Here is a 57,671-nt window from a genome sequence, read left to right on the forward strand (position 1 = left end):
GCGGACCTTTTGTGTGACAGGAACCGGATCACATCCATGCTGAAGAAGTCTGACGTTTTCGACCGCCTCCACGCTGCCGCCGCCAAGCGCATTCTTGTGCTGGATGGCGCCATGGGTACGGAGATCCAGACGCTGAAGCTGGATGAGGCGGCCTTCCGGGGCAGCCGCTTTGCCGATTGGCCGCAGGACCTCAAGGGCAACAACGATCTTCTGAGCCTGACGCGCCCGGATGATATCCGCGCCATCCATGTGGCCTATCTGGAGGCCGGGGCGGATATCGTTGAAACCAACACCTTCTCTTCCACCACCATCGCCCAGGCCGATTACGGCATGGAGGCGCTGGCCTATGAGCTGAATTTCGAGAGCGCCCGCCTTGCCCGCGAGGCCTGCGATCTGGTGACCGCCAAAGACCCGTCGCGCCCGCGCTTCGTGGCCGGTGCCATCGGCCCGACCAACCGCACCGCCTCCATCTCGCCGGATGTGAACAATCCCGGCTACCGTGCCGTGAGCTTCGACGACCTGCGCAAGGCCTATGCCGAGGCCGCACGCGGCCTCATCGAGGGCGGCGCAGACATCATGCTGGTCGAGACCATCTTCGACACGCTCAATGCCAAGGCCGCGCTCTTTGCCATTGACGAGGTGTTCGAGGAAAAGGGCGTCCGCCTGCCGGTGATGATCTCCGGCACGATCACCGATCTTTCCGGCCGCACCCTGTCCGGCCAGACGGCGGAAGCCTTCTGGTATTCCGTCCGCCACTCGCAGCCCTTCTCCATCGGCCTCAACTGTGCGCTGGGTGCCAAGGAAATGCGCGCCCATGTGGCGGATCTTGCCCGTATTTCCGATACGCTGGTCTGTGCCTATCCGAACGCGGGCCTGCCCAACGAATTCGGCGAATATGACGAGAGCCCGGAGCATATGGCGGGGCTCGTGGGCGAGTTTGCCGCTTCCGGCCTCGTCAATATCGTCGGCGGCTGCTGCGGCACGACACCGGCGCATATCCGCGCCATTGCTGAAGCCGTGGCCGACAAGGCACCGCGCGTGCTGCCCGATGTGCCGCGCCTGATGCGCCTGTCCGGTCTGGAGCCCTTCGTGCTGACGCCGGAAATCAACTTCGTCAACGTCGGCGAGCGCACCAACGTCACCGGCTCTGCCCGCTTCCGCAAGCTGGTGAAGGAAGGCGACTATTCGGCAGCGCTGGATGTGGCCCGCCAGCAGGTGGAAAGCGGCGCGCAGATCATCGACGTGAACATGGACGAGGGGCTTCTGGATTCGGAAGCCGCCATGGTCACCTTCCTCAACCTCATCGCTGCCGAGCCGGATATCGCTCGCGTACCGGTGATGATCGACAGCTCCAAGTGGACCGTCATCGAGGCAGGCCTCAAATGCGTGCAGGGCAAGCCCATCGTCAACTCCATCTCGCTGAAGGAAGGCGAGGAGGCGTTTCTGGCGCAGGCCAAGCTCGTCCGCCGTTATGGCGCGGCCGTCGTGGTGATGGCCTTTGACGAGAAGGGCCAGGCCGACACCTTCGAGCGCAAGACGGAAATCTGCGCCCGCTCCTACAAGGTGCTGACCGAAAAGGCCGGTTTTGCGCCGGAAGACATCATCTTCGATCCGAACATCTTCGCGGTGGCCACCGGCATCGAGGAGCACAACAACTATGGCGTCGATTTCATCGAGGCGACGGGCTGGATCCGCGAGAACCTGCCCCACGCCCATGTGTCGGGCGGCGTGTCGAACCTCTCCTTCTCCTTCCGCGGCAACGAGGGCGTGCGCGAGGCGATGCATTCGGTGTTCCTCTACCATGCGATCAAGCGCGGCATGGACATGGGCATCGTCAATGCCGGCCAGCTCGCCATCTATGACGACCTCGACAAGGAACTGCGGGACCTGTGCGAGGATGTGGTGCTCAACCGCTCGCCGGAAGCGACCGACCGCATGCTGGAAGCAGCCGAGCGCTGGAAAGGCGAGGGCGGCAAGAAGAAGGAAGCTGATCTCAGCTGGCGCGAGTGGCCCGTGGCCAAGCGGCTGGAACATGCGCTGGTCAACGGCATCGACGACTACGTGGTTGAGGATACGGAAGCTGCCCGCCAGACGGTGGAGCGTCCGCTCCATGTGATCGAAGGGCCACTGATGGACGGCATGAATGTGGTGGGCGACCTCTTCGGTGCGGGCAAGATGTTCCTGCCGCAGGTGGTGAAGTCTGCCCGCGTGATGAAGAAGGCCGTGGCCTATCTGATGCCCTTCATGGAAGAGGAAAAGCGCCTCTCCGGCCTCGAGGGCTCGTCCTCTGCGGGCAAGATCCTGATGGCGACGGTGAAGGGCGATGTGCATGACATCGGCAAGAACATCGTCGGCGTCGTGCTCCAGTGCAACAATTTCGAGGTGATCGACCTTGGCGTCATGGTGCCTGCCACGAAGATCCTGGAGACGGCCAAGGCGGAGAAGGTGGACATCATCGGCCTGTCCGGCCTCATCACCCCGTCTCTGGACGAAATGTGCCACGTGGCCGCCGAGCTGGAGCGCGAGGGGCTGGATGTGCCGCTGCTGATCGGCGGAGCGACCACGAGCCGTATTCATACGGCGGTGAAGATCCACCCGAACTATGCCCGGGGACAGGCGATCTACGTGACCGATGCCGGTCGTGCCGTGGGCGTCGCCTCGCGCCTGATGAGCGAAGGCCAGCGTGATCCCTATTACGCTGAGGTCCGCAAGGAATATGTGGAGATTGCCGAGGCGCATGCGAATGCACGCGGTTCCGGCGCGCGCGTGTCCATCGTTGATGCCCGTGCCAATGCCTTCACCTGCGACTTCACCTGCAAGCCGCAGGCGCCGCGCAAGCCCGGCATCACCCGCTTCGACAACTTCCCGCTGGAAGAACTGGTGCCGGTGATCGACTGGACGCCCTTCTTCTCCACCTGGGAGATCAAGGGCCGCTATCCGGCGGTGCTGACCGACAACCGCTACGGCCCGGCAGCCAAGGCGCTTTACGATGATGCCCGGCGCATGCTGGACGAGATCGTGGAAGGGAAGCTGCTGACGGCTCGCGGCGTTGCGGGCCTGTGGCCTGCGCAGGCGCGGGGCGATGACATCCTGCTCTTCGGCAGCGAAGACCGCACGAGCCCGGTCGCCACCTTCTACACCCTGCGCCAGCAGATGGCCCGCACCGCAGGCGGGCGGGCGAATGTGGCCCTGTCCGACTTCGTGGCGCCGGAAGGCTCCGGCATTGCCGACTGGGTGGGCGGCTTTGCCGTCACCACCGGTCACGGCGAGGATGATCTTGCCGCCCGCTATGCGAAGGCGGGGGATGACTACAACAAGATCCTCAGCCAGGCGCTGGCCGACCGTCTCGCGGAAGCCTTTGCCGAAAAGCTGCACCAGATCGTGCGCAAGGATCTGTGGGGCTATGCGGCGGATGAGACCCTCAGCAACGAGGAGCTGATCGAGGAGAAGTATCAGGGCATCCGCCCGGCGCCGGGCTATCCGGCCCAGCCGGACCACACCGAAAAGCGCACCCTGTTCGATCTGCTCGGCGCGGAAGAGGCGACCGGCATCAACCTGACGGAAAGCTATGCCATGTGGCCGGGGTCGTCGGTCTCCGGCCTCTACTTCAGCCACCCGGACAGCCACTACTTCGGCGTCGGCAAGATCGAGCACGATCAGGTGGAAGACTACGCGCAGCGCAAGGGCTGGGACCTCGCCTATGCGGAGCGCTGGCTTGCTCCGATCCTCAACTACGACCCCCGCCGCCGCGCTGCGGCAGAGTGAGGCACGGCATCTGAGAGGCAGGCGGCACCATTCTGCTGCCTGCCCCTCGCGTTGTTTCAGCGGCCGCTGGACGACTCGCCCATGGCGATGAAGGAGAAGCTGCGGTTTTGCGGTGCGCCATTCGAGGCGCCGGTGATGGCTATGGCGCTGGCGGCCGTGAGGTAGGGGAATACCACGTTGTCGAGCGGGCTCTGGCTCATGCTGCCGTACATGACCTGCGAGCCGGTGATGGCCGGCACGCCTTCGAAGTTGCCGTTGAACGAGATCTGATAGATCCCCGGCCCTTCGTTGATGACTGCGAATTCGTAATCCCCGGCGCCGCCGCTGCCGGATGCGATGGTGCCGTCGGCGTTCACGACGCCCCAGATGATGTTCATGAAATGACTCCTTGTCAGAGGGTGACTGGCAAAGACTGGGACGCAACGGGGAAAAAGGTGTGAAAATGGCTGTTCGAGTTGGTGAAACGCTGTTGCCTGCACGCATGCTAGTGTCCCAGCGCCTTCAGACAACGTGTTTTCCGGAAGGAACGAACACACTGTTCACCTGCGGTGACCTAGTTCTCCTAGGGGTGCGGGTTTATGTGTAGGGCCACGAACAACAGGTGCCTCACCTCCCAGGCACTTCATCTCCAAGGAGAGCATTCATGTCCAAGACCATTCTCAAGATTGACGCTTCCGCCCGCAAGGCAGGGTCTGCAACCCGTGACCTCACCGAAAAGCTGGTGAACGGCCTCGCTGCCAAGATCGCTGGCTCCAAGACCGTGACCCGCGACGTGGCCGCCGGTTTCCCGCTGGTCGACGAAGAGTGGATCGGCGCCAACTTCACCGACCCGGCAGCCCGCACCGATGCGCAGAAGGCGAAGCTCGCCCTGTCCGACAGCCTCGTTGCCGAACTGAAGGCTGCTGACGTGATCGTCATCGCCGCTCCGGTCTACAATTTCGGCATTCCGGCCTCGCTGAAGTCCTGGATCGATCTGGTGGCCCGCGCCCGCGAAACCTTCCAGTACACCGAAGCCGGTCCGGAAGGCCTGCTGAAGGGCAAGAAGGCCTATATCGTTGCAGCTTCCGGCGGCACCCCGGTCGGCTCGTCCTATGACTATGCCACCACCTATCTGCGTCACGTCTTCGGCTTCCTCGGCATCACCGATGTGGAAGTCGTGGCTGCCGACAAGCTGGCCATGGACGCTGAGGGCAGCATCAAGGCCGCGAACGAAGCCATCGACGCTCTCGTCGCCAAGGCCGCCTGAGTTCAGGCAAAACTTTAGCCCAAGGCAGAGTTCCGCAGCCGCCCGAAAGGGCGGCTGTGTTGTTTCTGGGCCGCGCCTATGATCCGGGCGGCCGGTTTGCTGTTCAGGCATCCGGAGGTCCTGACAGGATACCCGCTCCCGATGAGCCTGCGTCATCGGGAGGTGGTCAAGCCCGTGCGGCGCTTGAGCACCTTCAAGCTGCGCTGCGTCAGCGTCTCGGCGCCTTGATATAAAACGCCCGCCGGATCATCATCCTGCGGGCGCTCCAACTGGATCCCTGATATTTTCTGGTTACGCTTTTCCAGCGCGGCTGCCGGTTGCTCCGGCCTGCCGGATTTCCATCTGATGCATATCTTCTACCCAGCCAGCATCAGATCTGCAGTCCTCCAAGTCTCCTACAGTGCGCCGATCACAATGGCGCCCAGGAAGACGAAAGCTGCACAGACTGCTATCACGTCAAGATTGCGGACAATCGACATTGTTTTGCCTCCCGATGTCCTTTCCTGCACGTTCATTAATGTAGGCAAGGTGGCCGCCTGCGCAAAGCAGAAAATGTGCTGCACTGCAAAAGCCGTTGCGTAATTTCTCTGATGCAAAGATGTAAGCCGTTGATTGAGCGCATGAATGGCAGTTCTTGTCTGACAGGGATTTCCGCCGGGACCGTAGTCCTGCCTATAGGCTGTGCATGGCGCTGGGGAGCGCTGGCGCTGTGTTTGGCAAGGGTGCAGGGCCGATTTATCGAGACACAGGTGCGGCAAGATAAATATTTGTGGTTGAAAATCTATTTGTAAGAATTATCATCACCTTAATAAAAAGGTAACAAGTTCTGCAAAATGTAGTTTCTTGATCTGATGCATGCTTTGGGCGGGCAAAAATGCAAAATCTCGGCAGGCTGGCGGAACTTGCGAGGGATAACACCCCGGAAGGCCGGCGTGCGCTCGTCGATGCGGTGACGGACATGTTCATGACCGCCGCATCCGATCAGGTCGACCATATCAGCCTGCTGTTCGGCGATATCGTGCTCAAGGTGATCGGCAAGCTTGAGGAAGAAGCCCGCATGGCGCTGGCCGTGCGCATCTGCGAGGCCGAGGCCGCCCCGCGTGACTTGATCATGTCGCTTGCAGCAGACCGGATTAACGTTGCGGCGCCGGTTCTGGCCGGTTCACCGGTTTTGACCACCGATGATCTTGTGTCCCTTGCCGAGACTGGCAGCATGGATCATCTGGGCGTCATCGCAGACCGGCGGCCCCTGAACGAGGCGGTGACAAGTGTCATCGTAAGCCGGGGAAACACCGAGGTTCTGGCAACGGTCGCCGGCAACGAGCAGGCCCGGTTCACCGCCAATGCCTTTGAAATGCTCTTGGAAAAGGCCCGGCATGATCCGATGATCCAGGAAGCGCTGATCGGCCGCGAGGATCTTCCGGCCGAGGGCGCCCGCAATCTCGTGCCCTACCTCTCCGAGGAGCTGAAGAAGCGTATCCTTGATCTGGGGGGAGATGGAACGCTGGTGCAGATCCTGGCGGAGCGGGCCGCGCAGGAGGTGCAGGCTCAGGTGCGTGATCTGGGCAGCGCCCAGTCGCGCGCGAAGATGCTGATTGACGACGTGAAGGCCCGCCGCCGCCCGATTGACGATGCGGTCAACCAGTTTTCCAAGACGGACCGTCCTGTGGACCTTGCCCATCTGCTGGCGGAGGTAAGCGAACTGCCCACGGCGATGGTGGCCCGGGTGGTCTTCAACACGGATGACGCACCGCTGATCATCCTGTGCCGCGCCAACGGGGTGACGGACAATGCCTACAAGAACATCGTCAAGCTGCGGGCCCAGCGGCTGAAGATGAGCGGTCAGGAGATCAACGATGCCTTCCTGCGCTATGGCCGCATGCAGAGGGCTGAAGCGATGCGCGCGCTCGCCGTGATCCGGGAGCGCGCGAAAAAGGCATCCTGACGAGGGACGTGACGCCTCAGATCAGGCTGCAGCCCGGCGCAGGGCGGCCGTCATGGCTGCAGCGCCAATCAGCAGGGAACCGCCAAGCCGGTTGAGGGCTTTCATCAGCGAGGGCTTACGGATCTGCTTGCGCAGGGCAGAGGCGGCGAGCGCATAAACGCCCGCGTTCAAGGCGCCCAGCACCACGAAGGTCACGCCCATCAGCACCAGCTGCGGCGCCACAGGGGCGGCAGGGGCGATGAAATGGGGCAGGAAGGCGATGAAGAAGGCGATGCCCTTCGGATTGAGGCTCGTCACCACATAGGTGTTCCAGAAGATCTTGCGCGGCTCCATGGCGGGTGCTGCCATGTCAATCTGGTCCGTTGCAGGAATGAACGGCGGCTGCCGCCACATCTTGATGCCGAGCCACAGCAGATAGAGCGCTCCGGCCCATTTCAGCACCGTGAAGGCCGTTGCAGACGCAGCCAGAACAGCGCCGAGGCCCAGCAGCGAGGCGGTGGCCGCTGTTGCATCTCCCAGGGCGACACCCAGGACGCAGGCCCCGGTCGATTTGCGGCCATGCGACAGGGCGTAGCTGATCACCAGCAGGATGGTTGGCCCGGGAATGGCGAGCACAACGAGAGTGGCCGCCACATAGGCGATGTAGAGTTCAATCGTCATTCCACAATCCTTCCGAAACATGCCCGGCTTCCGCCAGCGGGAGAAGCCAGCCACGGCGCAGGGCACTTTGCAAGTGGGATTGTGGGGCTGACGGCGTCTGACAGAAAAAAGAAAGGGAGCCCGCAGTGTGGGCTCCCTCTGGGGATTGGACTGACGGTCCGTGTTATACCGGCTCTCGATGAGCTTGACTCATCAAGAGCCGGTCAAGCCCGTGCGGCGCCTGAGCAACTTCAAGGCGCGATGCGTCAGCATCGAAAGCCTTGGTATTACTGGCAGAAGCGCTGCTCGCCGCCATGGGTCGTGAAGGTGCCCGTGCGCGGATTGAAGCTGCGGTAGCGCGAGCTGCAGTAGTCGTACCAGGCCGGGCTCCACGGCAGATAGCCGGGCGATGCCTGAGGTGCACCATAGACCGGTGCGCCATAGACCGGGCCAGGAGCCGGAATGGGAGCATGAGCCGGCGGGTAATAGGCCGGGGGAGGCGTGGAGGCGCTGGCGCCGCCGCTCATGGTGCCCAGAAGGATGGCTCCGGCGGCAAGGCCGATCACACCGGCAGCAAGGGCTGCGTCCGTGTTGTTGCGCTTGCGGCCGCGCTCCTCGTGCCGACCCCGCTCAACCCGGTTGCGGTCTTCCCAGCCCCGGTCGTAGCCGCGGTCATATCCGCGCTCGAAGCCGCGGCCATGGCCCCAGCCGCCGTGCCGGTCACCCCAGCCGCCCGCTTGCGCGCCGGTTGCCAGCGGCGCCAGCAGACTGGCCGAAAGGGCGGCAGTCAGAATGCGCTTGGTCAGGGTGTTCATCTTCCGTCTCCTTCGCGTGAGGGGGCTCGATCCGTGTGGCCCGTTCCTCTGTGTTCCGATGGTGCCAATTTGCCATGGGGGGACTGAATGCACTCTGAGATGCCCGTTCATCTGCCATTCATGTTGGCGACGGCTGCAGCGGCAGCTTTACGGAAGGGCCGGGGCTGTCTTTTGACGGCCGGGCGGATAGAATGGCGGGGAGGGAGATTGCTGTTCGGAGAACTCTGGTGACTGAAGCCGGAAAGGAAAAAGCTCTTCTTCAAGAGGTGGGTGATGAGGTGCGCCGTCAGGCCCGCTCACTGCTGCGCCTCGCCCGTCACGCCGCCCTCGGTGTTCTGGAGGTGGAGACCGGCCATCCGCTGGTCTCGCGGGTCACACCTGTTGCAGCCATGGATGGAACGCCGGTCGTGCTGGCCTCAAAGCTCGCGGCTCACAAACCGGCCATGCAGGCAGACAGCCGCTGCTCGCTGCTTGTGGGAGAGCCCGGCAAGGGCGATCCGCTGGCCCATCCGCGCATGACGGTGATGGCCGTGGCGCGGGAGATCGAACGCGGCTCGCCGGATCATGATGAGGCCCGCCGCCGCCATCTCGCCCGCCATCCGAAGGCCGGGCTTTACGTGGACTTCCCGGACATGAGCTTCTTCCGGCTGGAAGTGGCACGGGCCAGCCTCAACGGCGGCTTCGGCAAGGCCTATGCGCTGAGTGCAGCAGATCTCGTGCTGCCGGCGGATCTCTGTGCGCCGCTGTCCGGATGGGAGGCGGGTGCCGTCGCCCACATGAATGAGGACCACGCGGATGCGCTTGCCCTTTATGCGCAGGTTCTGTGCGGTCAGCCCAAGGCGAACTGGCGCCTGACGGGCCTTGATCCCGAGGGGCTCGATCTTGCGGCCGGTGACCGTGCCTGCCGCCTGTGGTTCGACACACCGCTGACGGAGCCCAAGGCCCTGCGTGAGAAGCTGGTGGAGCTTGCCAAAGCGGCGCGGGCGAAGGCGCCGGCCTGAAGGCCTGCCATGGCTGTGAGACCTTCTGAAACCTGAAATGACTGTTGCGTAAGTGTTGCAATTCCCGCCTAAATTGCTTTCCGTTAGGGCAAGGGAGGTGCTTATGACAGACAACAGGATCCAGAGTTTCAAGGTGACGTGCTGGAACATCGAGCATGCGGACAAGCTGCTCGATGATCTGGAGGCCGCCTCAGACGGTGTCCGGGAGAAGGCCGAGGCCCGCCTTGCCGCAGTGCGCGACGAGATCACCGCCCTTGCGGCCGATGTGCTGATGATCAGCGAGGGACCGAATGGAGAGGACCGGGCGAAGCGCTTTTTCGAGAGGGCGGCGCCCGGCTACAAGCTTGTCACGCGCGGCTCGGATGACCGCAGGACCTATGGCATGCAGGGCACGGATGCGGTGACCGGCCGCCAGTGGATCTGGTTCCTACTGCGGGACATTCCCGCCCTTTCCGGTTCACTGCTTCATCTGGACCAGTGGAAGCGCCTGACCGAGGCCAATTCCGGCGGAGAACACAGGGCTGGAAGCTGGGATGTCGCCTTTCCGGAATTCCGGGATGGCCAGCTCCTGTTCCGCATCACCCGCAATCACAGCCACTGGCGCCATCCGCAGGTGCTGCTGGCCAATGTGGATGGGGTGAGCATCGAATTCATCGGCTGTCATCTCAAGAGCAAGATCACCCGCACTTCCGGCAGGGGGGACGTGACGGATGCCGCCTTCTTCGACAACAATCCGGGGCTTGTGGCTGACCTGATCAACTCCCGCGTCAAGATCACGACTGAGTGCACGGATGTCCGGCACTATATCGATGCCCGCTTTGCCGCAGATGCAAGCGCGCCGCTGATCGTGCTGGGCGATCTGAATGACGGGCCGGGCAAGGAGCGGATCGAGCGCCGGTTTCTCTATCACGACCTGATCAGCACGCTGCAGGGCGAAATCTTCTTTGCCCGCCGCTTCCTCAACCACGCCCTGTTTGACGCGCCGGAGGAGGAACGCTGGTCGGTTTTCTTCCGCGACAGGCTGGATCCCGGCCGCAGCCCGCGGATCCTGCTGGATCACATCCTGTTCAGCCAGACCTTCACCGGCAACCGGCAGGTAACGGCAAACAGCTTCCGGGCGCGGCAGGGGGGAGGGCTGGTGGAGCATGACGTCCATCACGCCATCACGGGAACGCGGCCAGCCTTTGCCATGACAAGCGATCACAAGCCGGTCTCGATGCATTTCGACCGGCGGGCTCCAGCCTGAAACTTGACGGGGCAGCCTTGCGGCTGCCCCGCTTGCCACTGAAGCCCTGCCGAGGTCCGTCAGGCCGCCCGGATGTTCCGCAGGAAAGTGCCGAGCTCGTTCTGCAGGTTCCGGGACTGTTCGGACAGTACGCCCACGGTGGACAGAACCTGACGGGCGCCGGAGCTTGAATCCATTGCGCTTTCCCGGACGGCGCCGATGCTGCGGGTGATTTCATCGCTGCCCTGTGCCACTTCGTGCACATTGCGGGCGATTTCGGAGGTCACCGCATTCTGCTCCTCGATGGCCGATGCGATGGCCGAAATCTGGCCGTTGATCTGGCTGATGGCAGTCACCACCGCCTCGATGGCGGAGGAGGTGAGGGAGGCGCCGGATTGCATTTCGCCGACCTGGCGACTGATGTCTTCGGTCGCCTGTCCGGTCTGAGTGGCGAGTGCCTTCACTTCGCCGGCAACCACGGCAAAGCCCCTGCCTGCCTCTCCGGCCCGTGCGGCCTCGATGGTGGCGTTGAGGGCGAGCAGGTTGGTCTGGGCGGCGATGTCGTTGATGAGCTTCACCACATCGTCGATCCTGCGTGCGGAGGCAGCCAATACGCCAACCGTTTCGCTGGAACTGCGCGCGTTCTCGGTGGTGGTGCCGGCTGCTCCCAGAGCAGCTGTCACCTGGCGGCTGATCTCGCCGATGGAGGCGGCGAGTTCTTCGGCAGCGGAAGCAACCGTCTGCACGCCGCGGCTCGATTCTTCTGCTGCAGCCGCCACCGTGTTGGCCGTGGAGGATGTGTCGTTGGCGTTTCTGGCCATCATCTGTGCGGTGGCTTCCAGCTCCTTCACGGCAGTGGCGATGCTGTCCGAGACGCCCTTGACCGTCGCCTCCAGGTTATCCGCAAGGCGAAGTGTCGCGTCGCGCTTTTCCTGCTCGATGCGCTCCTCCTCCTCCTTTGCCTGGGCCTGCAGACGCTTGATCTCGATGGTTTTCTCGCGGAAGGCTTCGAAGGCAACGGCCAGTGCGCCGATTTCGTCGCGGCTGCGCACCTTGAGCTGGACGCTTGTATCATCCTGTGCCAGGCGGTTGAGGGCGTGGACGACATTGCGCAGCGGGCGGCTGATCCCGAAGATGGAAATCAGCAGCGCTATAGCAGTGCCTGCAGCTATGGCGATGAGGGACACAATCGCCATGAGCCTCAGCCCGTGCAACTCATGCTCCTTGGCTTCGCGCGCGGATGCTTCTGTGAAACTGTTGAGATCTGCCGTCAGTGCCGCCAGCTCCGCGTTCAAGGCGTGCTGTTCGCGTTCAATTTCCACGGCCAATGCCGAGGCCTTGCCGAGGTCGCCGGCGCTGATCTGGGCGACCACTTCCCCGATGTGATCGTCGTAAGTCTCATGTTCCTTTTCGATGCGCTTCAGCTGTTCGAGAACGGTTTCGTATTTGCGCCGGTTCTCGGCTGTCGTCGCGAGCTTTATGCCGTGCTGAGCCAGATCTTCTGCCTCAAGGATCTCTTTCTGGACGGTTTCAGCCAGCTTCGTCAGGCTTGCCGTGAGATTTGAAACCGTGCCGGTGGCGTCGGAGGCCGCCAGGCCGGCCGCTCTGAGAAGCCGTTCGAGCAGCAGCGCCTGTTCCATCTGATGCAGAGTGACATTGGTGACATTGACCGTCAGCGGAATAGTCTCCTCTGCAATTTCAGTCAGTTCTCCGCCGATTTTCTGCATCTGCAGAATGCCTGTCGCGGCAATGAGGATCATCATTGCGCCGAGGAATGCGACGAGGGATAAAATTTTTGCCGCGATTGAACGGAAGCGGCTGATGTGGGAACGCGAGGATGTCATCTTTAAATCCTGTGCTGCGAAACGGCTTCAGTTCGTCAATCGGTCAGGTTGTGTATCTGACTCTGCGTCATTATTTGGTGTGCCCTGATATTTCGGTTAGTGAATTAACAAAAATATAAAAATAACCTTTGGTTGCGTTTTGTTTTCGGAAATATTTCTGCTTACCCAAGGTTTCATTGTCAAAAATTACGCTATGAAATATCGATATTGATGCCAATTGAGTAGTTTTGCTTATGTAAAATGCAAATCAGCGCCATGGTGACGAAGTGTAGTGGGGCGGTAGACGTTTCTGGAGAGGGGGGATCACAAAAAAAAAGCCGCCCGGTGCGGGGCGGCTTCTTCGAGACAGTTGGGTCAGCTGCGGGGTGTTAGACCAAATCTCAATGAGCTTGGCTCATCGAGGTTTGGTCAGGCCCGTGCGGCGTTTGAGCATTTTCAAGGCGTGATGCGTCAGCATCTCAGAGCCTTGGTGTTAGTCGGTGCCCTGAATGGCGGCGAGCACCCATTCCCCGCCATTCTGGCGGCGGAAGGTCCACAGTTCGGTGCTTTCCTGCGGCTCTTCCAGGCTGCCCGAGAGCACAGTGCCGGAGTTGCGGTCGAGGATGGCGTCGAGGGCGGAGAAGCGCATGGCGACCGTTGCATAGTCGTCGTTGCCCTCGCTCCAGGCTTCCGAAAGATCGCCCTGCAGCAGCTTCACATCCGAAACGCTGTTGCGCTTGCCGGAGGAGGCGAGTTCACCCAGTTCTTCGGCGAGGAAGGACATGGCCTCCGGCGTCGCCAGACGGCGCAGGGCGGCATAGTCCTCGCGGCCATAGGCTTCCTGCACCTCGGCCAGCATCTGTTCGAAGCGGTCGAAATCGGCAGCTTCCAGCTCAAGCGGCGTGTCCATGACAGGAGCCTGCACCGGTGCGGCTGCTGCCGGGCTGGCGTTGCCGCCGCCATTGCCGCCGAAGCTGAAGGGGTTGCCCGCATTGCCGCCTGCGCTGGTGCGCAGGTCCGGGCGTGCGCCACCCGCTGCAGCAGTTGCCGGCTGCTGACGCCGTGCGCCAAGGAAACGCATCACCATGACCGCGATGAAGCCGATGAGGGCAACCTGCAGGATCAGGCCGAGGAAACCGGCAAAGCCACCCAGCCCGCCGCCAAACAGCATGCCGAAGAGGCCGCCCATGAGCAGGCCGCCGAGCAGCGCGCCGCCCATGCCGCCGAAAAGCCCGCGTGAGGGCTGGGCTGCTTGCTGCTGCCGTGCGGCTGCGGCCGGTGCCGCCTGCTGGCCCTGTGCAGGCTGCGGCGTCATGGTGCGCTGCATGGGGGCGGCGGTGCCGGGGGCGGTGTTGGTCGGGGCGGGGGCGGAATAGGTGCGGTTGCCACGGCTGCCGAAGCCGCTGCTGCCGGCCCGGCGGGCTTCGGCATATTCAACGGCGGCAAAAAGCGTCGCGATTCCAAGGGCAAGGGCGGCTGTCGTCTTGCGCATCCGGCGGGCGGCAGCAGGCATCAGGCATTTCCTCCAATAGGCTTAGGTCGAGAATAACCCTCGTCATATGGGAGTATGGCGGCCGTATTACCAGTGCAAATGACTATTGCGTGTGTGGCTTATGCGTATGAAAAAAGGGGCGGAACCATCCGGCTTCGCCCCTTTCGTGATGCTCAGTCCGGGCGGCCCCAGCCGCCGGCCGTGGGGGTGATCATGGTCACCGCCTCGCCGGGCTCCAGAACGGTCTGGTCGCAGCCCTTCAGCACCTCGATGCGCCCGTCGAGACGGCGCACTTCCGTGCGGCCAAGCTGCCCGTCCTCGCCGCCTTCCATGCCCTTCGGGGCGATGGTGCGATGGGAGCCGAGGATGGCGAGATCCATCTTCTCCAGGAAGCGCAGGGTGCGGCGGGTGCCGCCGCCTGCGGACCATTTGCCCTTGCCGCCCGAACCCTTGCGGATGTGGAAGTCCTCCAGCAGCACGGGGAAGCGGAATTCCAGCACTTCCGGATCGGTGAGGCGGGAGTTGGTCATGTGCACATGCACCCCGTCCGTGCCGTTGAAGCCGGGCCCGGCGGGTGAGCCGGAACAGATGGTCTCGTAGTACTGGTAGGTGTTGTTGCCGAAGGTCAGGTTGTTCATGGAGCCCTGGCTGTTGGCCATCGCTCCCAGTGCCGCGAACAGCGCGTTGGTGACGTGCTGCGAGGTCTCCACGTTGCCCGCCACCACCGCTGCCGGATATTCCGGCTTCAGCATGCAGCCATCCGGCAGGATGATGCGGATGGGCCTGAGGCAGCCAGCATTCATCGGGATGTGGCCGTCGACCATGACGCGGAAGCAATAGAGCACGGCTGCGCGGGTCACCGGCTCCGGTGCGTTGAAGTTGTTGGCCGCCACCGGGCTGGTGCCGGTGAAGTCAACGGTTGCCTCGCGCTTGTCCTTGTCGACGGTGATCTTCACCCGGATCACCGACCCCTGATCGGTCGGGTAGTCGCAAGCGCTGTCCTTCAGGGCCGAGATCACCCGGCGCACGCTTTCCTCGGCATTGTCCTGCACATGGCCCATATAGGCCTGCACCACGTCGAGGCCGAAGTGGGCGACCATCTTGCGCAGTTCCTGAATGCCCTTCTCGTTGGCTGCGATCTGCGCCTTCAGGTCGGCAACGTTCTGGTGGACGTTGCGCACGGGATAGGGATGGGAAGTCAGCAGCTCGATCAGCTCCGCCTCGCGGAACCGGCCCTGATCGACAAGCTTGAAGTTGTCGATCAGCACGCCTTCTTCGTCCACCGTGGTGGCAAGCGGGGTCATGGAGCCGGGGGCTGAGCCGCCCACATCCGCATGGTGGCCGCGGCTGGCGGACCAGAACAGGATTTCCTTGCCCGCATCGTCAAACACCGGCGAGACGACGGTGATGTCCGGCAGGTGGGTGCCGCCGTTGTAGGGGGCGTTGAGGGCGAAGACGTCGCCGGGACGGATCTGGCCATGGTTGAGCTTGATCACCGTCTCGACGGACCGGTCCATGGAGCCCAGATGCACCGGCATGTGCGGCGCATTGGCAACAAGTGCGCCATTGCGGTCGAACACGGCGCAGGAGAAGTCCAGACGCTCCTTGATGTTCACCGAATAGGCGGTGTTCTGCAGGGTCAGGCCCATCTGCTCGGCGATGGACATGAAGAGGTTGTTGAACACCTCCAGCATCACCGGGTCGGCATGGGTGCCGATGGCGGCGGAGCGCTCCAGCGGCACGACACGGCGCAGGATCACATGGTCCTTGACGTTGATCTCTGCCTGCCAGCCCGGCTCCACGACGATTGTGGCATGCGGCTCGATGACGAGGGCAGGGCCGGGCACCTTCATGCCGGGCTTCAGCCCCGCACGCAGATAGACGCCTGCCTCATGCCACTGGCCGGACGCATAGACGCGGGTGGTGCGGGCGGGCTCCGGCGTGCCTTCGCTGAGCGGATGATCCGGCTCGGTGATGCCGGCGCCGCCGCCGGAGCTTTCCACTTCAAGGGCTTCCACCACCACAGGCTTGTTCTCGTAGGCAAAGCCGAACTGCTTGCGGTGGGCTTCCTCGAAGGCGGCCATCATTTCTGCGGGGCTGGCCAGCAGCACGGGCAGGGGCGTGTCGGTGCCCTCGTAGCGCAGATGGGCACGGGCGAGCGTTTCGCAATCATCCCCCGTCACGCCCTGTGCCTTCAGCTCGGCCTCGGTCTGGGCGGCAAGCTCTGCGCGCAGGGTGTCGAGCGCGGGCATCAGTGCCTCCTCCAGCCGCTTGATCACCGCCTGCTGGCGGCTGGCGCGGATGTCGGCAAGGCCCATGCCATAGGCCGACAGAATGCCGGAGAAGGGATGCAGGATCACCGTCTCCATGCCCAGGCTGTCGGCCACCATGCAGCCGGACTGGCCGCCCGCACCGCCAAAGCAGGTGAGAGCATAGCCCGTCACGTCATAGCCGCGCTGCACGGAGATCTTCTTGATGGCATTGGCCATGTTCTCGACGGCAATGCGCAGGAAGCCGTCCGCCACTTCCTCCGGCTTGCGCCCGCCGCCGATCCTGTCCGCCAGCTCCGCAAAGGCCGTCTTCACGGCATCTGCGTCCAGCGCTTCGTCCCGGTTGGGGCCGAAGATCTTCGGGAAGAAATCCGGGATCAGCTTGCCGGTCATGACATTGGCATCGGTCACGGCCAGCGGGCCGCCGCGCCGGTAGCACTTCGGGCCGGGGTTGGCGCCAGCTGAATCCGGGCCAACCTGGAAGCGTCCGTCCCGGTAATGCAGGATCGAGCCGCCGCCAGCGGCGACCGTGTGGATCATCATCATCGGGGCACGCATGCGCACACCGGCCACTTCCGTCTCGAAGGCGCGCTCATAGGTGCCGTCGAAATGGCAGACATCCGTCGAGGTGCCGCCCATGTCGAAGCCGATGACCTTCTCGAAGCCCGCAAGCCGCGAGGTCTCGACCGCGCCGACAACGCCGCCCGCCGGGCCGGAGAGGATTGCGTCCTTGCCCTGGAAGAGGTCTGCCGCCGTCAGGCCGCCGGAGGACTGCATGAACATCAGGCGCGGGCCTTCGCCCAGCTCTTCCTGCACCTGCCGCACATAGCGGCGCAGGATCGGCGAGAGATAGGCGTCCACCACCGTGGTGTCGCCGCGCCCCACCAGCTTCATCAGCGGCGAGACTTCATGGCTGACGGAGATCTGCGGGAAGCCCACCTCGCGGGCGATGGCCGCAACGCGCTTCTCGTGGTCCGGATAGGCATAGGCGTGCATGAAGACGATGGCGACGGAGCGGATGCCATCGTTCCACGCTGCTTCCAGCGCTGCGCGGGCTTCCGCCTCGTCCAGCGGCGTTTCCAGCGTGCCATCGGCGCGCAGGCGCTCGCTCACCTCGTGGACGCTCTCGTAGAGCAGTTCCGGCTTGATGATTTCCTTGGCGAAAATGTCCGGCCGGGCCTGATAGCCGATGGCCAGCGCGTCGCGGAAGCCCTTGGTGGTGATCAGCGCCGTGCGCTCGCCCTTGCGCTCCAGCAGGGCGTTGGTTGCGACCGTCGTGCCCATCTTCACCGTGGCGATGGCGCCGGAGGGGATCGGGTCCCCTGCGGCCAGGCCCATCAATTCGCGGATGCCCTGCACGGCGGCGTCCCGGTAGGCTTCCGGGTTTTCCGAAAGCACCTTGTGCGCGCGGATTGTCCCATCGGGCGTGCGGCCGACGATGTCGGTGAAGGTGCCGCCGCGATCAATCCAGAAATCCCACTGACCGTTCATTTTCGTCCCTCTGGGTACGGTTCTTCCATGGCTGGATTTCAAATTATGTTTTTATCGACATTTTGTCGATAAATTATTTTTGAAATCAGCTTGCCGTTTGTCCTTCGCCCCGGGCCCTTGCGACGCTGACGCATCGCGGCCCGAAGGGCTTACCCCCTGTTCGCCATATTCATGGGCAGCCAGGTGGCCAGTTCGGGGAACACGATCAGCAGCATCACCATCACCACCATGATGCAGAACATCGGCAGGGCGGCACGGGCGATGTAGGACATCGGATGGCTGGTCATGCCCTGTAAGACGAACAGGTTGAAGCCAATAGGCGGCGTGATCTGTGCCATTTCGACCACCACGACGATAAAGATGCCGAACCACAGCACGTCAATGCCGGCCTGACGGATCATCGGCTCCACCACAGCCATGGTCAGCACCACCGAGGAAATGCCATCCAGGAAGCAGCCGATGACGATGTAGAACACCAGCAGCGCCAGCAGCAGCTGGAACTTGGAAAGCTCCATGCCGCCGATCCATCCCGCCAGCGCGCGCGGCAGGCCGGTGAAGCCCATGGAGAGCGACAGGAAGGCGGCACCGGCCAGAATGAGGGCCACCATGGCCGAAGTGCGGGTGGCGCCCATCAGGCTTTCGCCGAAGGACTTCCACGTCAGCGAGCCTTGCGCCAGTGCCAGAAGCAGTGATCCGATGACGCCGAGGGCGGCTGCTTCCGTTGCCGTGGCAAGGCCTGCATACATGGAGCCGATGACCACCACGATGAGCGCCAGGACGGGGAGCAGGAAGCGGGAGTTCCTGAATTTCTCGCCGAAGGACATCACCGGTTCGGGCTTTGGATTATAGTCCTTCGAAACCTTGGAATAGACGGCGATATAGCCCATGAACAGGGCGGCCAGAACGAGACCGGGAATGACGCCGGCCATGAACAGGCGGGTGATGGATTCATTCGTCGTCACGCCATAGACGATCAGCGTCAGCGACGGCGGGATCATCAGGCCGAGCGTGGCGGAGCCTGCCAGCGTGCCGATGATGGTCTTTTCCGGATAGCCGCGCTTGCGCAGTTCCGGAATGGTCATCTTGCCGACGGTCGTGAGCGTTGCGGCGGAGGAGCCGGAGACGGCGGCAAAGACGGTGCAGCCCGCAACATTGGTGTGCATCAGCCCGCCGGGCAGTCCGCCCATCCAGGGGGCAAGGCCGCGGAACATGTCCTGCGACAGGCGGGTGCGGTAGAGGATCTCGCCCATCCAGATGAACAGCGGCAGGGCCGTCAGCGTCCAGGAGGATGAGGCCGCCCAGATGACGGTGATCATCGCGTCACCGGCCGGGCGCGAGGTGAAGAGTTCCATACCGACATAGGCGACGCCCAGCAGGGCAAGGCCCACCCACACGCCGGTGCCCAGCAGCAGGAACAGGACGAAGAGAAAAATGACAATCGGAGCAATGGCTTCCATCGGGCTTACTCCGCGTGGGACTGTTCGCCGGTGCCGGCAGCAATGCCGGTGCGGCCGGTGACGAGCACCCGGAAGAAGCTTTCAGTAAGAGCGATGGCAAGCAGGGCAGCGCCTGCAGCCATGGCCGACTGGGGAATCCAGAGCGGCGTCTGGTCCTGCCCCTGGCTGATGTCATGCAGCTTGCGGGACCAGTAGACGGCTTTCACCGCATACCAGGTCAGATACCAGCCAAGCGCCGAGCCGATGGCAAGGCACCAGGCCTCAACCCAGCGCACATGCCGCCCGGCAAGGTTCAGCAGCAGCCCGACACGGATGTGCGTGCCGCTTTTCAGCGCATGGGCAAAGGCAAGGAAAGACGCGGAGGCCATGGCATAGCCGGCATAATTGGCGGCTCCTGGAAAGGTGATGCCCAGCCAGCGGGCGCCCATCTGTGCAACGATGATGACAAGGATCATCACCAGGCTGATTGCCGCAAGCACGGCTCCGGCCCGGTACAGGCCATCAAGGACGCGCAGCAGCGCGTGTCCGGATCTTTCAAGCATCAGGTTCCCCTCTTCGCCATGGCGCCTGCCCTTCCTTTTTGAAAGGGTCCGGCTTTCCGGCACCTTGCAGCACCAGCCTTTTTGCCCCTTCAGGCACCATGCCGGAAACCTTGCGTGCGGGAACCTGCCATCCGCAAGACTTCGGGAATGGGCCTGTCCGGATATATCCGGACAGGCGGGGGGGAATGGGCCTATCCGTGCATCTTCGGACAGGCGTGGTTCAGGGATTACTTGGCCTTGTAGGCGTCGATGACGGCCTTGCCCTTGTCACCGGCGGCGGCCAGCCAGTCGCTGGTCATGGTCTCGCCCACGGCCTGCAGGTCCGCCTTCAGCTGATCGGAGGGCGGGGCCACCTTCACGCCGTTGGCGGTGAGGCCTTCCAGCGTCTTGGTGGTGTAGGCAATGGCCTTTTCGAGGCCAGCGGCTTCAGCCTTGGCACCGCAATCGGTGAAGGCGGCCTTCTGGGCGTCGGTCAGGGCGGCGTAGCTGTCCTTGTTGACGAGGACGGCGTTGCGCGGAAGCCAGGCATTCACTTCGTAGAAGTTGGTGACACCGCTCTCCCAGAGCTTGCTGTCAAAACCGGTGGCGCCGGAGGACATCATGGACTCGGTCACGCCCGTGGCAAAGGCCTGCGGCACTTCGGCAGCTTCAATCTGCACGGCCGCCATCCCGGTCAGCTCGGCGATCTTGGAGGTGGCGGCGTTATAGGCGCGGAACTTGGTGCCCTTCATGTCGGCAACCGAGTTCACTTCCTTCTTGAAATAGAGGCCCTGCGGCGGCCACGGCACGGTGTAGATGAGGACGAGGTTCTGTTCGTCCAGCGCTTCGGCGACGGCCGGGCCGGCCGCGTCCCACAGCTTGCCGCTCTCTTCAAAGGAGGTTGCGAGGAAGGGAATGCTGTCCACGCCGAACAGCGGGTTCTCGTTGGCATGGGCGGAAAGCAGACGCTCGCCGATCGGCACCTGACCGGTCTGGACAGCGCGCTTGATGTCGGCGCCGCCGAAGAGCGAACCATTTGGATGGGCGACGATATCGATCTCACCGCCGGTGGCTTCCTTCACGCAGGCGGCGAATTCGACGACGTTTTCGGTGTGGTAGTTGCTGGCCGGATAGGCCAGCGGCATGTCCCACTTTTCAGCCATGGCGGCCTGAGCCAGTGCTGCGCTGCAGACGCTGGCCAGAATGGCGGTCTTCATCATGCGTGTCATCCTTACTTCCCCTCAGGTTCTGGCCTCAGGATGCGTTGCCTGGGCCGGTTGGTTCTTCTTGCGTCTTGCGCCTTTTTCCTTCAGGCGAACCGTGCCGGATCAAAGGCGGAAAGATCGGAGTTGGTCTTCTGGCCCATCAGCATGCCAGACACGAAGCGTCCCGTCTTGGGGCCTGCGGTCAGGCCGATGTGATGATGGCCGAAGGCGGCGATCACATCGCGGCAGCCGGGCACTTCGCCGATCAGCGGCAGGCTGTCGGAAGGGGCGGGACGGTGGCCCATCCAGCGGCTGGTCTCGCGCCAGGTGAGGCCGGGCATGGCAGCACGGGCCTGCCGCTCCAGCAGCGCGAAGGGCGCTTCGCTCGGGCCTGCGTCCAGCCCGCCGAACTCGACGATGCCCGCCAGCCGGATGCGGCCTTCCATCGGCGTGACCACGAACTTGCCCGATGTCATCATGGTGGGTGCGGCCGGCATGGCACTGGGCTCGATGAGTTCGAGGTGATAGCCGCGCTCGCTTTCCAGCGGCACGGACAGGCCGAGCTTTGCCATCAGCGGCTTCGACCAGACACCGGTGGCCAGAACCGCCTTGCCGCAGGCAATGAAGCCGTCACTTGTCTCAAGGCCTTCCAGACAGTCCGGACCAATGCGGAAGTCGTGGATCTCGGCCCTGCGGAACGCTCCGCCCAGAGAGAGAAAATGCCCGGCGAGAGCCTTCACATAGCGGCCGGGATCGCTGATCCGGCCGTGGTTCTTCAGCCGCACGGCAAAGCTGTTCTTCGGGCTGAATAGAGGATCGTAGTCTGCAAGGGCCTGACCTTCGATCTCGTCCCACTCGAAACCGGCCTGACGGCGCAGGCCCCAGCCGAAGCTGTCGCCCTCAAAGGCAGCGCGGTCCGGATAGCGGAAGACATAGTCGGAAGGCACCAGCCAGCGTTCGGCTTCCGTGCCGCCGGCCAGCGCCTGATGCTGGGCGAGGCTGTCGGCATTGAGCAGGGCCAGCCCGCGCGAGATCGCCTCCACCCGGTCGGCCCGGCAATTGGCAAGATAGCGGGTGAGGAAGGGCAGCAGCTTCGGCAGATAGGGCCAGCGCAGGAACAGGGGGCTGTCCGGGTCCATCAGCATGCCGGGCGCCTTGCGCATGAGGCCCGGCACCGTCACCGGCACAATGGCGCAGGCGGCAAGCACGCCGCCATTGCCGAAGGAGGTGGCCTCGCCCGGCTCCTGCCGGTCGATCAGGATCACATTGGCGCCTGCACGGGCCAGCCAGACGGCGGCCGATACACCGGCAATGCCTGCCCCGATGACGGCAATCGGGCCGGAAACGCTCATGCAGCAACGGCCTCAAACGGCCTGCTTGATCTTCCTGTCATGCTGCAAAGCCTCCCAACTCACAGTCCCTGCCGGGACGTTAATTGACGCCTATAAAATGTCAATAAATCATCGCCGTTTTGGCTGGTGCTGTCCTGACGAATTTGCGAGCATAATATCTGCGGTTAAGCCGCCGGAATGCGCGGTCTTTTCATGCCGGTGCATTATCGGGACGGCAAAGTGCCCGGTAAAACAGCAGGTGCATGTCGTATCTGCGCAAGCGGCCGGCTTTGGGTCTGTTGCTGGGGCGCGTATCTGTCGGGTAGTTTGCAGCTGCGTTTGATTGTGGGATTTCGCACCGGGGAGATGTGCTGGACCAATGACAGAAAAAGAAGAACCGCAGGAACTGGCTCCGATTGGTCCGGTCGTGTCCGCCGCCCATCTGGCTTCTGGCGCCATGCCGTCGCTGTCGGAGGTGGAATTCGGCGTGACGATGATGATCAACGCCTATTACCGCTGGATGGTCCGCTGCATGGCCGCTGCCGGTGTGCCGGGCATGAGCCCGCTGGATGTGCAGGTGCTGCACTCGATCAATCACCGGGGCAGGGCCAAGACGCTGGCCGATCTCTGCCTCGTGCTGAATATCGAGGATACCTACACCGTGTCCTATGCGCTGAAGAAGCTTGAAGCCGCGAAGCTGATCGTCTCCGGGCGGCGGGGCAAGGAGAAGACGGTGGCGATCACGCCTGAAGGCGAAAAGGCCTGTCTCGAATACCGCCGCCTGCGCGAGGCGCTGCTGGTGCAGCCGGTCAAGGCCATCGGCTTTGACGAGAAGGAACTGTCGCGTCTTGCGGCCATCCTGCGCTCTGTCTCCGGCTCCTACGATCAGGCGGCACGGGCAGCTGCGGCCATGTAATGAATGCAAGAGGCGGCCGGATGGGGCTTTGGGTCTCCATCCGGCCGCCCTTCTTCTGCGTATCCGGTTACAGCGAGGCGATGATCTGCTTGACCTGGCCGCAATACTGGCGGCTGCGGGCGTTCATCCGGGTGGCGAAATGGCCGGCGTTGTAGCGCAGGATCGTGCCGCAGGTGTCGCCGCCGGCGCGGGCCTGAGCACCGGCCAGATAGCGCATGCCCCATTCCAGATTGGTTGCCGGATCATAGAGTGCCGACGCCTTGCCCCGGAAGCCGAGACCACGCGCGGTGGCAGGCTTGATCTGCATGAGGCCGATCTCCCCATGGCGGCCCCTTGCGCGGGCGTTGTAGTTGCTTTCCACGCGGATCACGGCGTGGGCCAGTTCCACGGAAACCCCATGACGCTTGGCGGCAGCGGCGATCAGATGATCATAGGCGCTGTGTCCGGCAACGCTGCTGTCATCATCGGCAGTGCTTGCAGCGGCCACCTTGCCGCTTTCGCTGGTGCCCTGTGTTCTGGCTTCGGTTGCGGCGGTCTTGCTCCGCTTGACGACCAGGCCGCCGGGCGTTTCATCCGTGACGGGACGGAGGGCAGGCGTCAGACGCCCCCCGACCATGACCAGGACCTCGCGCATTTCGGGTTTTGCGTTTTCGCTGCCTGCCTCGCTGGCTTCGGGAGATGGAGCGGCTGCACGGCTTTTGGCAAGGCTTTCGCCGGGCATCATGGTCAGGGTCAGCGCAACAGAAAAAAGGCAATAGAAAGCCCGGCGCAGGGAGGTGCGCGTCTGGGTCATGTGATGTGGCTCCGTGAGTGTCTTCCGGGGGCTGCCCGCGGCTGAGGTCAATGCGGCTTGCCGCGGTTCGATGGGGGAGAAATGACCGCCAGCTTGGGCCAAAATCGGCCCGCTATCATCACGAAATGTTACGGAAATTAAGGGTAGCCCGTTAAATATTTAAGCGTTTTATAGGTAAATCATGCAGATCTGGGCAAAAGCGGGGCGCTTGTTTGGTGAGAAGCGTTCAGCCATCAAAGCGCCCGTCTTTATCTCAGGATTTGCCCCGGATGTTGCTACGCACAATAGCGTGCCTTGCCGGTTGATGCTGGCTGTTTCCGGCCATTGCCGCTGCCCGCCGGCTGCAGGTCAGAGTTCGGGCAGGGCCGTGAGCAGCTTGTGCAGCGTGGCAATGGTGGAGGCATCGGCGATGCCGTCGACCCTTTCCGGGCGGAAATGGCGCTGGAAGGCAGTGACGGCCGCCTTGGTGCGGGCGTCGAACTCCCCCTGCACCGGCACGTCATAGCCGTAGATTGCCAGCATCGACTGCAGCGCCTCGATGGGCTGGCCGCTTTCGCCCTCCTGGAAGAACCGGCCGCTGGTCACGGGAACCGGGTCCACATGATGGGCAACGCCGCCGGCGGCCAGAACGTTCCATGGAAACAGCTCGCCCGGATCTTCCTTGCGGCCGGGGGCGACATCGGAATGAGCCAGCACGCGCCAGGGCTTCATCTGATGGCGCAGCATGATGTCCTGGCACAGGTGCAGAACCGCTTCGACCTGTGCCTCGGGGAAGGGGCGGTAGCCCCACTCATGGCCGGGATTGACGATCTCGATGCCGATGGAGCGGGAGTTGATGTCCGTCTCGCCCTTCCAGAAGGACTTGCCCGCGTGCCAGGCGCGGCGGGCTTCCGGCACGCATTGCAGGATCCGGCCATCCTCATGGACGAAATAATGGGCGGAGACTTCCGAGCGCGTGTCGCACAGGCGCTGCAGGGCTTCATCGGCGGTCTGCATCCCGGTGTAATGCAGGATGATCATGTCAACCGCTGCGCCGTCCCGGCGTTCATTGTGATTGGGGGAGGGGTGCACTCTGGCGGGCACGCCGCAATCAGGCTTCACACTCACAGGCCACGCTCCGAACTGATCTTGGCATAGGCCGCATTGAGGGCGGCCATACGGTCATTGGCGATACGGACGAATTCCTGGGGCACGCCGCGGGCAATCAGCACGTCCGGGTGGGTTTCCCGCACCTCGCGGCGGTAATGCGCCTTCACGTCCTCGTTTGATGCATCCGGATGGATGCCCAGAACTGCATAGGGGTCGTTGCGGTCGCGCACATGGCGGGCAACCACCTTGTTGAACTCGCGCTCATCGAGGCCGAAAATCCGTGCCACCTCGCGCAGAAACTCAAGCTCCTGCATGTGGATCAGCCCGTCGGCCTTGGCAATGAAGAACAGGCCGTCGAGAATGTCGAAGAGGGTCTTGCGGTCATAGGGAAAGAGATCCGCCAGCTTCTTGGCATAGGTATCGAAGCCGGCAATGTCCTGTTTGGCGAGATCAAACAGGCGCGCGACATTGCGTTCCTCGCCTTCGGGGATCTCGAACAGCTTGCGGAAGGCGAGGACCTCGTCGGTCGTCACCACGCCGTCTGCCTTGGCCATTTTCGCCGACAGGGCAATCATGGCGACGGTGAAGCCGACCGTGCATGTTCCTTCCGGCCGGGCAAGGACAAGCTGCACCAGCCGGTCGATCAGCTGCGCGCCGCCTGAACCAATGGCCGAGCCGATGGCTGTGACGATGGCGCCAATGCTGGACCAGATGTTCACCGCGTCAGGCTCCGGGATCGGGGTGTCCGTCTGGCCAAAGGCGGGCACCGGTGCTTCTTCCCCACCCGAGTACAGGCACCGGCACGGGGCGCGCAAGCCCCTACCGGCGCACTGTTGGCAAAATAACGTAAGGGCAGATTTTCATTCACCTGGGCTAAACCATCATCTGCGTATGGTGCTGCCGGGACATTGGTAAACAGGGTAGTCCAGACAGCTATGAAACGCACGATCAGCCGCCAGGAACTGATGGCCGCAGCAACCATGCTTGCTGTCGTGTTTGCGCTGTCTTTGGGCATTTTCGTCAGCAACCGGCTGCTGTCCAGCTGGCTGGTGGGCGACGCGCTGGAATCCTCGCTGCGCAACTGGACCGAATCGGATCTGCGCCTTGATGCGAGGCAGGGGCGTGAAACGGAAGATCTGTCCAGCGCGCTGTTGCGGCTGCGCAGCTTCAGCCAGAGCTTCGTGCCGCATATTGCCGGGGTTGATGACGGCACCCTGCATATCTTCGAGCTGACGCGCTTTGCAGATGCCGTGACGGCGGATCTGGGTTCGTCTGCCAGGCGCGCCCATGCAAGGGTGCCGCTGGTGGATGAGAATGGCAGCATCCTGCCGCAGGAGGTGCCTGCCGCCCTTGTTGAGGCTGGTATCGGCAGCGGGGCGGTCCGCCGCGCGCTGGAACTGGCCCAGGACGGCGGTCTGCCGCGTGTCACCATATTCTACAGCTGGTGGGGCGCTGCAAAGGATGTGGCGCTGGTGACTGTTCCGGTTGCCGATGGCAGCACAGTGACCTCCGCTGATCTGCTGGCGCTCGACATTGCCCCTGTTCTGGCGGGGGCGAACCGGACGGTTCTTCTGGCAACGGTCCTTCTTGCTCTGCTCACCGTCAGTTCCGCTCTTGCGGTGGGCCTGCTGCTCTGGTTCCGCTACCGGGATGTGGTGCGCATCAGCCGCAACATGGAATTCCTGGCCCATCATGACCCGCTGACGTCGCTGCCGAACCGGGCGCTGTTCAGCGCCAAGCTGACGGAAGCCCTGCGCGTGACCCACGCCAAGGCCAGCAACATGGCGGTGATCCTGATCGATGTGGACAAGTTCAAGTCGGTCAACGACACCTATGGCCACGGTACGGGGGACATCTTCCTACAGGTGATCGCCGACCGGCTGCGTGCGGTCTTCGGGGAACATCTGGTGGCGCGCCTGTCGGGTGACGAATTCGCCGTGATGGTGACATCCATCTCCGATGTGGCGCGGATTACCAAACTCGCCAGCGACATGATCGCGGCCACCAAGCCGCCCTGCATCATTGACGGTATCGAGCTGCAGATCTCCCTGTCCATGGGCATCGCCCGGGCCAATGACGGCAACTGGCGCTCCTCGCGCATGCTGCATTGCGCCGATCTGGCGCTGTACCGGGCCAAGCACTCCGGCCGCTCCACCTTCTTCTGGTATCAGCCGGAAATGGACGCGGAAGCGCAGCGGCGCAAGGAAGTGGAAGCCGGGCTGATCAAGGCGCTGAAATATGATCAGTTCGACCTGCTCTACCAGCCGCAGTTCTCGCTGCATGACAACACACTGAAGGGTTATGAGGCGCTGATCCGCTGGGAGCATCCGACCAAGGGCACCATCTCCCCGGACGTGTTCATCTCGGTGGCTGAGGACACCGGCCTCATCGAGGACATCGGTGACTGGGTGCTGCGCCGGGCCTGCCGTGAGGCGGCCGAGTGGCATGACAAGACATTGCGCGTGGCCGTCAACTTCTCCCCGGCCCAGTTCAAGGCAGGGGAAACCCAGCGCAAGGTGGCCAGAGCGCTGGAGGAATCCGGCCTTGATCCGAAGCGGCTTGAGATCGAGATCACCGAAAGCCTGCTGATCGCCGACACGGAAGCGGTCGTGGAAACGCTGGAAGCCATCAGCGCCATGGGCGTGACCATCGCCATGGATGACTTCGGTACGGGCTATTCCTCGCTGAGCTACCTGAACCGTTTCCCCTTCAACAAGATCAAGATCGACCGCAGCTTCATCAAGAACCTCGGCAAGGATGCGGGCACCGATGCCGTCGTCACGTCGATCATCGGCCTTGGCCGCTCGCTCGACGTGCTGATTACGGCGGAGGGCGTCGAAAATCAGGACCAGGTGGTGCTGCTGCGCGCAGCCGGCTGCGATCTGGTGCAGGGCTATCTCTTTGGCCGTCCCGGCGCCGTCAAAGGCCCGGAAGTCATCGACGAGCGCACCCTTCCGGCAGTTTCTGAGGAAGAGGCCGGTGCCCGGGAGCCCGCAGAGCAGACAGCCTGAGGGCGGCTGCGTCCTCAAAAAGCTCCGGGCTGTGGCGCAAGTCACAGGTCAGCCTTTCACATGAGACTAGGTAATCTGATCAGTCTGCGTCAGGATGCAGGCTGACTTTGTGCATCTGCATGTCTGCGGAGACGAACCTTGGATATGGAATTCACGCTCCTGATCGGCTTCGCGCTGGTCTTCCTGTTCGTCAGCTTCATTCTGCCGCTCATCCTCTATGGCACGACGGGCGGCCTGCAGCGGCAGATTGATCTGCAGAAACGCGAGATTTCCGCGCTGCAGCAGATCGTCACCGGCCTGCAGCGGCGGCTGGAGCTGAATGAGGCTGCCGCAAGGGCCGCACCGGAGACGGATGCCGGATCGGCAGTGCCCGAACAGCCGGAAACCGCCCCGCAACAGCCTTCTGCTGATGATTTCTTTGTAGAAGCGGATGAGCCGGAAACCCCAGGTCCGGCAGAGGAAAGCGGACCCGCAGAAGAGCCCGAAAGCGGGGAAGCTGCACGTCCCGCAGGCCCGTTTGCGGCTGCCGCGCGCACATCGTCCGCCCGCCGCAGCGCGGCCACCGCTCCGGATGACGCAAAGGAGGCGCAGGACGCCAGAGACGCAGCCGCCGCCCGCGAACAGCAGATCGGCGGCAAATGGACCATCTGGACCGGTGGCATTGCCCTGGCCGCCGGTGCCGTGTTCCTCGTGCGGTTTGCGGTCGAGAACGATCTCCTCGGTCCGCTTGCCCGCATTCTCGCCGGTGCGGCGCTGGGCCTGATCCTGCTGGGGCTTGGCGAGTGGACCCGCCGCCGGCCTGGCACCTTCTCCCTGCCGGGCTTTGCCACGGCCAATATTCCTGCAGTTCTGACCGCATCAGGCACGCTGGCGCTGTTTGCGGATGTTTACGCTGCCTATGCGCTCTACGATCTGATCGGCCCGGCTGGCGCCTTCGTGCTGCTGGGAGCCGTCTCGCTCCTCACCATGTTTGCCGCCCTGCTGCACGGGCCCGCGCTCGCCGCGCTCGGGCTTGCGGGCAGCTATGCGGTGCCCATGCTTGTGTCTTCCGGCAGTGCGCAGATCCTTCCGGCGGTCCTCTATGTGCTGGCCGTTTCGGCTGCCGCGGTGGCAGTCGGGCGCATCCGGCTGTGGCTGTGGCTCGCGGGCCTTGCGGCGGCGGGTCTCTTCGGCTGGGCGCTGCTTTTCGAAATGGCGGCCGATGCCGGAGACCGGCTGCTGCTCGATCTTTATCTGGCAGGCGCCTATGTCATCACGGCGGCGGGCTTCGTCTGGCGCTTCCATGACTTTGCACCGGACAGAGCCGAAAAACCGGACTGGTACGCCACGGCCGCGCTCAGCGCGCTGGCGCTGCCCTTCCTCGCCCATGTCAGCCTGTCGGACAGTGCTTCGCTCTTCGTTCTGGAGACACTGCTTCTCACTGCCGTGCCGCTGGCGCTCGCCTATGGCTGCAGCGCCTTGCGCTATGCCGCCGTGGTGCCGCTGCTGGTGCAGGTGACTGCCTATGCCGGCCTTGATCTGCCGCTCAGGGACCTTGGCGCCTATGCCGGCGTGGATGGCCCTTACGGCCCGGTAATTTCGCCGGTGCCTGCCGAAACGCAAGCCATGCTGTCCCGCTTCGGCATGCTGGGGCTGGTGACCGGGGCCATTCTGCTGGCCGCTGGTGTTGCGGGCAGCCTGAAATCCGCCTCCCGTGCCGTTCTGGCCTCGCTGGCTGCAGCCGGCAGCCTTGCCCTGCTTGCCGCTGCCTGGTGGCGGGTGGAAGGCCTTGCTGCATCGCCGCTGTTTGCCGTGACCGGACTTGCCCTGTCCGCGGCCTTCCTGCTCTTCGGCGACCGGCTGGCCGCGCTCTTTGCCGTGCGCGGGCCGAAGGCCGGGGATGATGTCGCGGACACGCATCCGGGCAGTGCCGGAGCGGTGGCGGCCTGGTTCACCGGAACACTCTGCGGCCTTGCCCTGTCCATCGCCATCGTTCTGGAGGGAAGCTTCCTGACCACGGCGCTGGGCCTTCTGGTGCCTGCCTTCGTGTTCGTCTATCTGCGCTATCCGGTGCATGGCTTGCGTGTTCTGGCACCCGTCGCCATCCTGCCGTATGTCTGCCGTCTGCTGTGGGACCCGTTCATCGCGGGCGGTCAGCTCAGCATCACGCCGGTGTTCAACCAGTTGCTCTACGGCTACGGCATCCCGGCGCTGGGGCTGGTTCTGGCCGCATGGGCGCTGACCCGCACCCGTGATGATCTGTGGGCCCGCATCCTGCAGGCGATGGCCATCGCCGGGGTCAGCATTACGCTGGCCATGCTGGCGCTGCATGCGATCGATCCCACCTTCATGTTCTACTCCGATGCCAGCCGGTTCAAGGCGGCGGCCATGATGGTGATCACCGGCGGCTCGGTGTCCCTGGGCCTCACCCGCATCCTGCCGGGCACGGATGGGGCAAGGGGCAATCTGGTATTCTCCGGTGGAGCCATGACGGTCAGCGTGCTCGGCATGCTGACGGGCGGGCTGGCGCTCGTAGGCGAAAACCCGCTCTGGACCGGCGCCCCTGTCGGTTACACGCCGGTGCTGAACTGGGTCACGCTCGGCTACGGCGCTCCCTTCGTGATCTATGCCCTTTTGGCCTATGCGGCGCGCCCGGTGCGTCCGGCCGGATATGTCTGGCTGGTGACGGTCTTTGCAGGCCTCATGGGCGTCTTCTTCGTCAACCTGACCATCCGCCATGCCTTCAGCCCGCTGATCCTCACCACGGAACCCGTGAGCGAACTGGAAAACTACGTCTATTCCATCGTCTGGCTGGTGCTGGGCGTGGCGGGCGTGGTGGCGGGGCTCTGGCGCGACAGCCTGCGCCTGCGGCAGGTGGCCGGCGCCATTGTTGCGCTGGTGGTGGTCAAGGTCTTCCTGTTCGACATGTCCTCGCTGCAGGGCGTGCTGAGGGCCTTGTCCTTCCTGGGGCTGGGCGCGGTTCTGATCGCCATCGGCTACCTCTACCAGCGCATGATTGCCCGCAAGCCGCCTTCTGCATGAAGGGGACCTGCAAGAAGCGTCCTTGACCGGCTGCCGTTTCCTCCGTAAGGGGAGCCGGTCAGCTGGCCGGACGGTCGCTGCCGCAAGTGCCGAAAGGCCGCGGGGGAGGAAAGTCCGGGCTCCATGGAAACACGGTGCCGGGTAACGCCCGGCGAGGGCGACCTCAGGGAAAGTGCCACAGAAAGCAAACCGCCCCGGCCTTCGGGCAAGGGGTAAGGGTGAAAGGGTGGGGTAAGAGCCCACCGCGCGGACGGTAACGGACGCGGCACGGTAAACCCCACCGGGAGCAAAACCGAATAGGGATGGCACAGGGCCTTCGGGTCCGGGTTGGTTTCCTGGCCAGCCATCCGGGTAGGTTGCGTGAGGCGTCTGGCAACAGGCGTCCCAGATGAATGACCGTCGCGTATGGAAGCTTGCTTCCGTGCCTTACAGAACCCGGCTTACAGGCCGGCTGACACCTTTTCCTCTCCTTGGATCAAGTTCACCGCCTTGCGCGGAAACCGGAGCATTTCTGCCGCCGGCAGCATTTTATTAACCATGTTGATGTTTGTGGAGGAAGGGGCAATTGCACAGGGCATCGAGCCGTGGAATCCGCCTGATTCCATTGACGCCCATGATCTCCCATGCTATCCCATATTAACCCATGAAGCTGCCTCCGGTTCCGTTCGAGGCGGCTGTTTTCAGGGGCTGTCCCGTGAGTGCCGGGACGCTCGGTTTCGTTTTGCAAGTTTCAGACTTTGCCAGTGCAGCAGGCGCCAGGATGGCGTGTTGAAAGGGGATCATGGCCGGCTTTGTGTCGCATTTTACCAACCGGCTGGACGCGAAGGGGCGTGTTTCGATCCCTGCGCCGTTCCGGGCCGTGCTGGCACGCGACGGATTCGAGGGCCTTTACTGCATTGCCTCTCCCCATGCACCCGCGGTTGATGCAGGCGGTAATGAGCTGGTGAATGAGATCGAGGGGCGCCTTGCCGCCTTTGCCAAGCTGTCGCCGGATCATGATGCGCTGGCCATTGCGCTCTTTGGTGCCAGTGAAACGCCGAAGATCGATACCGATGGCCGCATCGTCCTGAGCGACATGATCCGCGAGCAGACGGGTGTAACCGATCAGATCACCTTCGCGGGTCTGGGCTACAAGTTTCAGCTCTGGGAGCCGGAGCGTTTTCGTGAGCATCGCGCAGAGGCCCAGAAGCGCGCGCTTGCGATGCTGTCGGGCATGAGCCCGGCTGCTGCGTCAGGAGGACCGGCATGACGGCGGGTCGCGCAGAAGGTCACGAGACTGAAGGCGCTGGCGGACTGGTCCGCCACGTGCCCGTCCTCCTTGACGGGGTTCTTTCGGCGCTGTCCGTGAAGCCGGGTGAAGTTGTCGTGGACGGCACCTTCGGGGCTGGCGGCTATTCCCGCGCGTTTCTAGCTGCGGGTGCGAAGGTCATCGGCGTTGACCGGGATCCGGATGCCATCGCGGGCGGTCAGCCGCTGGTGGAAGCCTCGAATGGCGCGCTGACGCTGGTGCCGGGGCGCTTTGCCGATATCGAGACGCATCTGGCGTCGCTCGGCGTCGAGGCCGTGGACGGCGTCGTGCTGGACCTGGGCGTTTCCTCGATGCAGCTGGATGAAGCCGATCGCGGCTTCTCCTTCATGCGCGACGGGCCGCTCGACATGCGCATGGAGCAGGCCGGGCCGTCGGCTGCCGATGTGGTGAATACGCTTCCTGCCAGGGATCTGACCCGGATCATCGGTCTTCTGGGTGAAGAAAAGCGGGCAGGGCAGGTGGCACGCGCCATCGAGCAGCGGAGCAAGGAGCAGCCCTTCACCCGCACCGGTGATCTTGCCGCGCTGATCGAGAAGGTCGTCGGCCGCTCGCCGAAAAAGATGCACATCCACCCGGCGACGCGCACGTTTCAGGCGCTGCGCATCTATGTGAACGGCGAGCTGCATCAGGCGGCGTCCGTGCTGGGGGCGGCAGAAAAGGTTCTGCGTCCCGGCGGGCGGCTGGTGGTCGTCAGCTTCCACAGCCTCGAAGACCGGATCGTGAAGAAGTTCTTTGCCGACCGCACGCGCACGCGCGGTGGCGGTTCCCGGCATATGCCGGAAGAGGATGTGCCGCCGGCGACCTTCGAGCTGGTGGTCAAGGGCGGTCAGGAGCCGGACGAGAGCGAGACGCAGGCGAACCCGCGTGCCCGCTCGGCCCGCCTCAGGGCAGGGCGGCGGACGGATGCTCCGGCGCGCGATCTGGATATTCACGCCATTGGCGTTCCGCATCTGGCGGAATTCAAGGGACTTGGAGGCTGAGCGATGGTGAGCCGTTATCTCAATATCGTCTGTGTCCTTGCTGTGCTGACGGGCGCAGGTGTCGTGTACGACATGAAGATGGAGGCCGAGCACACGTCCGAATATGTGGCGTCGCTCAAGGTCAAGATCGACGAAGAGCACGAAGCCATCCGGGTGCTACGTGCCGAATGGAGCGTTCTCAATCAGCCTGCCCGCCTGCAGGGGCTGACCGAGCGCTATGACGAGTTTCTGAAGCTCCAGGAAATGGATCCGGGCAAGCAGATCGTGCAGCTGCAGGATCTGCCGATGCGTCCGGTCATGCTGCCCCCTGTTGGTGGTGAGGCTCCGCTTGATGGCTTTGCGGCCCTGCGGGAACCTGCCTCCACCTCGTCCATCCGATAGGAGCGCTGCAATGACAATGGCAAGCGAGCCCTCCTCCTTCCTGCAGTTCCAGCGCAGCCAGCCCCGTGCGGCGGCCCGCCCGGCCTATGGCTCGGTGTCCACCAGCACCGTCAGAACCCGCATCTATTTTGCGATGGCGGCCTTCGCTCTGCTTTACACGGTTATTGGCGCCCGGCTCGTGCATCTCGCACAGACGGAAGAGGCGCCCAACGCTGCTTTCATCTCGGCGCAGGATTCCATTGCTGCCTCCCGCCCCGATCTCATCGACCGCAACGGCGAAATTCTCGCAACGGACATCAAGACGGCCTCCATTTATGCCGAACCGCGCAAGATCATCGATGTGGATGAGGCGCTGGAAGGCATCGGCAGCGTTTTCCCGGAGCTGAACAACGAGAGCATGCGCAAGCGGCTCGCCAGCCGCGCAGGCTTCATCTGGCTGAAGCGTGAGGTTTCCCCTGCCCAGCAGCAGGCCATTCACCGGCTTGGCATTCCGGGCATCGGCTTCCTTTGGGAAAAGCAGCGCTTCTATCCGGGCGGGCCGCTGGCCTCGCATATCATCGGATCGGTCAATATCGACAATCAGGGCATTGGCGGCCTCGAGAAGCATCTCGACGATTCCTGGCTGTCCGAACTGCAGAAACTTGGCTTTGCCACAGACCGTTCGCTGGAGCCGGTCAAGCTGGCAGTTGATTCCCGTGTGCAGTTCGTCGTGCGGGATGAGCTGGTCAAAGGCGTCGAGCGCTATCACGCCATTGCAGGTGTCGGCATCATTCTGGATGTGCATACGGGCGAAGTCGTCGCCATGTCGTCCTATCCGGACTATGATTCGAACGACCGCGCCCAGGCCCTCGACAAGGACCGGTTGAACCGTGCCACCGGCGGCGTGTTCGAGATGGGCTCCGTCTTCAAGACCTTCACCTTCGCCAGCGCCTTCGATTCGGGCAAGGTCGACATGAACGACAGCTTCGATGCGAGCCGTCCGATCCGCGCCGGCGGGCGCACGATCAACGATTTCCACGGAAAAAGACGCATCCTTTCGGTGCCGGAAGTCTTCATCTATTCGTCCAACATCGGCACGGCCAAGATGATGCTGACGACAGGCGTCGACTATCAGCGCGAGTTCTATGCGCGCCTCGGCCTGACCGAGCGCCAGTCCAACGAACTGCCGGAAAATGCAGCCCCGCTGCTGCCGCGCCGCTGGGGTGAACTGGCGGCCATTACCGCGTCTTTCGGTCACGGGATTTCGGTGACGCCGATGCAGACGGCAACGGCGGCAGCTGCTCTTGTGAATGGTGGCTATCTCATTCCGCCGACCTTCCTGCCGCGGGATGAAGCAACTGCCAAGTCTCTGGGCAAGCAGGTGATTTCCGAAGAGACCAGCCGCAAGATGCGCTATCTCTTCCGCCTCAACGTGGTGCAGCAGGGCGGCTCCGGCCGCCGGGCGGAAGTGCCGGGGTATCTTGTCGGCGGCAAGACGGGAACGGCTGAAAAAGTCGAAAACGGCCGCTATACGCCCAACAAGCGCCGCAACTCGTTCCTCTCGGCCTTCCCGATGGATGATCCCCAGTATGTGGTGCTGGTCGTGCTCGATGAGCCGAAGCCGGAAAAGCCGGGCATGGCTGCGACGGCAGGTCTCAACACGGCGCCGATGGTGAGCAACATCATCCGCCGCGCGGCACCCATGCTGGGCGTCATGCCGAAACAGACTGATGGGACAAAGGCAATCGAAGTATCTTATTGAGACGTGATCGAAGCGCCGGAGCGGGACATCAGGGTCGCAGCTGAAAAAGGGTTCCGCACCGGCTTGTGACGGCGCACTACCGGATTTGGCAGACAATGCAGCTAGGAACACTTGCGGCGGGCACAGGCATCGCCGTTCCTGATGATACCCTCATGATCGGGGGATTGACCTCGGACAGCCGGGCGGCTGGGCCGGGCTTTTTGTTTTTTGCCCTTGGCGGCGTACAGGCCCATGGCGCACGTTTTGCCGCAAAGGCGGTGGAGCAGGGCGCGGCCGCTGTTCTGACCGATGCAGAGGGCGCAGCGCTGATCGAGGCCGGCGGCGGTGTGCCGGCACCGGTGATCGTTGCCGCGAATCCGCGTCTGGCGCTGGCGAAAATGGCCGCCCGTTTCCATGGCCGTCAGCCGGAAACCATGGTGGCCGTCACCGGCACCAGCGGCAAGACCTCCGTCGCCTATTTCGTCCGCCAGATCTTCCAGCGCTGCGGCCACAATGCGGCAAGCCTCGGCACGCTTGGCACCGTCACAGCCTCCGGCACCAGCTATGGCGGGCTGACGACGCCGGACCCGGTCTCCCTGCATGCGGAACTGGCGAAGCTGGCCGATGCCGGTGTCACTCATGCCGCAATGGAAGCGTCCAGCCATGGGCTCGATCAGTACCGGCTGGACGGGGTGGAACTGGTGGCCGCCGGTTTCACCAACCTTGGCCGTGATCACATGGACTATCACGCCACCGAAGAGGAATACCTGCAGGCCAAGCTGCGCCTGTTCCGCGAGCTTCTGCCCAGCGGCGGCACGGTGGTCGTGGACCCGGCGCAGAACAAGGCAGACCGTGTGCTGGCCGTTGCCGAAGAGCGTCGCCAGCAGGTGCTGACCGTGGGCGAGCGGGGCAGGGACCTGCACCTGCGCAATGTCCAGTTCAGCGGTTTCAGCCAGGTTTTGACGATCGATACACCGCGCGGGGAATACAAGGTGTCCCTGCCGCTCGCCGGGCATTTTCAGGTGTCCAATGCGCTTGTTGCTGCCGGTCTTGCCATTGCCGCAGGCGAGGCGCCGGGGGCAGTCATGCGGGCGCTGGAAACGCTGGAAGGCGCGCCGGGGCGTCTGGAACTGGTGGGCCGCAAGGACAACGGCGCTCTGTGCTTCGTTGACTATGCGCACAAACCTGACGCCGTGGACAATGCGCTGGCCGCACTGCGCCCCTTCACCACCGGCCGCCTCATCGTGGTCGTCGGGGCCGGTGGCGACCGGGACGCAGGCAAGCGCCCGCTGATGGGGGAAGCTGCCAGCCGCCGCGCCGATGTGGTCATCGTCACAGACGACAACCCCCGGACGGAAGATCCTGCACTCATCCGCAAGGCCGTCATGGCAGGTGCACCGGGTGCGCTGGAGATCGGCGACCGGGCAGAGGCCATCGCAACGGCTGTTTCCATGCTGGAAAGCGGGGATGTCCTGTGTGTGGCAGGAAAGGGTCACGAAACGGGCCAAATCGTCGGGAAGACGGTGCTCCCGTTCTCGGATCATGATGCGGTTCGCACCGCGCTTGCACAAGGAGCCCGGTCATGAGCGCACCGCTCTGGACCCTCGATGCCTTTCTGGCCGCAACGCGCGGCGAGGCCCGCGGAGAGCCGCAGGCTGAAATCACCGGCATTTCCATCGACACCCGCACCATCTTGCCGGGCGAAGCTTTCGTCGCCATCGTCGGTGACCGGCTGGACGGGCATGATTATGTGGCCAAGGCCCTCGAGGCTGGCGCGTCGCTGGCGCTGGTTGCTCGGCACAAGCTGGTCGATCTGCCGCAGGATGGCCGCTACGTTGTGGTGGATGATCCGCTTGAGGCCCTGCGCAATCTTGGACGTGCCGCCCGCGCGCGCACCAGCGCCCGGATCGTGGCGGTCACCGGCTCGGTCGGCAAGACCGGCACCAAGGAGGCGCTGCGCCTCGCGCTTGGCCGCTCCGGCAAGGTCCATGCCTCGGCCGCGTCCTTCAACAATCACTGGGGTGTGCCGCTGACGCTGGCGCGCATGCCGGAGGATACCGAATTCGGTGTCTTCGAAATCGGCATGAACCATGCCGGAGAAATCACGCCGCTGGTGCAGATGGTCCGCCCGCATGCGGCCATCATCACCACCGTGCAGGCGGTGCATCTGGAGTTTTTCGGCTCGGTCGAGAAGATCGCACAGGCCAAGGCCGAGATCTTCCTCGGGCTGGAGCCGGGCGGCCTTGCCATTCTCAATCAGGACAATGACCAGTTCGACCTGCTGACCTTCCTTGCCAAGACGGCTGGTGTCGAGCGTATCCAGACCTTCGGCGAAGCGGAGGGCAGTGACGCGCTGCTTGAGAACTATGCGGTGCAGACCGGGTCCTCTTCCATTCAGGCGCGGGTGCTGGGGCAGGAGATCACCTACAAGATCGGCGCGCCGGGCAAGCACCTTGTCCGCAACAGCCTCGCCGTGCTGCTGGCCGTCTGCGAACTCGGCGGCGATCTGGCGCTGGCCGGACTGGCACTGGCCGAGCTCTCGGCCCCCAAGGGGCGCGGCGCGCAGACGCGGCTGAAGCTGCCGGGCGGCGAGGCCGTGCTGGTCGATGAAAGCTACAACGCCAATCCGGCCTCCATGCGCGCGGCCCTCAGCGTGCTTGGCGGCATGCAGGCGGCCGCGCCGGGCCGCAAGATTGCTGTGCTTGGCGACATGTTGGAACTGGGTGATGCAGCGGGGCAGTTGCATGCCGATCTGATTGGGCCCGTCGAAGACAGCGGCGCAGATCTGGTCTATTGCTCCGGCCCGCTGATGCGCGCCTTGTGGGAGCGGCTGCCGCGCGAGAAGCGCGCCGTCTATGCCGAGCATTCCGAAGCGCTGACCGAGCGCCTCAAGGATGAGCTGCGCCCTGGCGACATCATCATGATCAAAGGCTCTCTCGGGAGCCGAATGGGCCCCCTTGTGGACGCGCTCAAGCAGGAATATCCCGCAGCGGATGAAATGGCTTCGGCCTGAGGAATCCAAATGTTCTATCTTCTCGGTGAACTGTCCGGCCAGATTTCTGCGCTGAACGTCTTCAAGTACATCACGTTCCGCACGGGCGGTGCCATCATGACGGCGCTGTTCTTCGTGTTCCTGTTCGGGCCGCGCATCATTGCGGGCCTGCGCCTGCGTCAGGGCAAGGGCCAGCCGATCCGTGAAGACGGGCCGCAGAGCCACCTTCTGACCAAGAAGGGCACGCCGACCATGGGCGGGCTGATGATCCTGTCCGGCCTCATCGTCTCCACCCTGCTGTGGGCGGATCTGCGCAATCCCTATGTCTGGATCGTGCTGTGGGTCACCGTCGGCTTCGGTGCCATCGGCTTTTATGATGACTATCTGAAGGTGACGAAAGCCACCCACAAGGGCTTCAGCGGCAAGGCCCGCCTTGGCATCGAGTTCCTGATTGCAGGCGGCGCGGCTTTTGCCGTAACCATGCTGGACAAAGGTACTTTCGCCACGTCCATCTCCTTCCCCTTTGTGAAGGACCTGCTGCTCAATCTGGGCATCTTCTTCATTCCTTTCGCCGCCTTTGTCATTGTCGGCGCAGGCAATGCGGTGAACCTGACGGACGGGCTCGATGGCCTTGCCATCGTGCCGGTGATGATTGCTTCGGCCACTTTCGCCCTCATCGCCTATCTGTCGGGCAACGCGGTCTTTGCCGAGTATCTGCAGATCCACCACGTGCCCGGCACGGGCGAACTTGCCGTCATCTGCGGCGCTGTGATCGGCGCCGGGCTTGGCTTCCTCTGGTTCAACGCGCCTCCGGCCGCCATCTTCATGGGCGACACAGGCTCGCTCTCCCTTGGCGGCATGATCGGTGCGATTGCGGTCGTCACCAAGCATGAGATCGTGCTGGCCATCGTTGGCGGGCTGTTCGTGCTGGAGGCGGTGTCCGTCATCGTGCAGGTGGCCTCCTTCAAGCTGACCGGCAAGCGTGTGTTCCGCATGGCGCCGATCCATCATCATTTCGAGCAGCTGGGCTGGACCGAGTCCCAGGTGGTGATCCGCTTCTGGATCATCGCCGTGGTTCTCGCCCTCGTCGGCCTTGCCACCCTGAAGCTGAGGTAAGGCGGTCATGATCCCGGTCACCTGCTTCAAGGGAAAAAAGGTAGCGCTCTTCGGGCTTGGCGGCTCGGGCCTTTCCAGTGCGCTGGCGCTGAAGGAAGGCGGGGCGCATGTCATTGTCTGGGACGATGCGCCTGCGCGCAATGATCTTGCCCGTTCCAAAGGTCTTGAGGCCCGCGATCTGGCCGAACTCGACTGGAAGGGGCTGTCGGCGCTGGTGTTGTCACCCGGTGTGCCGCTGACCCATCCCGAGCCGCACTGGACGGTGGAGCTCGCACGTGAGGCGGGCGTCGAAGTCATTGGCGACATCGAGCTGTTTTCGCGCGAACGGGCGCTCGTGTGCCCGGACGCCCCTGTCATCTGCATCACCGGCACCAATGGCAAGTCCACCACAACGGCACTGACCACGCATCTGCTGAAGTCGCTGGGCCGCGACGTGCAGATGGGCGGCAACATCGGCACGCCGGTGTTCGACCTCGCCCCTCTGGCGCCGCACCGGCATTATGTCATCGAGTGCTCGTCCTATCAGATCGATCTTGCTCCCGGTCTCGCCCCGACGGCCGGCATTCACATGAACCTGTCGCCGGATCATCTCGACCGGCACGGGACCATGGAGAACTATGCCGGCATCAAGGAGCGGCTCGTTGCTGCGGCCCGCACCGCCATCGTCGGCGTGGATGATGAAATGAGTGCTGCCATCGCGGACCGGCTGGAAGCTGCCGGGCACGATGTGCGCCGCATTTCCGGCCATCAGACGCAGACCCATGGCGTCTTTGCCCGTGATGGCCTGCTGATCTGCGCGGACAAGGGCGTAGAGACGGTCATTGCCGATCTGTCGCGTGCACCGTCGCTTCGCGGCCAGCACAATGCCCAGAACGCGGCGGCGGCCTGTGCTGCACTGCTGGCGCTTGGCGTGGCACCGCAGGAGCTTGCTGCAGGGCTTGAGAGCTTCCCTGGCCTCAAGCACCGGATGCAGATCATCGCCCGCCATGAGGGCACGCTGTTCATCAATGACAGCAAGGCGACCAACGCGGATGCCACGGCCTGGGCGCTGGCGAGCTATCCCCGGCTTTACTGGATCGCGGGCGGCAAGCCGAAGTCGGGCGGCATTGAGCCGCTGGGCGAGTTCTTCCCGCGCATTGTCCGGGCCTATCTGATCGGCGAGGCGGCCGAGGAGTTTGCCCGCACGCTGGACGGCAAGGTGCCCTACGAGATCAGCGGCACGCTGGACGTGGCGGTGCAGCGGGCGGCGGCGGATGCCGCGCTCGATCCGCAGGCCGAGAAGGTGATCATGCTGTCTCCGGCCTGTGCCTCGTTCGACCAGTATCCGAATTTTGAAGTGCGTGGTGATGCGTTTGCCGAAAGCGTCCGGGCCCTGTTGGCGGTGCCGGAAAAGACGGAGGATGCCTGATGGTTTCTCGCGCTGATCGTGGTGTGCTGGCCGAGTGGCTGTGGACGGTTGACCACATCCTTCTCGCGCTTTTCGTCCTGCTCATGATCGGCGGCGTCGTGCTGTCCTTTGCGGCCAGTCCCCCGGTGGCCGAGCGCATCGGTGTGGAGAGCTATTACTTCGTCAAGCGGCAGGCCATGTTCCTGCCGCTGGCGGTCGTCGTGCTGTTCGGCGTCTCGCTGATGTCGCCGCGGATGGTGCGCCGGGGGGCTTTGCTGCTCTTTTGCGTGTCGCTTGCGCTTCTAGTTGCGACGCTCTTCGTCGGCGCCGAAGTGAAGGGTGCCCGCCGCTGGATCAACATTGCCGGTTTCTCGGTGCAGCCCTCCGAATTCCTCAAGCCTGCCTTCGTCGTGCTGGTCGCCTTCCTGCTGTCGGAAAGCGGACGCCGCCGCGAAGTGCCGGGCATGGTTCTGTCCGCCCTGCTTTTCGCCATGTGCGCGGCGCTGCTGGTGGCGCAGCCCGACTTCGGCCAGACCATGCTGATCGGCCTCGTATGGGGCGGTTTGTTCTTCATGAACGGCCTGCCATGGATCGCCATCATCGGATTGGGCGGGGTGGGCGTTGCCGGTCTTGCCTCGGCCTACTTCCTGCTGCCGCACGTGACCACGCGTGTGAACAGGTTCCTCGATCCCGATTCCGGCGACACCTATCAGATCGACCGCGCCCGTGAGGCTTTCCTCTCGGGCGGCTGGTTCGGCAAGGGGCCGGGAGAGGGCATCGTCAAGCGCGGGCTGCCGGACAGCCACACCGACTTCATCTTTGCCGTGGTGGCCGAGGAATTCGGCATCATCGTCTGCATGCTGCTGGTGGCGCTCTTCGCCTTCATCATCCTGCGGGGCCTGCGCAATGCGGGCCGGGACCAGGATGCCTTCTCGCGGCTGGCGACGGCCGGGCTGACGCTGATGTTCGGCCTGCAGGCGACCATCAATTTGATGGTGAACCTCAACCTCATGCCTGCCAAGGGCATGACGCTGCCTTTCATTTCCTACGGCGGTTCCTCGCTGCTTTCGACGGCGCTGACGGCGGGCTTCATTCTGGCCCTGTCGCGCCGCAAGCCGCGGCCGCTGCACAGTGACAGCGTGACGGTGGCCCGTGTGCCGACGTCGCAGCTCATTCAGCCGGGTATTCAATGAGCAAGACCATTCTCCTGACGGCCGGTGGCACCGGCGGTCACCTGTTCCCTGCCGAAGCGCTGGCGCATGAGCTGGTGCGGCGGGGCTGGACCGTGGATCTGGCGACGGACGAGCGGGCCGACCGCTACGGCACCAGCTTTCCTGCGCGGGAGGTGCATATCATCGCCTCCGAAACCCTGCGCTCGAAGTCGCCCGTTGCCCTGCTCAAGACGGTTCTGAGCCTTGCGCGCGGCACGCTGCAGGCCCGCCGTGTCATCCGGCAGATCAAGCCTGCCGTTGTCGTCGGCTTTGGCGGCTATCCCACCTTTCCGCCGATGATGGCTGCGCGGCTGACGGGCGTGCCGTCGATCCTGCACGAGGCCAATGCCGTGATGGGCCGGGCCAACCGGATGCTGGCCAAGGGCGTCACCCGTGTCGCCACCAGCCTGACGCTGGTCAATCCGGATGCAGCGCTTGCCCCGAAGATCCGTGAGACGGGCAATCCGGTGCGCCCGCCGGTGGTGGAAGCCGCCAGCGTGCCCTATGCGGTGCCACAGGCAGGCGGCGCGTTTCACCTCCTGGTGTTCGGCGGCTCACAGGGCGCACGGTTCTTCTCGGACGTGATGCCGGAAGCGGTGAAGCTTCTGTCCCCGGAACACCGCGCCCGGCTGAAGCTGGTGCAGCAGTGCCGGCAGGAAGACATGGACCGGGTGAAGAGCGCCTTCGAAGCGCTTGGGCTCTCGTCGGAGCTTGCGCCCTTCTTCCGCGACATGCCGGCGAGGATTGCCGCTTCGCACCTTGTCATCTGCCGTTCCGGCGCGTCCTCCGTCAGCGAGTTGTCCGTCATCGGCCGCCCGTCGATCCTCGTGCCGCTGCCCAATGCGCTGGATCAGGACCAGAGCAACAATGCCCGCGTGCTGGAAGCTGTGGGCGGGGCTTGGCCGGTGGCGCAGAAGGATCTGACGCCGCAGCGCCTTGCCGCAGAACTCACCCGGCTCATGGATGAGCCATCCACCCTTCAAGCCGCCGCCGCCGCCGCGCGCGGGCAGGGCAAGCCCGATGCGGTTGCCCGCCTTGCCGATCTGGTGGAAGAGACCGCTGGCGCAAACACAACAGACAAAGGAGACCGCGCATGAAGATGCCGCGTGAATTGGGGCCGGTGCATTTCGTCGGCATCGGGGGCATCGGGATGAGCGGCATTGCCGAAGTGCTGCACACGCTCGGCTACACCGTTCAGGGCTCGGACATGTCCGAGAGCGCCAATGTGCTGCGCCTGCGCGAGAAGGGCATTCCGGTCTTCATCGGCCACAAGGCGGAAAACCTTGGCGGTGCTGAAGTTCTGGTCGTCTCCTCCGCTATCAAGCGCGACAATCCGGAGCTGATCGCCGCCCGCGAGAAGCTGATCCCGGTGGTCCGCCGTGCCGAAATGCTGGCTGAGCTGATGCGCTTCAAGCAGGCCATTGCCATCGGCGGCACCCACGGCAAGACGACGACCACCTCGCTGGTGGCGGCGCTGCTGGAGGCGGGCGGCATGGACCCGACCGTGATCAACGGCGGCATCATCAACGCCTATGGCACCAACGCCCGCATGGGCGATGGCGAATGGATGGTGGTGGAAGCGGACGAAAGCGACGGCACCTTCGTCAAGCTGCCCGCAGATATCGCCATCGTCACCAACATCGATCCGGAGCACCTCGACCACTACGGCGACTTTGCCGGGGTGCGCGCGGCCTTCCGCCACTTCGTGGAGAACGTGCCCTTCTACGGCTTTGCCGTGATGTGCCTCGACCACCCGGAAGTGCAGACGCTCGTCGGCCAGATCGAGGACAAGCGCATCGTCACCTATGGCGCCAATCCGCAGGCGGATGTGCGCTTTGCCGATGTGTCCATGGCGGGTGGAAAGTCGAGCTTCCGCGTCATCCTGCAGAACCGCCGCTCGGGCGCAAGCGAGGTCATGGATAATCTGGTGCTGCCCATGCCGGGGCTGCACAATGTTTCCAACGCAACGGCCGCCATTGCGGTGGCGAACCGTCTGGGCATTTCCGCCGATGCCATCCGCAAGGGGCTGGCCGGGTTCGGCGGCGTCAAGCGCCGCTTCACCCACACGGGAACCTGGAACGGCGCCGAGTTCTTCGATGACTATGGCCACCACCCGGTGGAAATCCGCGCCGTGCTGAAGGCCGCGCGGGAATCGGCGAAGGGCAGGGTGATCGCCGTGGTGCAGCCGCACCGCTACTCCCGCCTCGCCAGCCTGTTCGAGGACTTCTCCACCTGCTTCAACGATGCGGACACGGTGATCGTGGCTCCTGTCTATGCGGCCGGTGAGCAGCCCATCGCAGGCATCGACCGTGACAGTCTCGTCTCCAACCTCAAGACCCACGGCCACCGCTCCGCCATCGCGCTGGAGGGGCCGGAGGCTCTCGCCGGTGTCATTGCGGACCTTGCCAAGCCGGGTGACTACGTTGTCTGCCTCGGTGCTGGCAACATCACCCAGTGGGCGCATGCGCTGCCGGGCCAGCTGGAGGCCCTTGGCAAGGGAGAGGGGGCGTGAGCTTTCCCGATCTTCTGGCAAGCCTCGGCTCCCGGTTCGAGGGTTTGCGCGGCAAGCTGACGGCCAATCAGCCGCTGTCCGCCGTCACCTGGCTGCGGGCAGGCGGCCCGGCGCAGCTCTTGTTCCAGCCCGCAGACGAAGAGGATCTGGCGCAGTTCCTGTCCGTTCTGCCGGAAGAAATCCCGGTGCTCACGATCGGCCTTGGCTCCAACCTGCTGGTGCGGGACGGGGGCATTGAAGGCGTGGTGATCCGTCTTGGCGCACGCGGCTTCGGCGCTGTCGAGGTGCTGGACGGCGGCCGCATCCGTGCGGGCGCTGCGGTGCCGGACAAGCGGCTGGCGGAAGCCGCTGCAGACGCCGGTATCGGTGGCTTTGCCTTCTACACCGGCATTCCCGGCGGCATTGGCGGCGCGCTGCGCATGAATGCTGGCGCCCATGGCACGGAAACCTGCAACCGTCTGGTGGAAGTGACCGCGATTGACCGCAAGGGCGCGCGCCATGTGCTGACCAACGCGGACATGGGCTACAGCTACCGTCACAGTTCTGCAGCCCCCGGTCTTGTCTTCACCAGCGCGGTCTTTGAGGGGCCGCTGGAGGATGAGGCGAAGATCCGTACCGAAATGGCGGAAGTGGTTGCTCACCGTGAGCGGGCGCAGCCGATCCGCGAGAAGACCGGCGGCTCCACCTTCAAGAACCCTCCGGGCAATTCCGCCTGGAAGGTGATCGACGCTGCCGGATGCCGCGGGCTGACCGTCGGCGGGGCGCAGATGTCGGAAATGCATTGCAACTTCATGATCAACACCGGCACGGCAACGGGTCATGATCTGGAGCTTCTGGGCGAAACCGTCCGCCGCCGCGTGCGCGAGCATTCGGGTGTTGAACTCGAATGGGAGATCAAACGCCTCGGGCAGTTCCTCCCCGGCGAAGAAATCAGTCCGTTCCTGGATTGAGGGTGGGCGGATAGAGGCGAAGCCCAACGCATACTCGGTGTCGTCCCGGCTGAAGCGAAGCTGAGATCCGGGAACCACTCGCTTGCAGAGCGGCGAGGGTGAGACGCAATGCAAAGGCTTGCGCAGAATCTCGCTCCCGCATGGCCATCCGCACGCAGTTCATGCTCCGGACAGGATTTCCACAGCCTCGGACCCCGCCGCTGTTGCTTTTGAATCACACTGTGCAGGCCACAAGACGTTAATGCATTCCTTAACGGCTTGGTTAACGTTTCCTTACCAATTTGGGCAGCATCTTAGGGGCTCACATTTGTTTGAGTGAGTCGGTGGAAATGACGGGTAAGCATGTCGCGGTACTGATGGGCGGGTGGGCGCACGAGAGGCCGGTGAGCCTTTCGTCCGGCAATGCCTGCGCCGATGCGCTGGAAGCGCGCGGCTTCAGGGTGTCGCGCGTCGATGTTGACCGTTCCATCGCAGCCCGTCTGGCCGAACTGAAGCCGGATGTGGCCTTCAATGCCCTGCATGGCCCCTTCGGCGAGGATGGCTGCATCCAGGGCCTCCTCGAGATCCTGAACATTCCCTACACGCATTCCGGCGTGATGGCCTCTGCCCTTGCCATGAACAAGGTGAAGGCCAAGGCCGTGATGGCGGCGCATGGGGTGCCAGTCACGGAACATCTGATCATCAACCGGCGGGATGTGGGGCATGAGCACCCGATGCGCCCGCCCTATGTGATCAAGCCGATTAACGAAGGCTCCAGCTTCGGCGTGCTGATCGTTAAGGAAGACCAGTTGCATCCGCCGCAGGAGCTGACGCGCGATGACTGGCCATATCCGGACACAATGATGTGCGAGACCTACATTCCTGGCCGCGAGCTGACCTGCGCGGTGATGGGAGATGAGGCGCTTGGAGTTATCGACATTGTCCCAAAAGGGCACGGTTTCTACGATTTTGAAGCGAAATATGCGGAAGGTGGCTCTGTTCACATCCTTCCTGCGAAAATTTCACCCTTTATTTACCAAGAAGTACAGAAACTTACCTTAACAGCGCATCGTGCGCTCGGCTGCCGGGGTGTTTCGCGGGCGGATTTCCGCTTCGATGAGCGTCCGGATGGGTCGGGTACCCTGATCTGCCTGGAAGTTAACACTCAACCTGGAATGACCCCAACCTCGCTGGTTCCGGAACTTGCCGCCTACACTGGCCGTGATTTCGGGGATCTCGTCACCTGGATGGTGGAGGACGCAAGTTGCTCTCGCTGAGGCGCAAAGCCGGGATGGTCAGTGCTTATCCGCTGGAAGCGGAGCTGGCGCCGCGCGGGCGTGGTGTCCCGCGGCTGCGGCGCCGTCCCATCTGGCGGCAGGCGGGCTGGCTTGCCGATCTTCCCCGCTGGACCGGCACCGTATCTGCCGTGGCCTTCCTGGCTGCCACCATCACGTATGGTGTCATTCTGGGCGGTCATGGGCGCATGGTGGCGCAGTCTCTCATCAGCGCGGCCGGTCTGGGTGTCGAGGCGGTGAAGCTGTCCGGGCAGCGTGAAGTGGCCGAATATCAGATCCTCGATGCTCTCGCGCTGGAAGAGGGTGATTCGCTGGTGCTCTTCGATGCGGATGCCGCGCGCGAGCGCCTGAAGCAGAACCCCTGGGTCAAGTCCGCCTCGGTCATGAAGCTTTACCCGAACACGGTGAAGGTCACGATCGACGAGTGGGTGCCTTACGCCCTGTGGCAGCGCGGCAATACCGTGTCCATCGTGACCGAGCAGGGCGAAGTGATCACCGACGATGTGGATGGGCGCTACGCCAATCTGCTGCTCGTGGTGAACTACGGGGCCCAGACCCGCGCAGGTGAAATCCTCAAGGCGCTTGAGAGTGAGCCGGAGCTGCGCCCGCGTGTGCGCGCCGCTTATCTCATCGGTCAGCGCCGCTGGGATCTCATGCTCGAGAACGGCATCACCATCCGCCTGCCGGAAGAAGATCCGGCCACGGCGCTGGCTGCCCTTGTGAAGATGGACAAGGAAAGCGCCATTCTGGCCCGCGACATTGCCGCCATCGATCTGCGCCTGCCCGACCGTGTGGTGGTGCGTCTGACGGATGAAGCCGCGCAGCGCCGCCGCGACGCGCTGGATGGAAACAAGAAAGTTGCAAGAGGGGGTGCCAACACATGAGCCGCACCGGTTCCACCCTCTACCTGCCGCGCATGCGCCCCCTTCCGGGGCGCCGCGCCGTTGTCATGTCCGTGCTTGATGTTGGCTCCACCAAGATCTGCTGCCTCATCGCCAAGCTGACCCCGCGTGCCGAAGGTTCCGTTCTGGCCGGCCGGTCCCATGCCATCGAGGTTCTGGGCTACGGCTACCAGCGCTCGCGCGGGATCAAGTCCGGCGTGGTCGTAGATATGGACGCAGCCGAGCAGGCGATCCGCCTGGCCGTGGATGCAGCCGAGCGCATGGCCGGCGTGACGGTGGAATCCGTCATTGCCAACGTCAGCTGCGGCCGTCTGCAGAGCGAGATCTTCAGCGCCACCGTGCCGCTGGCCGGTGATGCGGTGAGCGAAGCCGATATCCAGCGCGTTCTGGTGGCCGGGTCCTCGCATACGGTGATGGAAGGCCGGGCGGTCAATCATGCGCTGCCGATCTCCTATTCGCTGGATGGAAACCGTGGCATCCGCGATCCGCGCGGCATGCTGGGCATGAAGCTGGGCGTCGACATGCAGGTCGTCACCACGGAAGTGCCGCCGGTCCGCAATCTCGAGCTTTGCATCAACCGCGGCCACCTGCATGTGGAGACGCTGGTGGCGACGCCTTACGCCAGCGGCCTGTCCACCATCGTGGATGACGAAGCCGAACTGGGCGTTGCCTGCGTCGACATGGGCGGCGGCACCACGACACTGTCCGTTTTCGTCGAGGGGCAGATGGTGCATCTGGATGCCATTGCCGTTGGCGGCCAGCATGTGACGACTGACATTGCGCGGGCCTTTGCCATGCGCCTTTCGGACGCCGAGCGTCTGAAGACCCTTCATGGTTCGGCCCTGCCGACCAGCGTGGATGACCGTGAGATGCTCACGATCCCGCCGGTGGAAGGTGACCTTCCGAACCAGATCCCGCGCTCGGCCCTTATCCGGGTCGTGCGTCCGCGGGTAGAGGAAATCCTGGAGCTGGTCCGTGACCGGCTGACGGCCTCCGGCTTTGCCGGGCGCGTCGGCAAGCAGATCGTCCTCACGGGCGGGGCGAGCCAGCTGACGGGATTGAGTGAAGTTGCGCGCCGGGTGATCGGCCGCAATGTCCGGCTTGGACGGCCACTCGGGGTGGCCGGACTGCCGGATGCAGCCAAGGGGCCGGCATTCGCCGCCTCGGTCGGGTTGCTGATTTATCCGCAGGTCTCCCAGATCGAACAGTTTCAACCGAAACACAGGCGGTCTGGATGGGGCGGCAGCACGGGTTACCTGGCCCGTGTCGGCCAGTGGATCAGGGACAGCTTCTGACGCGGCATCCGCGTCAGGGGAAACTGCCGGAAACGGCGAACTTCAAAGGGAAGAATGCGGAGCCCCCGAGAACCGGGTGCTCCTTTAGGGTCGCGAGGATAGAATGACCATCAACCTGAAGATGCCCGACATTCAGGAGCTGAAGCCGCGGATCACGGTTTTCGGCGTCGGCGGCGCGGGCGGAAACGCCGTCAATAACATGATCACGGCCGGCCTGCAGGGCTGCGACTTTGTCGTAGCCAACACGGATGCGCAGGCTCTTGCCATGAACCACGCAGAACGCCTGATCCAGATGGGCGTGGCTGTCACCGAAGGCCTCGGCGCCGGCTCCCAGCCGGAAGTCGGCAGCGCTGCTGCCGAAGAGGTCATCGACGAAATCAATGACCACCTGTCCGGCTCGCACATGGTGTTCATCACCGCCGGCATGGGCGGTGGCACCGGTACGGGCGCTGCCCCCGTCATTGCCCGGGCGGCTCGCGCCCAGGGTATACTGACGGTAGGTGTGGTGACCAAACCGTTCCAGTTCGAAGGTGCGCGCCGCATGCGCATCGCCGAAGCCGGCATCCAGGAACTGCAGCGCAATGTCGATACTCTGATCGTCATTCCGAACCAGAACCTGTTCCGCATCGCCAATGCCCAGACCACCTTCGCCGACGCTTTCGCGATGGCTGACCAGGTGCTCTATTCGGGCGTGGCCTGCATCACCGACCTGATGGTCAAGGAAGGTCTCATCAACCTCGACTTTGCCGACGTGCGCTCGATCATGCGCGGCATGGGCAAGGCGATGATGGGCACCGGCGAGGCATCGGGCGAGAACCGCGCCCAGCAGGCAGCCGAAGCGGCCATTGCCAACCCGCTGCTCGACGAGACCTCGATGAAGGGCGCAAAGGGCCTGCTCATCTCGATCACGGGCGGTAACGACCTGACCCTGTTCGAAGTCGATGAAGCAGCCACCCGCATCCGCGAGGAAGTGGACGCCGACGCCAACATCATCCTGGGCGCAATCTTCGATGAAAGCATGGACGGCATCATCCGCGTTTCCGTCGTCGCCACCGGCATCGACAAGGAACTGCTGATGGGAAACGGTGAATTCGATGCCATTCCGGCACCGAAGACCGAGCCTGTCGCCCGTCCGGTCATCAACACCGCTCCGCGTCAGCCCGAGCGTCCCGTTGAGCGTCCGGCCGTGACCAGCTTCCAGCAGGATGCAGCTTCCCGCGCTCTGGCCAGCCTTGAGCGTGAACTGGCGATCAACGAGCCGGCTCCGGCCGCTCAGGTGAGCGAGGCTGTGGAAGCCAAATCCTTTCGTCCCGCAGCCGAAGCCGTAATCCCCGCTCCGGTCCAGGCCGAAATGCCGGCAGCTCCGCTGCAGCCGATGGTTCAGCAGCCGGTCCAGGCCGCGGTTCCGTTCGAGACCCCGGCGGCCGAACAGCCGATGGCTGCCCCGCGCATGCCGCGCGTGGAAGACTTCCCGCCGATCGCCCAGCGTGAGCTGATGGCCCGTCAGCCGCAGCGCCCCGAAGCTGTTGCCCCGGCGGCTCACGCTCCCGCGCCGCAGCCGATGGCAGCGCCCGCGCTCGACATGGAAGAGCATGGCGACGACCGCCGTCCGATGGGTCTGCTGCGCCGTCTGGCCAGCGGTCTGTCCCGCCGCGAAGATCATGACGAGCATGCCGCGCATGAGGCTGCTCCCGTCATGACCCCGCGTGCTCCGGCTGCCGCTCCCCAGCCGCAGATGCGTCCGGCTCCGCGCATGCCACAGATGGCTCCCGCCCAGCAGGGCCGCCCGGCCGGTGCTGCCGGTCAGCTCGACATGCAGGGCCGCGCTCCGGCGCGTCCGCAGGTGCACAGCGAGGAAGACCAGCTCGAGATTCCGGCGTTCCTGCGCCGTCAGTCGAACTGAGTCTCCCCTGACCCTTCTTCCCTTGGACGGCCTGACACGGAATGTGTCAGGCCGTTTCCTTGTGTCTGGAGGGTTCCGTAGCGAATTCAATATGTTGATGCCGTAATTCGCGTTACAAACCGTAATAAAGCTTTATTTCGGACTTGGCCTCTCCGGGGCTATTGTGCTGCCAGTTCCAGAAGCGTTAACGCACGGTAGCTAAAGTCATTTCAGTTTTCGGAATGACACTCCGACCGTGGCACCGGCATAGGCAGACCCGAATGACCAACCGTCTTGATTTCCAGACCACTGTGGCGGATCAGGTGACACTGACAGGCATTGGCGTCCATTCGGGCACGCCGGCCTCGGTGACCCTTCTGCCCGCAGATGCTGGAACGGGCATCGTCTTCCACCGCACGGACGTGAGCGACGATCTGCAGACGGACATTCCGGGCCGCTGGGATCATGTGACGGCGACGGCGCTTTGCACCGTGATGGCTGATCCTGCCCGCAACGGCGTGTCCACGGTGGAGCATCTGATGGCAGCCCTGCGCGGCCTCGGCGTTGACAATGTCATCGTCGAAATGGACGGCCCGGAAATGCCGATCATGGACGGCAGCGCGGCCGCCTTTGTGGAAGCCATCGACCAGGTGGGCCTGAAGCGCCTCGACCGTGGCCGCCGCTATCTGCGAATCAAGAAGCCGGTCCGCTTTGAGCAGAATGGCGCCTGGTGCGAGCTTCTGCCCTATTCCGGCACCCGTTTCGAGGTGACCATCGAATTCGAGACGCCGCTGATCGGCCGTCAGACCTTTGCCAGCGACATGACCCCGGATGTGTTCCGCAAGGAAGTGTCGCGGGCCCGCACCTTCGGGCAGGTCAAGGAAGTCGAGAAGCTGTGGGCGATGGGCTTTGCCCGTGGCTCGTCGCTGGAAAATTCCGTCGCCGTGGCCGACGACCGGGTACTCAACCCGGAAGGCACCCGCTGGGCTGACGAATTCGTCCGTCACAAGACGCTGGATGCGGTTGGTGATCTGGCGTTGGCCGGGCTGCCGATTCTCGGCCTCTACCGCTCCTACAAGGCCGGTCACCGCATGAATGTGGCCATTCTGGCTGAACTGTTCAGCAAGACCGGGCAGGATGTGTTCGAAATTGTCGAGGCTCCGGCATGGCGCGAACATGGCAATGTCGAGCGTTCCGGCCTGGCGGCTGCAGCCTTCGGCCCTGAGGTTTCCTGAGTTTTTTGCACAAGTCATTCGAGTGAGGGCGCCCGAGAGGCGCCCGCTCTTTGTCTACGGTCACAAAAAAGCTCAAAAAAGACGACACACGGCGTGACGAATGCCGTCCGGTTCCGCTAAAAGCCTTAGCGTGGAACGTGTTTGGTAACCGGACTGTGGCCCCTGGGCAGGGGGCTCATGCATAACTCGGGCAAGGAGTGGTGAGGCGTGCTGCGAAACATGGCAACAGAGGCTGGCAAGCGTTCCGGCAGAAAGACTGCCCTTCTTGGCTCGATCATGCTGGTATGTGCACTGACCCTGTCGGCTTGCGCATCCAAGGACGATGACGACCTGGCGCTGGACGATACCCCGGCCGAAGTGCTGTTCAACGAGGGCCTGGCGCTGCGCAATGCAGGCCGCCTGAGCGATGCCGGCAAGAAGTTCTCCGAGGTCGACAAGACCTACCCCTATTCCGAGTACGCCCGGAAGTCGCTGATCAACCTTGCCTACATCAATTTCTCGCTGGGCCGCTACGCCGAGACGATCAATGCAGCCGACCGCTTCATCACGCTCTATCCGGGCAGTGAAGATGCGGCCTATGCGCTGTATCTGAAAGGCCAGTCCTATCAGCGCCAGATCCCGGACATCACCCGCGACCAGAAGATCACCGAGCAGGCGGCTCAGACCTTCAGCGAACTGATCCAGCGCTATCCCAACAGCGAATACACGCCGGACGCCAAGGCCAAGCTGCTGATGGCGGAAGATCAGCTGGCGGGCAAGGAAATGCAGGTTGGCCGCTACTATCTGGAGCGGCGCAACTACATCGCGGCGATCAACCGCTTCAAGACGGTTGTGATCAATTATCAGACCACCCGCCACGTCGAGGAAGCCCTCTTCCGTCTGACCGAAGGCTATTACGCGCTGGGCGTGGTGAACGAGGCGCAGACCGCTGCGGCTATCCTCGGTCACAATTATCCTGACAGCCAGTGGTACAAGGACGCTTTCTCGCTGTTGCAGAAGGGCGGATATGAGCCCTCCGAGAACAAGTCGAGCTGGATCAGCCGCGCCTTCCAGGGGGTGAGTGTGTTCTGATCCGGATTCCGGGTCATCAGGGCGGGGCAATTTCACATGCTGGCGACGCTGTCCATTCGCGATATCGTCCTCATCGACCGGCTCGACATCGAGTTTTCCGGCGGCATGACTGTGCTGACCGGTGAAACCGGTGCGGGCAAGTCCATCCTTCTTGACGCGCTGACCCTTGCCCTTGGCGGGCGGGGCGATGCCGGGCTTGTGCGCCACGGCGAGGCGCAGGGGCAGGTGGTCGCCGTCTTCGATGTTGCGGGCGCCCATCCCGTTCGCGCTTTGCTGCGCGAAAACGACGTGCCCGACGATGGCGATGTCATCCTGCGCCGCATCCAGACGGCCGATGGCCGCAGCCGGGCCTTCATCAACGACCAGCCCGTCAGCGTCGGTTTGCTCCGGCAGGCGGGGCAGATGCTGGTCGAGGTGCATGGCCAGCATGACGAGCGGGCGCTCGTAGATCCTGAAAGCCACCGCCTGTTGCTGGACGCCTTTGGCGTGCTGCAGGGCGAGTTGACGGCGGTTGAAGCTGCCTATTCCGCTTATCGCAAGGCGGAGAAGGCGCTGCGCGATCACAAGTCCCGCATTGAGGCTGCCCGCCGCGAAGCCGATTTCCTGCGCTCCGCCGTGGATGAGTTGAAGACCCTCGACCCGAAGCAGGGCGAGGAAGAGGCGCTGGCGCTGCGCCGGGCCGAGATGATGCAGGTGGAAAAGATCGCCACCGATCTCAACGAGGCTTATGAAACGCTGAACGGCGGCGCGTCGCCGATCCCGGAATTGTCCAGTCTGCTGCGCCGTCTGGAGCGCAAGGCCGATCAGGCGCCGAAGCTGCTCTCCGGCCCGGTGGCGGCGCTGGCAACAGCGCTCGACAACCTCGAGGAAGCCCGTTCGGGTCTCGAAGCTGCCATCCGCGAGACGGATTTTGATCCGCGTGAACTGGAATCTGCCGAGGAGCGGCTGTTTGCCCTGCGCGCTGCGGCCCGCAAGTTCTCCGTTCAGGTGGATGAACTGCCGGCCCTGCGCCAGAAAATGGCGGCAGACCTCAATGATCTGGATGCAGGCGAGGAAAAGCTGGACGCGCTGGCGGCGGCCGCTGAAACGGCGCGCAAGGCCTTTGATGGCCTTGCTGCAAGCCTTTCCGCCCGCCGTGCCACGGCCGCCCGTGCGCTGGAGGCGGCTGTTGCCGCCGAGCTTCCGGCCCTGAAGCTGGAGCGGGCGCGCTTCATCGTCGAGATGACCAGTGACCCGGAGAACCGGTCGGCAAGCGGTGTCGATACGGTGGAATTCTGGGTCCAGACCAACCCCGGCACGCGCCCCGGCCCGATGATGAAGGTTGCCTCAGGCGGCGAACTGTCCCGCTTTCTGCTGGCGCTCAAGGTGTCCCTGGCGGACAGCGGTTCCGTTCCGGCGCTGGTGTTCGACGAGATTGACACGGGCGTGGGCGGTGCCGTGGCCGAGGCCATCGGTCTGCGCCTGGCGCGGCTTGCCCGCTCCGTGCAGGTGCTGACGGTGACGCATGCGCCGCAAGTGGCGGCCCGCGCCAATGGTCATTTCCTGATTTCGAAGGAAGCGGTTGCCGAGGACCGGGTGGCCACCCGCATCACCCCGATTGATGATGCGCACCGGCGCGAGGAAATCGCCCGGATGCTGGCTGGCAGCGTCATCACCGATGAAGCCCGTGCGGCGGCTGAAAAGCTCATGGCCCACGCTCCGGGCTGAGTTGGGGGGCTTGCGTGGAGCGTGGGCCATGACGGTCAGGTGCGGGGGGATTTCACCTGACTTGGAGTGTCTTGTCTCTGCCTTGTACGGGGATTACTCCCGCGTCGTCGGCGTTGTCATCGGGCCTTCCTGAGGCTTGGGCAGCTCGATCTTGCCATCACCCACATTCGGGATATTCAGCTCGATCACGGCCTTGTCCTGCTTGGCGAAACCGCCTTCCGCCGCATAAAGCGCGACGCCGACCAGAGCCACGGCGAGGGCGCCTGCCACAAACCAACCTGCATTGCTACCGGGACGAAGCTTTGCTGAATTGTTGTCTGCGGGCATCTTGGCCTCTCCTTCTTCTGGCTTTAATACCAAGGCGCTGGGATGCTGACGCATCCGGCCTTCAGACCACTCAGACCCCCGTGGGGCTTGGCTGGTCTGTTCGGGAGAAGAACTCGGCAGCCCTGCTTCCGGTTCCGTCCCGGCTCTGATTTTTTTGCGGTCCTGCGGCTGAGGCGGGACCGCTGCATTGCGGATGACAGCCATGACCGGGACTGACAGCTCCAACGCCAACACCGCCGTCGAGGCTCTGACGCTCGAGCAGGCCGCAGCCGAATTGCAGCGGCTTGCCGGTGAGATCGCCTTCCACGATGCGCGCTATCACGGCGAGGATGCGCCGGTCATTTCCGATGCGGATTATGATGCCCTGCGCCAGCGCAACGCCGCCATCGAGGCCCGCTTTCCCGAGCTGATGCGCTCGGACAGCCCGTCCGAACGGGTGGGGGCTGCGCCTGCCGATGGCTTCGGCAAGGTCACCCATGCGGTGCCGATGCTTTCCCTCGACAATGCCTTTGCCGATGAGGATGTGCGCGATTTCGTCGGCCGCGTCCGCCGCTTCCTGAAGTTCGATCCGCTGATGGGCGAGCTTACTGTCACGGCCGAACCGAAGATTGACGGGCTGTCCCTGTCGCTGCGCTACGAGAAGGGCGTCCTCGTCAGCGCCGCCACCCGTGGTGATGGCTCGGTGGGTGAGAACGTGACCGCCAATGCCCGCACCATCGCCGATATCCCGCATGAACTGCCTGCCGGTGTGCCGGAGGTGGTGGAGGTGCGCGGCGAAGTCTACATGTCCCATGCCGACTTTGCGGCGCTGAATGCGCGCATGGCCGGCAACGGCGGCAAGGTCTTCGCCAATCCGCGCAATGCGGCGGCCGGCTCGCTGCGCCAGCTCAACCCGGAGATCACCGCCTCGCGCCCCTTGCGCTTCTTTGCCTATGCCTGGGGGCAGATGAGCGAGGTGCCCTGTGACACTCAGTTTGACATGGTGCGCCGTTTCGGCGACTGGGGCTTTGCCATCAACCCGCGCATGGTCCGCTGCTCCAGCGTCGAGGAGCTTCTGGCCGTCTATCACGGCATTGAGGAAGACCGCGCCAGCCTTGGCTATGACATTGACGGGGTCGTCTACAAGGTGGACCGGCTGGACCTGCAGCAGCGGCTCGGCTTCGTCTCCCGCTCGCCCCGCTGGGCGATTGCGCATAAGTTCCCGGCGGAGAAGGCCTATACGATCCTGCGCGATATCGAGATTCAGGTCGGCCGCACCGGCGCCCTGACGCCGGTTGCCAAGCTTGAGCCGGTGACTGTGGGCGGTGTCGTTGTCTCCAACGCAACGCTGCACAACGAGGATTACATCAAGGGCATCGGCACCGATGGCGAGCCGATCCGGGGCGGGGTGGACCTGCGCATCGGTGACACGGTGCAGATCCAGCGCGCAGGCGACGTGATCCCGCAGGTGATTGCGGTGGATCTGGAACGCCGCCCGGCAGATGCCATGCCCTTTGTCTTCCCCGATGTGTGCCCGGCCTGCGGCAGCCATGCGGTGCGGGAGATCAATGCGAAGACCGGCCGCCCGGATGCTGTGCGCCGCTGCACTGGTGGCCTCGTCTGCCCGGCGCAGGCTTCCGAAAAGCTGAAGCACTTCGTCTCGCGCAACGCCTTCGACATCGAGGGCCTTGGCGACAAGCAGGTCGACGCCTTCTTTGCCGAGGGGCTGGTGCGCAGTCCGGCGGAGATCTTCACGCTGGAAGCGCGTGACAAGCTGGCGCTGACCAAGCTGCGCAACCGTGAAGGCTGGGGTGCCGTTTCTGCGAAGAATCTGTTCGAGGCCATCAACGCCCGCCGCCGCATTGATCTCAACCGCTTCATCTTTGCCCTCGGCATCCGCCACGTGGGGGAGGGCAACGCCAAGCTTCTCGCCCGCGCCTATGGCTCCTTCTCAGCCTTCTCCGCAGCCATGGAAGCCGCGCAAGACCGCAGCAGCGAGGCCTGGGCAGAGCTCAATGCCATCGACGGCATCGGCGAAACCGTGGCCGAGGCGGTGGTGCAGTTCTTCGGGGAAGACCATAACCGGGAGGCCCTTGCCGCGCTTCTGGCCGAAGTGACACCGCAGGACGCCGAGAAGATCAGCGCCGAAGGCTCGCCGGTTGCAGGCAAGACCGTCGTCTTCACCGGCTCCTTGGAGCGCATGACCCGCGACGAGGCAAAAGCCATGGCCGAACGGCTGGGCGCCAAGGTGGCCGGCTCTGTCTCGAAAAAGACCGATCTCGTGGTGGCTGGCCCCGGCGCCGGCTCCAAGCTCAAGACGGCCCAGGATCTGGGCATCGAGGTGATCACGGAAGACGGCTGGTTCGATCTGGTTGGCGGGTGAGT

Annotated in this window: 42 protein-coding genes and 1 other RNA gene; 29 read left to right on the forward strand and 14 right to left on the reverse strand. The window is 63.8% G+C overall.

Going from position 1 to position 57,671, the window contains the following annotated elements:
• Positions 1–36: 36 nt before the first annotated feature.
• The gene (metH, locus tag AC0CMF_RS11790; RefSeq protein WP_374629703.1) at positions 37–3,765 is read left to right on the forward strand and encodes a methionine synthase; all 3,729 of its coding nucleotides are present in this window, start codon (positions 37–39) and stop codon (positions 3,763–3,765) included.
• 56 nt (positions 3,766–3,821) lie between these two features.
• Here metH and AC0CMF_RS11795 read toward each other — a convergent pair whose 3' ends face one another.
• Complete coding sequence (locus AC0CMF_RS11795; protein WP_374629702.1) at positions 3,822–4,142, reverse strand: hypothetical protein; 321 nt, start codon at positions 4,140–4,142, stop codon at positions 3,822–3,824.
• A 266-nt stretch (positions 4,143–4,408) separates the two neighbouring features.
• On the opposite strand from AC0CMF_RS11795, the gene AC0CMF_RS11800 reads away from it, so the two are divergent.
• Both AC0CMF_RS11800 and AC0CMF_RS11805 read left to right on the forward strand, forming a co-directional pair.
• Positions 4,409–5,011 carry an FMN-dependent NADH-azoreductase gene (locus AC0CMF_RS11800; RefSeq protein ID WP_094463232.1) on the forward strand — a complete coding sequence of 201 codons (603 nt, stop codon included), beginning with the start codon at positions 4,409–4,411 and terminating at the stop codon, positions 5,009–5,011.
• A gap of 874 nt (positions 5,012–5,885) precedes the next feature.
• Positions 5,886–6,956 carry a DUF2336 domain-containing protein gene (locus tag AC0CMF_RS11805; protein WP_374629701.1) on the forward strand — a complete coding sequence of 357 codons (1,071 nt, stop codon included), beginning with the start codon at positions 5,886–5,888 and terminating at the stop codon, positions 6,954–6,956.
• A 21-nt stretch (positions 6,957–6,977) separates the two neighbouring features.
• Here the strand turns inward: AC0CMF_RS11805 and AC0CMF_RS11810 are convergent, their stop codons facing one another.
• Positions 6,978–7,616, reverse strand: coding sequence for a LysE family translocator (locus AC0CMF_RS11810; RefSeq protein WP_374629700.1), 639 nt, complete (start codon positions 7,614–7,616; stop codon positions 6,978–6,980).
• A 266-nt stretch (positions 7,617–7,882) separates the two neighbouring features.
• On the reverse strand, positions 7,883–8,410 hold the full coding sequence (locus AC0CMF_RS11815; protein ID WP_050474262.1) for a BA14K family protein: 528 nt from the start codon (positions 8,408–8,410) through the stop codon (positions 7,883–7,885).
• 227 nt (positions 8,411–8,637) lie between these two features.
• Here AC0CMF_RS11815 and AC0CMF_RS11820 point away from each other — a divergent pair, with 227 nt between their 5' ends.
• Positions 8,638–9,411, forward strand: coding sequence for a HugZ family pyridoxamine 5'-phosphate oxidase (locus tag AC0CMF_RS11820; RefSeq protein ID WP_374629699.1), 774 nt, complete (start codon positions 8,638–8,640; stop codon positions 9,409–9,411).
• A 103-nt stretch (positions 9,412–9,514) separates the two neighbouring features.
• Entirely contained in the window at positions 9,515–10,657 is a 1,143-nt protein-coding gene (locus AC0CMF_RS11825) for an endonuclease/exonuclease/phosphatase (protein WP_186391097.1), read from the forward strand.
• A 59-nt stretch (positions 10,658–10,716) separates the two neighbouring features.
• Here the strand turns inward: AC0CMF_RS11825 and AC0CMF_RS11830 are convergent, their stop codons facing one another.
• From AC0CMF_RS11830 to AC0CMF_RS11860, 7 genes are all read right to left on the reverse strand, one after another.
• Positions 10,717–12,480, reverse strand: a complete 1,764-nt coding sequence (locus AC0CMF_RS11830) for a methyl-accepting chemotaxis protein (RefSeq protein ID WP_374629698.1) — start codon at positions 12,478–12,480, stop codon at positions 10,717–10,719.
• Positions 12,481–12,952: 472 nt separating this feature from the next.
• The gene (locus AC0CMF_RS11835) at positions 12,953–13,972 is read right to left on the reverse strand and encodes a TIM44-like domain-containing protein (RefSeq protein ID WP_374629697.1); all 1,020 of its coding nucleotides are present in this window, start codon (positions 13,970–13,972) and stop codon (positions 12,953–12,955) included.
• Between the two features lie 152 nt (positions 13,973–14,124).
• Positions 14,125–17,712, reverse strand: a complete 3,588-nt coding sequence (locus AC0CMF_RS11840; protein WP_374629696.1) for a hydantoinase B/oxoprolinase family protein — start codon at positions 17,710–17,712, stop codon at positions 14,125–14,127.
• A gap of 149 nt (positions 17,713–17,861) precedes the next feature.
• Complete coding sequence (locus tag AC0CMF_RS11845; RefSeq protein ID WP_050474257.1) at positions 17,862–19,169, reverse strand: TRAP transporter large permease; 1,308 nt, start codon at positions 19,167–19,169, stop codon at positions 17,862–17,864.
• A gap of 5 nt (positions 19,170–19,174) precedes the next feature.
• A complete protein-coding gene (locus tag AC0CMF_RS11850; protein ID WP_050474256.1) occupies positions 19,175–19,711 on the reverse strand; it encodes a TRAP transporter small permease in 537 nt (178 codons plus the stop codon).
• Between the two features lie 227 nt (positions 19,712–19,938).
• On the reverse strand, positions 19,939–20,919 hold the full coding sequence (locus AC0CMF_RS11855; protein WP_082675998.1) for a TRAP transporter substrate-binding protein: 981 nt from the start codon (positions 20,917–20,919) through the stop codon (positions 19,939–19,941).
• Between the two features lie 80 nt (positions 20,920–20,999).
• Positions 21,000–22,247 (reverse strand): NAD(P)/FAD-dependent oxidoreductase, encoded by a 1,248-nt coding sequence (locus AC0CMF_RS11860; protein WP_058899336.1) that lies wholly within the window; start codon positions 22,245–22,247, stop codon positions 21,000–21,002.
• 358 nt (positions 22,248–22,605) lie between these two features.
• Between AC0CMF_RS11860 and AC0CMF_RS11865 the strand changes: the two genes are divergently transcribed.
• A complete protein-coding gene (locus AC0CMF_RS11865) occupies positions 22,606–23,142 on the forward strand; it encodes a winged helix DNA-binding protein (RefSeq protein ID WP_050474254.1) in 537 nt (178 codons plus the stop codon).
• 67 nt (positions 23,143–23,209) lie between these two features.
• Here the strand turns inward: AC0CMF_RS11865 and AC0CMF_RS11870 are convergent, their stop codons facing one another.
• The 3 genes from AC0CMF_RS11870 to AC0CMF_RS11880 form a co-directional block, all read right to left on the reverse strand.
• Positions 23,210–23,698, reverse strand: coding sequence for a lytic transglycosylase domain-containing protein (locus AC0CMF_RS11870; protein WP_374629722.1), 489 nt, complete (start codon positions 23,696–23,698; stop codon positions 23,210–23,212).
• A gap of 585 nt (positions 23,699–24,283) precedes the next feature.
• Positions 24,284–25,042 carry an N-acetylmuramoyl-L-alanine amidase gene (locus AC0CMF_RS11875; RefSeq protein ID WP_058899338.1) on the reverse strand — a complete coding sequence of 253 codons (759 nt, stop codon included), beginning with the start codon at positions 25,040–25,042 and terminating at the stop codon, positions 24,284–24,286.
• Positions 25,039–25,791 (reverse strand): J domain-containing protein, encoded by a 753-nt coding sequence (locus AC0CMF_RS11880; RefSeq protein WP_247647822.1) that lies wholly within the window; start codon positions 25,789–25,791, stop codon positions 25,039–25,041. Before AC0CMF_RS11880 ends, AC0CMF_RS11875 begins: the two co-directional genes overlap by 4 nt.
• A gap of 168 nt (positions 25,792–25,959) precedes the next feature.
• Between AC0CMF_RS11880 and AC0CMF_RS11885 the strand changes: the two genes are divergently transcribed.
• From AC0CMF_RS11885 to recN, 22 genes are all read left to right on the forward strand, one after another.
• A complete protein-coding gene (locus AC0CMF_RS11885) occupies positions 25,960–28,035 on the forward strand; it encodes a putative bifunctional diguanylate cyclase/phosphodiesterase (protein ID WP_058899339.1) in 2,076 nt (691 codons plus the stop codon).
• Positions 28,036–28,179: 144 nt separating this feature from the next.
• Positions 28,180–31,056, forward strand: a complete 2,877-nt coding sequence (locus tag AC0CMF_RS11890; RefSeq protein WP_058899340.1) for a DUF2339 domain-containing protein — start codon at positions 28,180–28,182, stop codon at positions 31,054–31,056.
• Between the two features lie 58 nt (positions 31,057–31,114).
• Positions 31,115–31,515: RNase P RNA component class A (rnpB, locus tag AC0CMF_RS11895), an RNA gene on the forward strand.
• Between the two features lie 322 nt (positions 31,516–31,837).
• On the forward strand, positions 31,838–32,305 hold the full coding sequence (locus AC0CMF_RS11900; RefSeq protein ID WP_058899341.1) for a division/cell wall cluster transcriptional repressor MraZ: 468 nt from the start codon (positions 31,838–31,840) through the stop codon (positions 32,303–32,305).
• Entirely contained in the window at positions 32,302–33,345 is a 1,044-nt protein-coding gene (gene rsmH / locus AC0CMF_RS11905; protein WP_050474248.1) for a 16S rRNA (cytosine(1402)-N(4))-methyltransferase RsmH, read from the forward strand. Before AC0CMF_RS11900 ends, rsmH begins: the two co-directional genes overlap by 4 nt.
• Positions 33,346–33,348: 3 nt before the next feature.
• Positions 33,349–33,726, forward strand: a complete 378-nt coding sequence (gene ftsL, locus AC0CMF_RS11910; RefSeq protein WP_019964115.1) for a cell division protein FtsL — start codon at positions 33,349–33,351, stop codon at positions 33,724–33,726.
• Positions 33,727–33,736: 10 nt separating this feature from the next.
• Positions 33,737–35,467: a peptidoglycan D,D-transpeptidase FtsI family protein gene (locus AC0CMF_RS11915; RefSeq protein ID WP_050474247.1), complete on the forward strand. Its 1,731-nt coding sequence runs from the start codon at positions 33,737–33,739 to the stop codon at positions 35,465–35,467.
• Between the two features lie 95 nt (positions 35,468–35,562).
• The gene (locus AC0CMF_RS11920) at positions 35,563–37,032 is read left to right on the forward strand and encodes a UDP-N-acetylmuramoyl-L-alanyl-D-glutamate--2,6-diaminopimelate ligase (protein ID WP_058899342.1); all 1,470 of its coding nucleotides are present in this window, start codon (positions 35,563–35,565) and stop codon (positions 37,030–37,032) included.
• Positions 37,029–38,459, forward strand: coding sequence for a UDP-N-acetylmuramoylalanyl-D-glutamyl-2,6-diaminopimelate--D-alanyl-D-alanine ligase (locus AC0CMF_RS11925; protein WP_058899343.1), 1,431 nt, complete (start codon positions 37,029–37,031; stop codon positions 38,457–38,459). Before AC0CMF_RS11920 ends, AC0CMF_RS11925 begins: the two co-directional genes overlap by 4 nt.
• Before the next feature lie 9 nt (positions 38,460–38,468).
• A complete protein-coding gene (gene mraY, locus AC0CMF_RS11930; RefSeq protein WP_058899344.1) occupies positions 38,469–39,554 on the forward strand; it encodes a phospho-N-acetylmuramoyl-pentapeptide-transferase in 1,086 nt (361 codons plus the stop codon).
• 7 nt (positions 39,555–39,561) lie between these two features.
• A complete protein-coding gene (gene murD, locus AC0CMF_RS11935; protein WP_058899345.1) occupies positions 39,562–40,962 on the forward strand; it encodes a UDP-N-acetylmuramoyl-L-alanine--D-glutamate ligase in 1,401 nt (466 codons plus the stop codon).
• On the forward strand, positions 40,962–42,134 hold the full coding sequence (gene ftsW, locus AC0CMF_RS11940; RefSeq protein ID WP_058899346.1) for a putative lipid II flippase FtsW: 1,173 nt from the start codon (positions 40,962–40,964) through the stop codon (positions 42,132–42,134). The genes murD and ftsW overlap by 1 nt, the downstream gene beginning before the upstream one ends.
• On the forward strand, positions 42,131–43,249 hold the full coding sequence (gene murG, locus AC0CMF_RS11945; RefSeq protein WP_058899347.1) for an undecaprenyldiphospho-muramoylpentapeptide beta-N-acetylglucosaminyltransferase: 1,119 nt from the start codon (positions 42,131–42,133) through the stop codon (positions 43,247–43,249). Before ftsW ends, murG begins: the two co-directional genes overlap by 4 nt.
• Positions 43,246–44,664, forward strand: coding sequence for a UDP-N-acetylmuramate--L-alanine ligase (gene murC / locus AC0CMF_RS11950; RefSeq protein WP_050474241.1), 1,419 nt, complete (start codon positions 43,246–43,248; stop codon positions 44,662–44,664). Before murG ends, murC begins: the two co-directional genes overlap by 4 nt.
• On the forward strand, positions 44,661–45,614 hold the full coding sequence (gene murB, locus AC0CMF_RS11955; RefSeq protein WP_058899348.1) for a UDP-N-acetylmuramate dehydrogenase: 954 nt from the start codon (positions 44,661–44,663) through the stop codon (positions 45,612–45,614). The genes murC and murB overlap by 4 nt, the downstream gene beginning before the upstream one ends.
• Before the next feature lie 329 nt (positions 45,615–45,943).
• The gene (locus tag AC0CMF_RS11960; protein ID WP_058900734.1) at positions 45,944–46,870 is read left to right on the forward strand and encodes a D-alanine--D-alanine ligase; all 927 of its coding nucleotides are present in this window, start codon (positions 45,944–45,946) and stop codon (positions 46,868–46,870) included.
• A gap of 14 nt (positions 46,871–46,884) precedes the next feature.
• Positions 46,885–47,772 (forward strand): cell division protein FtsQ/DivIB, encoded by an 888-nt coding sequence (locus tag AC0CMF_RS11965; protein WP_174235472.1) that lies wholly within the window; start codon positions 46,885–46,887, stop codon positions 47,770–47,772.
• On the forward strand, positions 47,769–49,085 hold the full coding sequence (gene ftsA, locus AC0CMF_RS11970; RefSeq protein ID WP_050474239.1) for a cell division protein FtsA: 1,317 nt from the start codon (positions 47,769–47,771) through the stop codon (positions 49,083–49,085). Before AC0CMF_RS11965 ends, ftsA begins: the two co-directional genes overlap by 4 nt.
• Positions 49,086–49,188: 103 nt before the next feature.
• Positions 49,189–50,988 carry a cell division protein FtsZ gene (gene ftsZ / locus AC0CMF_RS11975; protein WP_472481722.1) on the forward strand — a complete coding sequence of 600 codons (1,800 nt, stop codon included), beginning with the start codon at positions 49,189–49,191 and terminating at the stop codon, positions 50,986–50,988.
• Between the two features lie 260 nt (positions 50,989–51,248).
• Positions 51,249–52,202: a UDP-3-O-acyl-N-acetylglucosamine deacetylase gene (gene lpxC / locus AC0CMF_RS11980; RefSeq protein ID WP_050474237.1), complete on the forward strand. Its 954-nt coding sequence runs from the start codon at positions 51,249–51,251 to the stop codon at positions 52,200–52,202.
• Between the two features lie 219 nt (positions 52,203–52,421).
• A complete protein-coding gene (locus AC0CMF_RS11985; protein WP_094463249.1) occupies positions 52,422–53,273 on the forward strand; it encodes an outer membrane protein assembly factor BamD in 852 nt (283 codons plus the stop codon).
• Between the two features lie 36 nt (positions 53,274–53,309).
• Positions 53,310–54,980 carry a DNA repair protein RecN gene (gene recN, locus AC0CMF_RS11990; protein ID WP_374629695.1) on the forward strand — a complete coding sequence of 557 codons (1,671 nt, stop codon included), beginning with the start codon at positions 53,310–53,312 and terminating at the stop codon, positions 54,978–54,980.
• Between the two features lie 93 nt (positions 54,981–55,073).
• Here the strand turns inward: recN and AC0CMF_RS11995 are convergent, their stop codons facing one another.
• Positions 55,074–55,307 (reverse strand): hypothetical protein, encoded by a 234-nt coding sequence (locus AC0CMF_RS11995; protein ID WP_050474234.1) that lies wholly within the window; start codon positions 55,305–55,307, stop codon positions 55,074–55,076.
• A 202-nt stretch (positions 55,308–55,509) separates the two neighbouring features.
• On the opposite strand from AC0CMF_RS11995, the gene ligA reads away from it, so the two are divergent.
• On the forward strand, positions 55,510–57,669 hold the full coding sequence (gene ligA / locus AC0CMF_RS12000; protein ID WP_374629694.1) for an NAD-dependent DNA ligase LigA: 2,160 nt from the start codon (positions 55,510–55,512) through the stop codon (positions 57,667–57,669).
• The last annotated feature ends 2 nt before the right edge of the window (positions 57,670–57,671 follow it).

Source organism: Pannonibacter sp. CBAS1226, from assembly GCF_055685825.1.

What these genes read in the sequence shown, in the direction of transcription:
- metH (WP_374629703.1), top strand. Translation starts at nt 37, where the DNA reads ATGCTGAAGAAGTCTGACGTTTTCGACCGCCTCCACGCTGCCGCCGCC.
- AC0CMF_RS11795 (WP_374629702.1), bottom strand. Translation starts at nt 4,142, where the DNA reads ATGAACATCATCTGGGGCGTCGTGAACGCCGACGGCACCATCGCATCC.
- AC0CMF_RS11800 (WP_094463232.1), top strand. Translation starts at nt 4,409, where the DNA reads ATGTCCAAGACCATTCTCAAGATTGACGCTTCCGCCCGCAAGGCAGGG.
- AC0CMF_RS11805 (WP_374629701.1), top strand. Translation starts at nt 5,886, where the DNA reads ATGCAAAATCTCGGCAGGCTGGCGGAACTTGCGAGGGATAACACCCCG.
- AC0CMF_RS11810 (WP_374629700.1), bottom strand. Translation starts at nt 7,616, where the DNA reads ATGACGATTGAACTCTACATCGCCTATGTGGCGGCCACTCTCGTTGTG.
- AC0CMF_RS11815 (WP_050474262.1), bottom strand. Translation starts at nt 8,410, where the DNA reads ATGAACACCCTGACCAAGCGCATTCTGACTGCCGCCCTTTCGGCCAGT.
- AC0CMF_RS11825 (WP_186391097.1), top strand. Translation starts at nt 9,515, where the DNA reads ATGACAGACAACAGGATCCAGAGTTTCAAGGTGACGTGCTGGAACATC.
- AC0CMF_RS11830 (WP_374629698.1), bottom strand. Translation starts at nt 12,480, where the DNA reads ATGACATCCTCGCGTTCCCACATCAGCCGCTTCCGTTCAATCGCGGCA.
- AC0CMF_RS11835 (WP_374629697.1), bottom strand. Translation starts at nt 13,972, where the DNA reads ATGCCTGCTGCCGCCCGCCGGATGCGCAAGACGACAGCCGCCCTTGCC.
- AC0CMF_RS11840 (WP_374629696.1), bottom strand. Translation starts at nt 17,712, where the DNA reads ATGAACGGTCAGTGGGATTTCTGGATTGATCGCGGCGGCACCTTCACC.
- AC0CMF_RS11845 (WP_050474257.1), bottom strand. Translation starts at nt 19,169, where the DNA reads ATGGAAGCCATTGCTCCGATTGTCATTTTTCTCTTCGTCCTGTTCCTG.
- AC0CMF_RS11850 (WP_050474256.1), bottom strand. Translation starts at nt 19,711, where the DNA reads ATGCTTGAAAGATCCGGACACGCGCTGCTGCGCGTCCTTGATGGCCTG.
- AC0CMF_RS11855 (WP_082675998.1), bottom strand. Translation starts at nt 20,919, where the DNA reads ATGACACGCATGATGAAGACCGCCATTCTGGCCAGCGTCTGCAGCGCA.
- AC0CMF_RS11860 (WP_058899336.1), bottom strand. Translation starts at nt 22,247, where the DNA reads ATGAGCGTTTCCGGCCCGATTGCCGTCATCGGGGCAGGCATTGCCGGT.
- AC0CMF_RS11865 (WP_050474254.1), top strand. Translation starts at nt 22,606, where the DNA reads ATGACAGAAAAAGAAGAACCGCAGGAACTGGCTCCGATTGGTCCGGTC.
- AC0CMF_RS11885 (WP_058899339.1), top strand. Translation starts at nt 25,960, where the DNA reads ATGAAACGCACGATCAGCCGCCAGGAACTGATGGCCGCAGCAACCATG.
- AC0CMF_RS11890 (WP_058899340.1), top strand. Translation starts at nt 28,180, where the DNA reads ATGGAATTCACGCTCCTGATCGGCTTCGCGCTGGTCTTCCTGTTCGTC.
- AC0CMF_RS11900 (WP_058899341.1), top strand. Translation starts at nt 31,838, where the DNA reads ATGGCCGGCTTTGTGTCGCATTTTACCAACCGGCTGGACGCGAAGGGG.
- rsmH (WP_050474248.1), top strand. Translation starts at nt 32,302, where the DNA reads ATGACGGCGGGTCGCGCAGAAGGTCACGAGACTGAAGGCGCTGGCGGA.
- ftsL (WP_019964115.1), top strand. Translation starts at nt 33,349, where the DNA reads ATGGTGAGCCGTTATCTCAATATCGTCTGTGTCCTTGCTGTGCTGACG.
- AC0CMF_RS11915 (WP_050474247.1), top strand. Translation starts at nt 33,737, where the DNA reads ATGACAATGGCAAGCGAGCCCTCCTCCTTCCTGCAGTTCCAGCGCAGC.
- AC0CMF_RS11920 (WP_058899342.1), top strand. Translation starts at nt 35,563, where the DNA reads ATGCAGCTAGGAACACTTGCGGCGGGCACAGGCATCGCCGTTCCTGAT.
- AC0CMF_RS11925 (WP_058899343.1), top strand. Translation starts at nt 37,029, where the DNA reads ATGAGCGCACCGCTCTGGACCCTCGATGCCTTTCTGGCCGCAACGCGC.
- mraY (WP_058899344.1), top strand. Translation starts at nt 38,469, where the DNA reads ATGTTCTATCTTCTCGGTGAACTGTCCGGCCAGATTTCTGCGCTGAAC.
- murD (WP_058899345.1), top strand. Translation starts at nt 39,562, where the DNA reads ATGATCCCGGTCACCTGCTTCAAGGGAAAAAAGGTAGCGCTCTTCGGG.
- ftsW (WP_058899346.1), top strand. Translation starts at nt 40,962, where the DNA reads ATGGTTTCTCGCGCTGATCGTGGTGTGCTGGCCGAGTGGCTGTGGACG.
- murG (WP_058899347.1), top strand. Translation starts at nt 42,131, where the DNA reads ATGAGCAAGACCATTCTCCTGACGGCCGGTGGCACCGGCGGTCACCTG.
- murC (WP_050474241.1), top strand. Translation starts at nt 43,246, where the DNA reads ATGAAGATGCCGCGTGAATTGGGGCCGGTGCATTTCGTCGGCATCGGG.
- AC0CMF_RS11960 (WP_058900734.1), top strand. Translation starts at nt 45,944, where the DNA reads ATGACGGGTAAGCATGTCGCGGTACTGATGGGCGGGTGGGCGCACGAG.
- AC0CMF_RS11965 (WP_174235472.1), top strand. Translation starts at nt 46,885, where the DNA reads ATGGTCAGTGCTTATCCGCTGGAAGCGGAGCTGGCGCCGCGCGGGCGT.
- ftsA (WP_050474239.1), top strand. Translation starts at nt 47,769, where the DNA reads ATGAGCCGCACCGGTTCCACCCTCTACCTGCCGCGCATGCGCCCCCTT.
- ftsZ (WP_472481722.1), top strand. Translation starts at nt 49,189, where the DNA reads ATGACCATCAACCTGAAGATGCCCGACATTCAGGAGCTGAAGCCGCGG.
- lpxC (WP_050474237.1), top strand. Translation starts at nt 51,249, where the DNA reads ATGACCAACCGTCTTGATTTCCAGACCACTGTGGCGGATCAGGTGACA.
- AC0CMF_RS11985 (WP_094463249.1), top strand. Translation starts at nt 52,422, where the DNA reads ATGGCAACAGAGGCTGGCAAGCGTTCCGGCAGAAAGACTGCCCTTCTT.
- recN (WP_374629695.1), top strand. Translation starts at nt 53,310, where the DNA reads ATGCTGGCGACGCTGTCCATTCGCGATATCGTCCTCATCGACCGGCTC.
- AC0CMF_RS11995 (WP_050474234.1), bottom strand. Translation starts at nt 55,307, where the DNA reads ATGCCCGCAGACAACAATTCAGCAAAGCTTCGTCCCGGTAGCAATGCA.
- ligA (WP_374629694.1), top strand. Translation starts at nt 55,510, where the DNA reads ATGACCGGGACTGACAGCTCCAACGCCAACACCGCCGTCGAGGCTCTG.